General features: G+C 64.8%; 35 protein-coding genes (1 of these 35 running past the window's edge). 14 read left to right on the plus strand and 21 right to left on the minus strand.

What is annotated here, in order from left to right:
• Positions 1-815, minus strand: partial view of a PhzF family phenazine biosynthesis protein gene (locus ACSQ3P_RS22720; RefSeq protein WP_436167752.1) — the 5' portion only. The gene continues 61 nt to the left of window position 1, outside the view; only the first 815 of its 876 coding nucleotides appear in the window; it begins with the start codon at positions 813-815; its stop codon lies off the left edge, out of view.
• A 121-nt stretch (positions 816-936) separates the two neighbouring features.
• Here ACSQ3P_RS22720 and ACSQ3P_RS22725 point away from each other — a divergent pair, with 121 nt between their 5' ends.
• Entirely contained in the window at positions 937-1,836 is a 900-nt protein-coding gene (locus tag ACSQ3P_RS22725) for a LysR substrate-binding domain-containing protein (protein WP_436167753.1), read from the plus strand.
• A gap of 562 nt (positions 1,837-2,398) precedes the next feature.
• On the opposite strand, the gene ACSQ3P_RS22730 is transcribed toward ACSQ3P_RS22725, so the two are convergent.
• The 6 genes from ACSQ3P_RS22730 to ACSQ3P_RS22755 form a co-directional block, all read right to left on the minus strand.
• On the minus strand, positions 2,399-4,207 hold the full coding sequence (locus ACSQ3P_RS22730; protein ID WP_436167754.1) for an ABC transporter ATP-binding protein: 1,809 nt from the start codon (positions 4,205-4,207) through the stop codon (positions 2,399-2,401).
• A gap of 3 nt (positions 4,208-4,210) precedes the next feature.
• Positions 4,211-5,146: an ABC transporter permease gene (locus ACSQ3P_RS22735; RefSeq protein WP_436167755.1), complete on the minus strand. Its 936-nt coding sequence runs from the start codon at positions 5,144-5,146 to the stop codon at positions 4,211-4,213.
• Complete coding sequence (locus ACSQ3P_RS22740) at positions 5,143-6,120, minus strand: ABC transporter permease (protein WP_436167756.1); 978 nt, start codon at positions 6,118-6,120, stop codon at positions 5,143-5,145. Before ACSQ3P_RS22740 ends, ACSQ3P_RS22735 begins: the two co-directional genes overlap by 4 nt.
• A gap of 1 nt (position 6,121) precedes the next feature.
• Positions 6,122-7,090, minus strand: coding sequence for a nucleoside hydrolase (locus ACSQ3P_RS22745; protein WP_436167757.1), 969 nt, complete (start codon positions 7,088-7,090; stop codon positions 6,122-6,124).
• Positions 7,087-8,046, minus strand: a complete 960-nt coding sequence (locus ACSQ3P_RS22750; protein ID WP_436167758.1) for a nucleoside hydrolase — start codon at positions 8,044-8,046, stop codon at positions 7,087-7,089. The genes ACSQ3P_RS22745 and ACSQ3P_RS22750 overlap by 4 nt, the downstream gene beginning before the upstream one ends.
• A 90-nt stretch (positions 8,047-8,136) precedes the next feature.
• On the minus strand, positions 8,137-9,687 hold the full coding sequence (locus ACSQ3P_RS22755; RefSeq protein ID WP_436167759.1) for an ABC transporter substrate-binding protein: 1,551 nt from the start codon (positions 9,685-9,687) through the stop codon (positions 8,137-8,139).
• Positions 9,688-9,856: 169 nt separating this feature from the next.
• On the opposite strand from ACSQ3P_RS22755, the gene ACSQ3P_RS22760 reads away from it, so the two are divergent.
• The gene (locus ACSQ3P_RS22760; RefSeq protein ID WP_436167760.1) at positions 9,857-10,771 is read left to right on the plus strand and encodes a LysR substrate-binding domain-containing protein; all 915 of its coding nucleotides are present in this window, start codon (positions 9,857-9,859) and stop codon (positions 10,769-10,771) included.
• Positions 10,772-11,140: 369 nt separating this feature from the next.
• On the opposite strand, the gene ACSQ3P_RS22765 is transcribed toward ACSQ3P_RS22760, so the two are convergent.
• On the minus strand, positions 11,141-11,650 hold the full coding sequence (locus tag ACSQ3P_RS22765) for a DUF4399 domain-containing protein (RefSeq protein WP_436167761.1): 510 nt from the start codon (positions 11,648-11,650) through the stop codon (positions 11,141-11,143).
• Positions 11,651-11,662: 12 nt separating this feature from the next.
• A complete protein-coding gene (locus ACSQ3P_RS22770) occupies positions 11,663-13,258 on the minus strand; it encodes an SUMF1/EgtB/PvdO family nonheme iron enzyme (RefSeq protein ID WP_436167762.1) in 1,596 nt (531 codons plus the stop codon).
• Positions 13,259-13,803: 545 nt separating this feature from the next.
• Between ACSQ3P_RS22770 and ACSQ3P_RS22775 the strand changes: the two genes are divergently transcribed.
• Together ACSQ3P_RS22775 and ACSQ3P_RS22780 are read left to right on the plus strand one after the other, a co-directional pair.
• Positions 13,804-16,797 carry a cyclic nucleotide-binding domain-containing protein gene (locus tag ACSQ3P_RS22775; RefSeq protein WP_436167763.1) on the plus strand — a complete coding sequence of 998 codons (2,994 nt, stop codon included), beginning with the start codon at positions 13,804-13,806 and terminating at the stop codon, positions 16,795-16,797.
• 325 nt (positions 16,798-17,122) lie between these two features.
• Complete coding sequence (locus ACSQ3P_RS22780) at positions 17,123-17,998, plus strand: Crp/Fnr family transcriptional regulator (RefSeq protein ID WP_436167764.1); 876 nt, start codon at positions 17,123-17,125, stop codon at positions 17,996-17,998.
• Positions 17,999-18,090: 92 nt separating this feature from the next.
• Here ACSQ3P_RS22780 and ACSQ3P_RS22785 read toward each other — a convergent pair whose 3' ends face one another.
• A complete protein-coding gene (locus ACSQ3P_RS22785; RefSeq protein WP_436167792.1) occupies positions 18,091-19,827 on the minus strand; it encodes a cache domain-containing protein in 1,737 nt (578 codons plus the stop codon).
• A 33-nt stretch (positions 19,828-19,860) separates the two neighbouring features.
• Positions 19,861-20,841 carry an ABC transporter substrate-binding protein gene (locus ACSQ3P_RS22790; RefSeq protein WP_436167793.1) on the minus strand — a complete coding sequence of 327 codons (981 nt, stop codon included), beginning with the start codon at positions 20,839-20,841 and terminating at the stop codon, positions 19,861-19,863.
• Between the two features lie 270 nt (positions 20,842-21,111).
• Between ACSQ3P_RS22790 and ACSQ3P_RS22795 the strand changes: the two genes are divergently transcribed.
• Entirely contained in the window at positions 21,112-21,318 is a 207-nt protein-coding gene (locus ACSQ3P_RS22795; protein WP_436167765.1) for a hypothetical protein, read from the plus strand.
• A 228-nt stretch (positions 21,319-21,546) separates the two neighbouring features.
• On the plus strand, positions 21,547-21,921 hold the full coding sequence (locus ACSQ3P_RS22800; RefSeq protein WP_436167766.1) for a VOC family protein: 375 nt from the start codon (positions 21,547-21,549) through the stop codon (positions 21,919-21,921).
• Between the two features lie 29 nt (positions 21,922-21,950).
• On the opposite strand, the gene ACSQ3P_RS22805 is transcribed toward ACSQ3P_RS22800, so the two are convergent.
• A complete protein-coding gene (locus tag ACSQ3P_RS22805; RefSeq protein WP_436167767.1) occupies positions 21,951-23,384 on the minus strand; it encodes a S8 family serine peptidase in 1,434 nt (477 codons plus the stop codon).
• Positions 23,385-23,541: 157 nt separating this feature from the next.
• Between ACSQ3P_RS22805 and ACSQ3P_RS22810 the strand changes: the two genes are divergently transcribed.
• The 4 genes from ACSQ3P_RS22810 to ACSQ3P_RS22825 all read left to right on the plus strand — a co-directional run bounded on the left by ACSQ3P_RS22810 (position 23,542) and on the right by ACSQ3P_RS22825 (position 27,734).
• The gene (locus tag ACSQ3P_RS22810) at positions 23,542-25,341 is read left to right on the plus strand and encodes an adenylate/guanylate cyclase domain-containing protein (protein ID WP_436167768.1); all 1,800 of its coding nucleotides are present in this window, start codon (positions 23,542-23,544) and stop codon (positions 25,339-25,341) included.
• A 44-nt stretch (positions 25,342-25,385) separates the two neighbouring features.
• On the plus strand, positions 25,386-26,489 hold the full coding sequence (locus ACSQ3P_RS22815; RefSeq protein ID WP_436167769.1) for a hypothetical protein: 1,104 nt from the start codon (positions 25,386-25,388) through the stop codon (positions 26,487-26,489).
• A 218-nt stretch (positions 26,490-26,707) separates the two neighbouring features.
• Entirely contained in the window at positions 26,708-27,211 is a 504-nt protein-coding gene (locus ACSQ3P_RS22820) for a hypothetical protein (RefSeq protein ID WP_436167794.1), read from the plus strand.
• 277 nt (positions 27,212-27,488) lie between these two features.
• Positions 27,489-27,734, plus strand: a complete 246-nt coding sequence (locus ACSQ3P_RS22825) for a hypothetical protein (protein WP_436167770.1) — start codon at positions 27,489-27,491, stop codon at positions 27,732-27,734.
• A gap of 146 nt (positions 27,735-27,880) precedes the next feature.
• Here the strand turns inward: ACSQ3P_RS22825 and ACSQ3P_RS22830 are convergent, their stop codons facing one another.
• Together ACSQ3P_RS22830 and ACSQ3P_RS22835 are read right to left on the minus strand one after the other, a co-directional pair.
• Complete coding sequence (locus ACSQ3P_RS22830; protein WP_436167771.1) at positions 27,881-28,930, minus strand: Bug family tripartite tricarboxylate transporter substrate binding protein; 1,050 nt, start codon at positions 28,928-28,930, stop codon at positions 27,881-27,883.
• A gap of 58 nt (positions 28,931-28,988) precedes the next feature.
• A complete protein-coding gene (locus tag ACSQ3P_RS22835; protein WP_436167772.1) occupies positions 28,989-30,269 on the minus strand; it encodes an FAD-dependent oxidoreductase in 1,281 nt (426 codons plus the stop codon).
• A gap of 254 nt (positions 30,270-30,523) precedes the next feature.
• Here ACSQ3P_RS22835 and ACSQ3P_RS22840 point away from each other — a divergent pair, with 254 nt between their 5' ends.
• Positions 30,524-31,411 carry a LysR family transcriptional regulator gene (locus tag ACSQ3P_RS22840; protein ID WP_436167773.1) on the plus strand — a complete coding sequence of 296 codons (888 nt, stop codon included), beginning with the start codon at positions 30,524-30,526 and terminating at the stop codon, positions 31,409-31,411.
• Positions 31,412-31,527: 116 nt separating this feature from the next.
• On the opposite strand, the gene dgoD is transcribed toward ACSQ3P_RS22840, so the two are convergent.
• The 5 genes from dgoD to ACSQ3P_RS22865 form a co-directional block, all read right to left on the minus strand.
• Positions 31,528-32,700, minus strand: a complete 1,173-nt coding sequence (dgoD, locus tag ACSQ3P_RS22845; protein ID WP_436167774.1) for a galactonate dehydratase — start codon at positions 32,698-32,700, stop codon at positions 31,528-31,530.
• A 153-nt stretch (positions 32,701-32,853) separates the two neighbouring features.
• The gene (locus tag ACSQ3P_RS22850; RefSeq protein ID WP_436167775.1) at positions 32,854-33,870 is read right to left on the minus strand and encodes a TRAP transporter substrate-binding protein; all 1,017 of its coding nucleotides are present in this window, start codon (positions 33,868-33,870) and stop codon (positions 32,854-32,856) included.
• A 39-nt stretch (positions 33,871-33,909) separates the two neighbouring features.
• Positions 33,910-35,193, minus strand: a complete 1,284-nt coding sequence (locus tag ACSQ3P_RS22855) for a TRAP transporter large permease (RefSeq protein WP_436167776.1) — start codon at positions 35,191-35,193, stop codon at positions 33,910-33,912.
• Positions 35,190-35,735 (minus strand): TRAP transporter small permease, encoded by a 546-nt coding sequence (locus ACSQ3P_RS22860; RefSeq protein WP_436167777.1) that lies wholly within the window; start codon positions 35,733-35,735, stop codon positions 35,190-35,192. Before ACSQ3P_RS22860 ends, ACSQ3P_RS22855 begins: the two co-directional genes overlap by 4 nt.
• Positions 35,695-36,474 (minus strand): FadR/GntR family transcriptional regulator, encoded by a 780-nt coding sequence (locus tag ACSQ3P_RS22865; protein WP_436167778.1) that lies wholly within the window; start codon positions 36,472-36,474, stop codon positions 35,695-35,697. Before ACSQ3P_RS22865 ends, ACSQ3P_RS22860 begins: the two co-directional genes overlap by 41 nt.
• A 422-nt stretch (positions 36,475-36,896) precedes the next feature.
• Between ACSQ3P_RS22865 and ACSQ3P_RS22870 the strand changes: the two genes are divergently transcribed.
• Together ACSQ3P_RS22870 and ACSQ3P_RS22875 are read left to right on the plus strand one after the other, a co-directional pair.
• Entirely contained in the window at positions 36,897-37,142 is a 246-nt protein-coding gene (locus ACSQ3P_RS22870; RefSeq protein ID WP_436167779.1) for a hypothetical protein, read from the plus strand.
• Positions 37,143-37,226: 84 nt separating this feature from the next.
• Complete coding sequence (locus tag ACSQ3P_RS22875; protein WP_436167780.1) at positions 37,227-37,364, plus strand: hypothetical protein; 138 nt, start codon at positions 37,227-37,229, stop codon at positions 37,362-37,364.
• A 55-nt stretch (positions 37,365-37,419) separates the two neighbouring features.
• Here the strand turns inward: ACSQ3P_RS22875 and ACSQ3P_RS22880 are convergent, their stop codons facing one another.
• Positions 37,420-38,067 carry an alpha/beta hydrolase family protein gene (locus ACSQ3P_RS22880; protein WP_436167781.1) on the minus strand — a complete coding sequence of 216 codons (648 nt, stop codon included), beginning with the start codon at positions 38,065-38,067 and terminating at the stop codon, positions 37,420-37,422.
• Positions 38,068-38,362: 295 nt separating this feature from the next.
• On the minus strand, positions 38,363-39,025 hold the full coding sequence (locus ACSQ3P_RS22885; RefSeq protein WP_436167782.1) for a GNAT family N-acetyltransferase: 663 nt from the start codon (positions 39,023-39,025) through the stop codon (positions 38,363-38,365).
• 131 nt (positions 39,026-39,156) lie between these two features.
• On the opposite strand from ACSQ3P_RS22885, the gene ACSQ3P_RS22890 reads away from it, so the two are divergent.
• On the plus strand, positions 39,157-40,581 hold the full coding sequence (locus ACSQ3P_RS22890; protein ID WP_436167783.1) for a PLP-dependent aminotransferase family protein: 1,425 nt from the start codon (positions 39,157-39,159) through the stop codon (positions 40,579-40,581).
• Positions 40,582-40,942 lie beyond the last annotated feature (361 nt).

Here is a 40,942-nt window from a genome sequence, read left to right on the forward strand (position 1 = left end):
TCTGCGTCCACGGACACGAAAATCTTGCCGTCACGCCCGACGCAACGACCCTGTGCGGCCTCGTAGCGCGCGCCAGCGGCGGGCAGCAGGCCGCGATCCCGGCGGAACACCGCGATGCTGCCATTGCCGCTGCCGCACACCGGGTCCTCGTAGACGCCGCAGGAGGGGGCGAATGTCCGCACTTCGATCTCCGGCCCGTCCCCGTCGCGTTGCGCGAAAAGGGTGATGCCGGTGATGCCGATGCGGCGCTCGAAAGCCGCTGATCGCGCGAAATCAGGCTTCAGCGCCAACAAGGCATCGACACTCGAAAGCTCCGCGATAGCCCAGAGGGGGCCGACATTGACGATCGCCGGAGGCGCCTCGCGCTTGACAGCCGCGCCGATGATCGCCTCGATTTCGTCGACATCCTCGCGCGAGAGGGGCGTAACGGTCGCGGGTGGAAGCGACAGCGTCAGAACCTGGTCGACGCCTTGACCGACGACGGCAATCTCCACCAGGCCGACGCCGCACTCCTGCACGAGCTTGCCGTTTCTGGGGCTGGCCATTCCAGCCTCGATAACCGCATGCGCGCTACCCAGCGTCGGATGCCCGGCAAAGGGCAGCTCGCTTCCCGGCGTGAAGATGCGCAGCCGATAATCCGCATCAGGCGTCGTCGGCGGCAGCACGAAGGTCGTCTCGGACAGATTGGTCCAACAGGCTATGGCCTGCATCGCTGCTGCGTCCAATCCGTCGCTGTCGAGAACGACGGCGACGGGATTGCCCAGCAAGGGCTGCGTGGTGAAAGCGTCGACGACCTTGTAGCTGCGCATTGGCATGTTCCCGCTCGACAGGCTGATCGATCAGCCGACTGCATTGTCGCTGGCACGGTAGCCAGCCTGCCGCGCTGAGCCCAACGACAAGATTTGACCGCGGTTGTGATCAAAATTAACAACCATCATGGTCCAGCTTCCCTCGATCCAGTCGTTGCGCGCTTTTGAGGCCGCGTTCCGCTGGCAAAGCTATTCGCGCGCCGGCGACGAGCTCGGCCTGACGCATGGAGCCATCAGCCACCGCATCCGGGACCTCGAAGCCCGCACCGGACATGTGCTGTTCCAGCGCGTGGGCAACGAGATGCTGCCGACCGATGAGGCTCGCCGCCTCGTGCTGCGCGTGCGGGAGGCGCTCGCGATCTTGAACGAGACCTTCGCCTTGCCCGTCCGCGACCACACTCGCCGGACCATCAAGCTGAGCGTGCTGCCTTCCTTTGCATCGCGCTGGCTCGTGCCTCGCCTCAACCTGTTTCGCGATGCGCATCCCGAGATCGCCATCGAACTCGATTCCCGGCTCGAGCATGCGGAGCTCGGCCCGGCGGGGGTCGATGCGGCGATCCGCTACGGACCCGGGGGCTGGCCGGGGCTGCGCGCCGAGCCGTTGGCGCGCGAGACGCTGCTGGCCGTGTGCGCGCCGCGTTACCGGGACCGCCTGCAACTCGTGGGCGCGCCGGACATCGTCCGCTGCGTGCTGTTGCGCCACAGCTGGCAACCATGGGCGCCGTGGCTGCGCGCCGCCGGGCTGTCGCTGAAAGAGCGCGACGATGGACCGGGCTATGCCGATGCCGGCTTGCTGATCGACGCGGCAATCGCAGGCGAAGGCGTGGCCCTGGCGCGAGGGATTCTGGTTAAGTCGGATATCGCGGCCGGCAGGCTCGTCGCATTGGGGGACGTCAGGATCCGTGACGATTATGCCTATCATCTGGTTCGTCCGCTCGGAGCGAGCAGGCTCGACCCTGCCATCGATGCCTTCCGCGATTGGATGGCACCGCTTCTGCGGGCCGATGCCCTATCGGTCGAGCGCTGACGCTGATCGCAGCCTCGCTTGCTGCTTAGGGGGCGAGCGAAGTGGATACCGGTTCGCGTGAAGACAACGCGTCAGCACCAAGCGCCGGAGCTTGCTGTCTTGGCGGGGAAACACTTGGCAGGGAAACACGCCGTCATCCCGGGCGTAGCGAAGCGCAGACCCGGGATCCATGCCGGAACCTCTACAGGTAGCGCTCGGGGAACCCCTCTCCTGCATCGAAGTCGGGTACACCCGACTTCGACACTCTGAGTGCTGAACCCGGGTATACCCGGGTTCAGTGAGAGGGGCAGGGGTGAGGTGTCGGCCCCTCGACCAGTTGCGTGATGTCCTTGCCGTCATTGCGAGCGCGGCGAAGCAATCCAGGAGGGCTCGCTCTACGTCCCCTGGATTGCTTCGCCGCGCTCGCAATGACGATGGGCAGCGGTGAGGTTACAGTCAAAGCGTCAAACGGCCGACACCTCACCCTGCCCTCTCCTTACAGGAGAGGGTTCCCCGCGCTTGTCTCGGCCCAGGCGGGATGACACGCGCTGTGTTTCCATCTGATTGCAGCCGGCTCCCGCCCTCACTGCGGCAGCTGGTAGAAATGCCCGGGCGCGACCTCGCGATAGCTGCGCTGGGGCGGCACATAGTCGGCCGGACGGACCGGGCTCCTGATCTCGTCGTTGGAGATGCGGCGCAGCTGTCGCCGGGTCGGGTCGGCTATCGGGACCGCGGCGATCAGCCGCTTGGTATAGGCGTGCTGCGGGTTCTCGAAGACGCAGGCGCGCGGGCCGATCTCGACGATCTCGCCGAGATACATCACCGCGACGCGATGGCTGACGCGCTCGACCACCGCCATGTCGTGCGAGATGAAGAGATAGGCCAGCCCATAGCGCTCCTGCAGATCCAGCATCAGGTTGATCACCTGCGCCTTGACGGAGACGTCGAGCGCCGACACGGCTTCATCGGCGACGATCAGCTTCGGCTCGAGCGCGAGCGCGCGGGCAATGCAGACGCGCTGGCGCTGGCCGCCGGAGAATTCATGCGGGAAGCGATCGGCCATCCCGGCCGAGAGCCCGACGCGCTCGAGCAGGTCGGCGACGCGGGCGTCCACGTCGCGGGCGGTGCCGAGCCCATGCGCGATGATCGGCTCGGCGATGGCGGCGCCGATGCGGATGCGCGGATTGAGGCTCTCGAACGGATCCTGGAAGATCATCTGCGCATGGCGGCGGATCCCAGCGAGCTCCGTTCTGCCGGCGCCGCGCACGTCGCGACCATCGATCCGGATCGCGCCGCCGCTTGCCTGCGCCAGCCTGATGATCGAGCGCCCCGTCGTCGACTTGCCGCAGCCGGATTCACCGACCAGCGACAAAGTCTCGCCCTGGCGCAGATCGAAGGAGACGTTCTCCACCGCGTGCACCCGTCCGCTGACGCGCCCGAAGAAGCCTGCCTTGAGATCAAAGCGCGTGACGAGGTTGCCGACCTCGAGGACGGGCTGAGCTTCAGATTTCACCGTATCCACCGTTGCCGGGACGGGGGCGATCTCGCCCGTCTGCAGGTCGACCACGGGAAAGCGCAGCGGCCGCGGCAGGCCGGTCATCGAGCCGAGCTGCGGCACCGCCGAGAGCAGGGCGCGCGTATAGGGGTGGTCGGCGTCCGCGAAGATGGCTTGCGTCGTGCCGGTCTCGACCGCCTCGCCGCGATACATCACCACCGTCCGGTCGGAGATTTCGGCGACCACGCCCATGTCATGGGTGATGAAGAGGACCGACATGCCCTCTTCCTCCTGCAGCGCCTTGATCAGCTCCAGGATCTGCGCCTGGATCGTCACGTCGAGCGCCGTCGTCGGCTCGTCGGCGATCAGCAGCTTCGGCTCGCAGGCGAGCGCGATGGCGATGACGACGCGCTGGCGCATGCCGCCGGAGAAGCTCAGCGGATATTCCGACAAGCGCGCCTTCGCCGAGGGGATCCGCACCTTGTCGAGCAGGCGCACGGCCTCGGCTTCGGCTGCGCCATGAGACAGGCCGCGATGCTGCCTCAGAACCTCGGTGATCTGGCGGCCGATCCTGAGCACCGGGTTGAGCGAGGTCATCGGCTCCTGGAAGATCATGCCGATGCGGTTGCCGCGCAGCGCCTGCATCGCCTTGGGCGGCAGCTCGAGCAGGTTTTGGCCCTCGAACAGGATCTTGCCGGAGGTGCGGGAATTGGCCGGCGAGAGCAGGCGCATGATCGAGAGCGCCGTCACGCTCTTGCCGGAACCGGATTCGCCGACGACGGCGACGGTTTCGCGCGGAGCGATGTCGAAGCTGACATCGTTGACGACATTCAGCCAGTCCTGGCCGACGCGGAAGGCGGTGGTGAGATTGTCGACGCGAAGCACGGGATCCGTCATGCCTCAGCCCTCTCGGCGCGGATTGAGGATGTCGCGCAAGCCGTCGCCGATCAGATTGACGCCGACGATGAGCAGCAGCAGGGCAAGCCCGGGGAAGACGCTGATCCAGTAGTCGCCGGAGAGGAGATATTCAAAGCCATTGGCGATCAGCAGGCCAAGCGAGGGCTCCGTCACGGGCAGGCCGATGCCGAGGAAGGAGAGCGTCGCCTCCAGCATGATCGCATAGGCGATGCGCATGGTCGCGACGACGATGAGCGGTGGCAGGCAGTTGGGCAGGATATGGCGGAACAGGATGCTGCGGTCCGGCAGCGCCATGGCGCGCGCGGCATCGACATAGGCGCGGCGGCGCTCGACCAGGGCCGAGCCGCGCACGGTGCGCGCATAATAGGCCCATTGCGTCACGACCAGAGCGAGGATGATCTTGTCGATGCCCTGGCCGAGGATGGCGAGGAAGATCAGGGCGATCAGGATCGCGGGGAAGCTCAACTGGATGTCGACGATGCGCATCAGCACGGCGTCGGTCCGGCCGCCGAGATAGGCGCTGACCAGGCCGATCGCGGCGCCGATGACGAGCGCGATCGCAGCGCTCGACAAGCCGACCAGGATGCTGGTGCGCAGGCCGAAGAGGATGGCGCTGAACAGGTCGCGGCCCTGATCATCCGTGCCGATGAGGTAGAGCATGCCGCTCATGCTGCGCGAGCCCGGCCGCAGGCGGTTGTCCATGATGTCGAGCTGGGACAGGTCATAGGGGTTCTGCGGCGCGATCAAGGGCGCCAGGATCGCGGCGAGCACCAGGAGCGCCACGATGACGACGCCGGTGAGCGCCAGCCTGTCGCGCAGCAGGGCAGCGAGCATCTCGCGCAGCGGCGAGCGACCGGCATGCATGCCGCCCGCAGCCGGCGCGTGGACCGAGGTCCGGGCCTGGGGATCGAGGCTCATTGCGAGTTTCCCCCGAGGCGGACGCGCGGATCGACGATGGAATAGAGGATATCGACCAGGAGATTGATCAGGCTGAACATCACGACGGTGATCATCAGATAGGCCAGGATCACCGGGCGATCGAGCACGCCGATGGCGTCGATGATCAGCTTGCCCATGCCGGGCCAGGCGAAGATCGTCTCGGTGACGACGGCAAAGGCGATCAGCGAGCCGAGTTCGAGGCCGATGACGGTGATCAGCGGGATCAGCGTGTTCTTCAGCACATGGCCGAAGACGATGCGCGATTCCGTTAGCCCCTTGGCGCGGGCGAAGCGGACGAAATCGAGCTGCATGCATTCCATCACGCCGGCGCGGGTCAGGCGGATGACCAGCGAGATCTTGAACAGCGCCAGGTTGAAGGCCGGCAGCAGGAGATGCGACAGCCCGTCCCAATTGAGGAAGCTGACCGGCATGCCGAGCAGCGAGGTGGTCTCGCCGCGCCCGGACGCGGGAAGCCAGCCGAGCTTGACGCTGAACAGCAGGATCATGACCAGGCCGATCCAGAAGGTCGGCAGGCTGAAGCCGAGGATCGAGAAGGTCATCACCGATTTCGCGATCAGCCCCTTCGGCTTGAGGCCGGCATAGATCCCGAGCGGAAGCCCGATCACGAGCGCCATGACGAGCGCGACGAAGGCGAGTTCCAGCGTCGCCGGCATGCGCTTCAGGATCAGCGTCAGCGCCGGCTGGTTGAAGACGAAGGAGTTGCCGAGGTCGCCCGACAGAGCCCGCAGCAGGAACAGCCCATATTGCTCCCAGACCGGCCGGTCCAAGCCGAAGGCGCGGATGACCTCGAGCCGCTCGGCCGGCGTTGCGGTGGCGCTGAGCAGCACGTCGACGGGATTGCCGACCATGTAGAGGCCGACGAAGACCAGGATCGACATCACGAACAGCGTCAGCACGGTCTGGAGCGACCGGCTCATCAGATATGCCGCCATCTCAGCCCCCTGCCTCAACAGCGGCTTCGCCGGCCTGCCCGTAGCGGCTCAGGCGCTGCGACAGCAGCGCGATGAAGCCGGCCTCATCGACGCTGTCGATGATCGTCGCTCGCGCGGCGCGCTCGGTCTTGCCGTGATAATCGGCATAGCTGTAGCCGGCAGTCTGGCCTGTGACCTGGACGCCGATGGCAGCCGGGCGGCCCTTGAACAGCTCCGGCTGCAGCAGCCAGGCGATGGTCATGGCGTCATGGATCGGGCCGCCGGGGCGGCCGAAGCGCGCGATGTCGCTGCGGTCATAGGTGGTGAGCAGATCACCCAGCGCGCGCCCCACCGCGCCGCCGGTGTTGCGGAAGCCCGCGATGTGCTCGGCCGTGAACAGCGCCTGGAACGTCACGTCGAGCGGCATCGCCACGACCTCGATACCGGCGCCATGGACGATCTCGGCCGCATGCGGATCGGCATAGACGTTGAACTCCGCCCAGGGCGTGCGATGGCCGAGCGCGGTGAAGGCGCCGCCCATGGCGACGATCCGCGCGATGCCCTTCGCGACATCGGGGTGCTGCACCAGAGCGAGCGCGATATTGGTCAGGGGGCCGATCGCGCAGATGGTGATCGGCTCGGCGATCGCGGCGCGCGCGCTGCGGATGATGAAATCGACCGCATGCTCATGGGCCGGGCGCAGATCGGTCGAGGGCAGGAGCGCGTCGCTGAAGGCGCCGATCGCGGCATATTTGCCGTAGACCTGTTGGCGCACCAGCGGCCCCGGCGCGCCCGCAAAAACCGGCACATCTGGGCGCCCCGCCAGGGCCAGGATCTTGCAGGCATTGGCGAGCGTCGCCTGCAGCGGCACGTTGCCGCCCACCACCGAGATGCCGAGCACCTCAAGCTCGGGCGAGGCCAGCGCCATCAGGATCGCGGCCGCGTCGTCGACGCCGGGATCGGTGTCGATGATGATGCGCTGGCGATTCACGCCGTGGCCTTCGCATCGTAGCGCGACAGCCGTTCCAGGAAGAGCGCGATGACGGCCGGCGCATCGACCTTCACGACGATCTCGGCATTCGGCGCGAGGCCGGATTTGCCGTGCCAGTCGGCGATGGTCTGGCCCATGCAGAGCTCGCTCTCATGCTCGACGAAGATTCGCGCCGGCTGCGTCTGGAAGAGCCCGGGCGCCAAGAGATAGGCGATCACCAGCGGGTCGTGCAGCGGGCCGCCGCGCGAGCCGTAGCGCCTGACGTCGTTGCGGTCCCAGAACGCCATCAATTGCGACAGCGGCTCGGCGATCCGGCCGCTGACGGCGGCGAACTGGCTGACATGGTCAGGCGTCAGGATGACCTGGTGCGTGGCGTCGAGCGCCAAAGCGACGATCGGAATGCCGCTGGAAAACACGATATGGGCGGCATGCGGATCGGCCAGCACGTTGAATTCGGAGGTCATGCTGCGGTTGCCGGCTTCGCGATAGGCGCCGCCCATCATCACCAGCGTCTCGATGCCTGCTGTGATGGCAGGCTTCATCCGCAGCGCGACCGCGAGATTGGTCAGGGGCCCCAGGCTGCAGATGGTGATCTTGCGGCCGCTCGCAGCCGCCGCCTCGCAGCTTGCGATGATGAACTCGACCGCCGACGTTTCCTCCGCCGTCTTCACCGGATTGGGCAGGACGGTGTTGCCGAGGCCGGTCTTGCCATGGAACTGGCCATGGATCGGCTCGCGCAGCAGCGGCCGGAAGCAGCCGGCATGAACCGGCACATCGCTGCGGCCACCGAGCTCGCAGATCTGCAGCGCATTGCGCAGCGTGCTCGTCAGCGGCTGGTTTCCGCAAACCGGCGTGATCCCGAGGATTTCGAGCTCGGGCGAAACGAAGGCGGTCAGGAGGGCGATGCTGTCGTCGATCCCGGGATCGGTATCGATGATGATCGGAAGCGTCGTCATGAGGTCCATCAGGGCTGGCCGCGCCCGCTCGCAGTCTCGCGAGCGGGCAGGGGACGGATGAAAGCGGGGCAGGGGGCGGGCCCGGGGCGGCTATTTCGGCTTCACATCCGAGGCGAGGGTGTAGCCGTCCGAGCGGCCCTCATAGCTGAGGGATTTTTTCAGCGCCCAGGTGTTGGCGAGGAAGAACACCGGGATGACGCCGAGATCCGTCATCGCGGTCTCAGTCGCCTTGCGCAGGAGCTGTTCGCGCCTGGCGTCATCGAGCGTCGCGCGGGCCTCGATCAGCGCCTTGTCGAATTGCGGGTTGGAGTAGCGGCCGCGATTTCCCTGGCCCGCCTTCTCGCCATAGCTCTCCAGGATCGGCCCAAGCACGCCCGAGGCCTCGCCGGTTTCGACCGCCGCGCCGCCCATGATGAAGCTGAATTCGAGGGCCGAGGCGCGCGTGAAATAGACGCTGCCCGGCATGGTCGTGACCTCGGTCTTGATGCCGATGCGGCTGAACATTTGGCCGATCGCCTGCGCGATCTTGGAATCGTTGGGATAGCGATCATTCGAGGCGTGGAAGGTCAGCGCAAAGCCGCCGGGATAGCCGGCCTTAGTGAGAAGCTCCTTGGCTTTGGCCGGGTCATAGGCATCGAGCTTGATCGCCGGATCATAGCCGAAATAGCCGTCCGGCACGAGCTGGCCGGCGGGCGCGCCCTGGCCGTCCATGATGCGCTCGACCAGCGCCTGGCGGTTGATCGACAGCGACAGGGCGCGGCGCACATCCGGATTCTTCAACGGGTTCTTGCCGTCGGGCCCCTTGGCGAAGGGCGTTACATCGCGCGCCTGGTCCATGTGGAGATACATGATGCGATTGCCGGCGATGTTGACGACATCAAGCGCATTCGCCTTCTCGATATTGCGCATATCGGCGGTCGGAATGCTCTCGATCATGTCGACATCGCCCGAGAGGATGGCGGCGACGCGGGCTGAGCTGTTCTTGAAGACGCGGAAGGTGACCTTGTCCCAGGCCGGTTTCTCGCCCCAATAGCCGTCCCAGCGCTCCAGCACGACCCTGTCATCGGGCGTCCAGGAGGCGAATTTGAACGGGCCTGTGCCGATGACGCCTTTGCCGGTGTTGAGCTCCTGCGTCGGAACCTTTTCGATCGCGGCCGGCAGGATTGCGATGCGGCTGAGATTGTTGAGCAGAAGCGGCGTCGGCCCCCTGGTCTTGATGCGGACCGTCAGCGGGTCGACCGCCGTGACCTCGGCGATGTCGCGGACATAAGCGGCAAAGGAGCTCGGGCTGTTCTGCGAGGCGAGCGGCACGCGGTTGATGCTGGCGACGACATCGGCGGCGCTGAAGGCGCTGCCATCGTGGAATCTGACGTTTGCGCGTAAGCGGAACTCCCAGGTCGTGTCGTCCACGACTTTCCAGGACTCCGCCAGCGCCGGCTGGATCCGCTGCTTGCGATCCTGGTTGACGAGCCCGTCGAAGATGTTGCGCGCCATCGCGCTGTTGGGACCGACGACGTAGAATTGCGGGTCCATCGATGTCGTCGAGGCGGCCAGCCCAATCGTCAGGCTTTCGCTCCACGCCGTGGCGGGAGCGCCAAGGGCAGACGCTGCCACAACGGCAGCGAGCAGGGTCATCCTCATGGCGAGCGCGTCCTTGTCGTTTTCCCACGGATTCGAGGCAGTCGTTCGTCTGCTGCCTCGTTGTCCCTGCTCCCTACAGGATCGCGCTCTTGCTTGAAAATCGCATTACGGCCTATCTGCATAAGCTAATGTTATATGGATCGACGCGTGGCATGGACCGAGGCTCGCTATGAATCGACAGTTGCGCCTCCATCCCCGCCAGGTCGAAGCCTTTCGCGGCATCATGCTGACCGGCAGAATCACGCTGGCGGCGCAGATGATGAATGTGACCCAGCCGGCGGTCAGCCGATTGATCCGGGATTTCGAAATCGCCGTCGATCTCAGGCTGTTCGACCGGGATGGCCGCAGGCTCGTCGCACGCGCCGAAGCCATCCGCCTCTATCGCGAGGTCGAGCGCTTCTATCTTGGCCTGGATCATATCGGCGCCATCGCCGACGACATCCGCGGCTCCCGGGGAATGCGCCTGCGGATCGCCGCGATGCCGGCGCTGGCCGCCTCCTGCCTGCCGGAGATCCTGTCGCGGCTGATGGGCGCGCAGCCGGACGTCTCGGTGGTCTTCGACGTGGAGAGCACCGACCATATCTGCGACATGATCACCAACCACCATTATGATCTCGGCTTCGTCTTCGGCTCCCCGCGCCATGCCGGCCTGCCGGCGCAGCCGCTCGCCACCACCCATGCCGTCGTCGCGATGCGCCCTGATCACCCGCTGGCCGCGCTGTCCGGCATCACGCCACGCGACCTCGTCGCCTATCGCCTGCTGTTGCCGGGCCGCAAGACACCGGTGCGCCAGAGCTTCGACCTGATCCTGGCCCAGGCAGGCCTGTCTCCCGCCACCCTGATGGAGACCTCGATGGCCAATTGCTGCAGTTTTGCCGCGCGCGGCGACGGCGTCGCGATCTCCGATCCGGTGACCGTCGCGGAGCGGGGCGAGCTGGTGAGCCGCCCCCTCACGCCGGACATCGCGATTTCCTACGTCGCCATCCGCCCGCCGCAGGCGCCGCGCCTGCAACTGGCCGACGAGATCATCGACAAGGCGAAAGCCTGGCTTGGGGTGAGGTTGGTGGGGGAGTCGGCGGGTTGAGGCATGGCGGGAGCGAGGGCCCTTGCGACAAGGCTCAAACCCCGGGCGGCGCGGGAGCGCAGCGCCAGGGGCCGATGCGGGCAGGTGCTGCGCCGGCATGGCCGGTGGGTCTAGAAGGACGACGCAAGCGCCATCATCGCCGGCCCCTTTTTAGGTCTCATTGGCGCAGAGTGTGGTAACGGCCCGGGGCAGGTCGGCTCATGGCCTTTTTTGCTGAGCTTCGGGGGGCTGCTTTAGGGCGTGGGCCCAAGCCATGCCGGTGCGCGCGGTTCTTATCGTCTCCATGCTCCCAGCTGGGCAGGCAGTCTCCCCTTTAGAAAGAGGCGCGGCTCGCCGAGGTCCGTCCGCCTGGGGCGGGTTTCCTTTGCCCTAGGCACCCTTCCCACTGACTTTCTTCGACGTCTTCGCGGGTGCTGCCGGCAACACGGTTATGGTCACCTTCTTCGAGATGAGCATCGGTTTGAACGGCCTGTGTTCCGAGTCGCCGAGCACCAATTGGAGGGTATGTTGTCCAGGCGGCAGCTCAAGCCTCGCCTCCGTCTGGCCCGCACCGAAGTGAAGATGCTTGTTGTCCGTCGGAAGCGGCTCCTCCGGATCGATCACATCGGTGACATCGACCAGGAGGTGGTGATGTCCGGCATTCGGAGCGGAGCTGCCGGCCTGCGTCACGCCCATATTCCGCAGGCCGAACCGCACCCAGAATTCGCCACGGATCTGCGCTCCGTCCCAAGGGTAGATGATGTACAGGCGCGCATCCGGAGAAGGCGCTCGTTGCGCTGCGGAGGGGTTTGGGGTCGGCGCCGTCTGCGCCAGGGCACCTGGAGGGAAAAGGCTCACTGCAGCAAAGGCAAGCACGATGCCGCTGGCTGATCGGCTCATGGAATCCTCCTGTCAGAGCAAACGAGCTATCCTGAAACCGTGCGCGGGGTAGCGCACTCCCGTATCGTAGTGAGTCCGGCTCGCTGGCCTCACGGAGGCAATGTTGCTGCGCCAGGAGCCGCCTCTCAGGACGTTCTCGCGGCAATTCTCAGCCATCCGAGGGGAACCATCCGACGGCGCATCCCGGTAGTTGGGCAGCCAGCAATCGGCCACCCACTGCGCGACCCCGCCTCCGAAATCGGCGCCACCGAAAGCATTGCGTGCGAAACTGCTGACCGGCATCGGAGCCTTCGGATCTTGGGGGCCGCCGCAATCCTTGCAATTGGCCTTGCCAGGTTCGAGATCTCGACCCCACCAGAAGCGGGTCGAGCTACCCGCCCTGGCGGCGTATTCCCACTCCGCTTCGCTCGGCAAGCGGTAAGGTTTGCCGGTCGATTGCGCGAGCCAATCGACATATTGCTTGGCATCGAGCCAACTCAGATTGCGCGCTGGCGCTGCGTCGCTTCCGTCGAGCGAGATGTTGCAGCCCTTTGCCGCCGCGCATCGGTTCCACTCGGCGACGGAGATGGGAGACCGACCGATTGCGAAGGGCGCGATGGCCACGGTCCGGATCGGCTGCTCCGAGGGGTCTTCGTCGCTGCCCATCCGGAAAGATCCGCCGGGTATGCGGATCATCTCGGGGCAGGCTTCGCAGTCGCGGAAGCCCGAAGCGGTTTGGATCGTCCGTGCGGCAGGAAGGCTCGGAGTCAAAATCGCGACCTGCGGATCCGGAGCTGGGGCGGCAGGCACGGGATCGGCTGCTGGCGCCAAAGGTTTGGCCGCATCCGCATTCCTGCTGGCTGGCGGCTCAACCCGCCGGGTCGGTGCAGGCCGGTTGGTCACCGAGGTCAAAGGGACGGGCACCCATTGGGGGACCTGTCCGACAGACACCAGGCTTGGCTGGCCGCCGACCGGCCAGTAGCCGGCGGCGTAGAGGCCTGCGGCAACCAGCGCAAAGGCCGCCACGATCCCCGCCGGGACCGCGAAAAGCCGTCTATTTTTCGTCGCGCTAGCGAACGAAGCCGGGTCGGGAAGCACACGATAGATGCGAACGGGATCGGTGATGTTCTTCAGCTTCTCGTCGCCAAGCGACTGATATCCGCAGACCAGCTTATTCTTGATCTGTTCGTAGACGCCGCCGGAGATATAGACGCCGCCGGGCATCGCCAGAGCCTCCAGGCGGGCGGCGATGTTGACGCCATCGCCAAAGATATCGTCCGGCTCGACGATAACGTCGCCCAGATTCACCCCTATCCGGTATTGTAGCCAGTAATCGCGCGGTAGATCGGTGTTCCGTGCCGCCACGGATTGCTGAATGACGATTGCGCATCTCACGGCTTCGAGCGGGCTGTCGAACATGGCGAGAAAGCCATCGCCGGTGTTCTTGATGAGCCGCCCGTAGTGCTCTTGCAGTGTCGGATCGACGATCTCGCGGCGAACCTGCTTCAGCCGACGAACCGTTCCCTCCTCGTCGTGGCCCATCATCCGGCTATAGCCGGCGATGTCCGCCGCGAGGATCGCCGCGAGCCTGCGATGAGCGTGCGGATGAGTTGAAAACTCTTCGCGCATCCCGACCACCACCAGATGGACCAGACAGCCCCCAATCCAGTCATATCAGGTAGCGCATCCAGCGTCGCGAATTTTACGCTGACCTACGAGCGCGGGGCGCCGGCTGTCCACGCCGGAGGCGTCAGCTTTTGGGTGACGCAGCCCAGGTTCCGATAATGGTACATTCGAGCTGGCGCGCGAAAGGCGTTTCCGGCCCTTTCCGGAATCCAGAGACGTCTGCCTTCAGGCATGCTTGTTTGCAAGGCAGCCAATGGGCAAAGTGGCGCATCTGCTGCGTTAAGGGCCGCCAGTTCGCGTCGCAGCACCGCCGGGCCGCCTAGGCATATCGAGGTCCTTGTCGTCGGGTTCTAAATGCCGGCGGTTGCTGTTCACTGGAATTGGCCCTTCATCAGGGCTGCCGCGACTAATGACGTCTATCGATGCTTTACCGAGTGTCGTGAGTGGAGTTTTTCGAGCAGTAAAGAAATACGGCAATGATAAGCATTTTTGGCTATATCTGGCGAAATAGTCGACGTGAGCAGATAAAAATACTCTGCATCGTAGTCGTGTCCTTGCCGTTCTATTATCTCTCTCTTGATCTGCCGAAATACATCATCTCCGATGCCTTGCAGGGCCGTGCGTTCGCAGGCGGACAGGAGACCGCGCGCCTCTTTCACATCGTGCTGAATCTGCCGAGCGCATTTGGTGGATCGTTCGCGCTGTTCGATGGGGTCCGGCTCGATCGGCTATCCTATCTGTTTGCGCTCTCGGGCCTGTTTCTCCTGCTTGTCCTGATCAATGGCGGGTTCAAATACCGTGTGAACATGCGCAAGGGAGCGTTGGGCGAACGGCTGCTGCAGCGCCTGCGCTTCGATCTGTTCTCGGCCCTGCTGAGTTTCAAGCCGGAGGCATTGCAGCGCATCAGGCCGTCCGAGGCGGCGACGATCATCAAGGACGAGGTCGAGCCGATCGGCGGGTTCGTGGGCGATGCCTTCGTGCAACCGGTCTTTCTCGGCGGCCAGGTGCTGACCGCGCTGACTTTCATTCTGGTGCAGAACCTTGCGCTCGGCGCGATCGCGGCGAGCATGGTCCTGATCCAGGGCGCGGTCATTCCCGCCTTGCGGCGCGAGCAGATCCGCCTCGGCAAAGAGCGGCAGATCGCGTCGCGGGCCCTGGCCGGCAAGATCGGCGAAGTGGTCGAGACCATCGGCGAAGTCCTCAACCACGGCACATCCGCCGTCGAGAAAAGCCAGGTCGCGCAGCGACTGGAGCAGCTCTTCGGTATCCGCTACCGGCTTTTTGAGCGCAAGTTCGCAGTCAAGATGCTGAACAGCCTGCTGGCGCAGCTCACGCCCTTTCTATTTTACGCTGTCGGAGGTTATTTCGCGCTGACCGGGCGCCTCGATCTCGGCCAGCTCGTCGCGGTCATCGCGGCGTATCGCGACCTGCCGCCTCCGGTCAAAGATCTGATCGACTGGGACCAGCAGCGGCTGGACGTCGAGGCGAAGTTCCAGCAGGTCGCCCAGCATTTCGCGCTGACGGGCGATATGCCTGCCGAAACTGACGCTGGTGTCGCCGGCGAGGCGGCGAGCCTGCCCACCGCCGGGCTGATCGCGCTGCAGGGCGTTACCGTTGTGAATGCGGCGGGCGATCAGGTGCTGGACCGGCTATCGCTGTCGCTGCCGCTACAACGGCACATCGGCCTGTCCGGCGGGGCGAGCGAGGCTGCCGGGATCCTGGCGCAACTGCTGGGCGGCGGTATCAGCGCCAGCGACGGCTCGCTGACGATTGCCGGCGTTCCGCTGACGGCACTCTCGCCGGAGGCGCGCGGCGGGGCGATCGCCTATGTCGGCCCCGAACCGGTTATTCTCGACGGGAGCCTGCGCGACAACATCCTCTACGGCCTGCGCCGCGTGAACGACGCCGCGACCAAGCTGGCGGGCTGGTCGATCGATCATCGCCAGGCGCATGCCGCGGATCATGGCGAGCTGGCCTCGCGGCTGGTCGAGATCCTGCGCATCGTCGGGTTTGCCGATCCGGTGTTCAGGTTCGGGCTGGCCCGCAAGCTCGATCCCGCCACTCCGACCGATGTGGTACTCCGGATTTCGGACATCCGCGCCCGCATCCAGGCCGGTCTCGCCGCGCGCGGCGCCGAGGCCGCGATCGAACCCTACGACCCGGAGCGCTATACCCGCAACGCGACGATCGGCGAGAACATCCTCTTCGGCATGCCGGTCGACCCCGCCCTGGTCGGCGCGCGGCTGGCCAGCCACGAACCGACGCGGCAGCTGCTCGCCGGGTTGGACCTGACCGAAACGCTGGTCGGGATCGGGCGGCGCATCGCCGCCACGATGCTGGAAATCTTCCGCGATCTTGCGCCGGGTCATGTGCTCTTCGAGCAGTTCTCCTTCATCGCCGCGGAGGATTTCCAGGACTATCGCGAGCTGCTCGGCCGCCTGGAGGCCGGCGCGGGCAGCGAGGCCGACCGCACGCGGTTGATCGGGTTGGCTTTTCTCTATGCCGAACCGCGCCACCGCCTCGGCCTCCTGGACGCAGCGATCGAGACCCGCATCCTGGCGGCACGGTCGAGGTTTCGTGAGTGGGCCTCGGCGGATCCGGCCCAGTCGATCGCGTTCTACGACCCGCAGCGCTACTGCCCAACGGCGCCGCTGCGCGACAATCTGCTGTTCGGGGCGGTGACGCATGATGCCGCCGACGAAGTCGTCCGCGAAACGCTCGCGGAGCTCGGCCTCGACGCCGAGGTCTACAGATGGGGCCTCGATCAGCCGGCCGGCTATGCGGGCCGGTTGCTCTTCCCGGTCATGAAAGCCCAGATCGCGCTTGCGCGCTGCCTCATCAAGCGGCCGCAACTGCTCATTCTCAACAATGCCTTTGGAGCCTTCGGCCAGAACGAAGCGGGCCTGATCCTGGATCGCATACGGGCGGAGATGGCTGGACGGACATTGATCGTCGCGGGGCGCGATGTCGGACCTGGCCAGGGCTACGATGTGCACATCGCATTCGACGGCGCGAGACCGGCCGTCCCACAGGACAGGTCGACCCCGGGCGATTCCGGGCCGGATCGGGCGGTCCTGCTCGACAGCGCGGAAATCCGGGTTCTGCGGTCAGTGCCCATCTTCGGCAATCTCGACACGGCTCGACTGAAACTTCTCGCCTTCACCAGCGAGCGCATCGCCTTTGCCCAAGGCGACGTGCTGTTTCGGCGGGGCGATGAATCGGATGCGGCCTATGTGCTGCTGTCAGGCGCGGTCGATGTCATGAGCGAGACCGACAAAAGCGAACCCGTCCGGATGTCGAGCCTCGCCCGCAATGCGATCCTCGGCGAGATGGGCCTCGTCACTGGCGATCCTCGCTCTGCGACGATCGTCGCAACGTCGTCCGGCGAGGCGTTGAAGCTGCGCAAGGAGGTCTTCCTGGCGCTGCTCGCCGAGTTCCCGCAGATGGCGCTCTCGGTCATGCGACTGATGGTCAAGCGCCTCCAGGCCAATGTGGCCGCTTCCGGCCAGCCTCGGCAGGACGATGGCGAGCCCGATCGCTGAGCGCCCGCATCGATCCGTCGAGGCCAGGACGAAAGCCCGTTCAAAGATCGGACCGCAGATTCCTGAGCAGGCCGAGGCGGCCCTTTCACGAGGATTTCGGGCCGGTGTACAGAATATCGGTACGCGTCAGACCAATGTCGTCGAGCGTGCGATCGTCGACGGAGCCGGCATAGAAGCGGGGCCGCCGGTTGTCGCGAAGCCCCGCCAGCCAAGGTCGCAGGCTCCCGATCGCACGCGTCGCACCTGCCAGGAGCGGGCACTCCCCCGTCTGAATGGGCTGCGCGGTCTCGCGAAGCGGTTCCGGAGCCACTAATTTCAAGGGCGCGTGACGAAGATCCAGAGTATTGTGCACGGTGAGACCTCCTCCTCGGGTCAGTCGCGCCATGACTGTGGGAAACGGTCGCGGCGGCTGGTCCGGGCGGGTTTCTGGACCGTTCCCGTCCGGCCTTCTGTGCGCTACGTCACACAAGCTCCGACCCGCGCCGGAAAGACACGAACCGGAGGCCGACGCATGAACGATGCGGCTCCTCGTATCGTGAGCCTCCTGTCTGCGAATCCGTTCTTCGCAGGCCTTGCTGAGGACACCCTTGCCAAGATCGCGGGCATCTGCCGGCATAGGCGTCTTAAGGCGCGAGAGGTCCTGTTCCTGAAAGGAGACGCGAGCGACGGGCTTTATGCGATCCGGCGCGGCCTGATCCGCATCGGAACCACGGACGACCTCGGCCAGCAGATGACGATGAATCTTGTCGGAGGTGGCGACGTCGTCGGTGAAATCGCGTTGCTCGACGGTCGTTCGCGAACGGCCGATGCCGTCGCGATGGAGGACACCGACATGTTCTTCCTGCCACGTCGCGATTTCCTGATCCTGCTCGATTGCGAGCCCTCGATCGCGCAGCAGTTGATCGGCCTCCTCTGTGCCCGGCTGCGCGACGTCATCGAGCGCATGGAGGAGACGGCGTTCCTGCCAGCCGCGGCGCGTCTGGCACGGCGTATCCTCATGCTCGCGGCCGATTACGGGTCGGAGATCCACGTCTCTCAGGAGGAACTGGCATCGCTCGCCGGCGTCACGCGTGAAACGGTGAACCGCCAGCTTCAGGGCTGGAAGCGCGCCGGGGTTCTCGCCCTGGGGCGTGGGCGCCTGACGATCCATGATATCGACCAGTTCCGCGCACTGGCGAAGATCGGGACGGTCCGCAGCTAGACGCGGTATCGCTTCGGGGGCCGACCTTCGCGCGCTTGGGGCACAGCGAGGCGAGGCGCGGAACTCTGGTCGGCGATCGCTGCCGTGAGCGCTTAGCCGGTGCTGCTGATGGCGGCTGCGAAGACCGGCACAGGCCGGTCAAAACCCTTCAAGGCCCGCACGTCCAGTTCGACGAGAGGTACGCTCGATCCGACCGCGAGCGCTGCGACGTGGTCGACGAGGATCTCGGTATCGTTGGCGCTCGAACACAGGCGCGATGCGAGGTTCACGACGTTGCCGATCGCGGTGTAATCGAGGCGGCCTTCGGAGCCGATCCGCCCGACCGTGGCGGGTCCCATCGCCAGCCCGACGCCGAAGCCAAGCCGATGGTCAAGGGCGTGCCAGCCGAGCAGGAGCTTCTGCACGGTCCTTTGCATGTCGCTCGCCATCCTGATGGCGCGCAGGGCCGGATCCGGGCAAGATACCGGAGCGTTGACCAGCACCATCATTCCGTCGCCGGAGAAGCTCGTCATAGTCGCGGCATGTGTGCTGATCACCCGTTCGAGAGCGTCGTAGTATTCGCTCAAGACGGCCATGACGGTTTCGGGCTCCGCCCGAGCAGAGAAGGCAGTGAAACCCCGCAGGTCGCAGAAGACCACAACCACTTCGACACGCCGGCCGTCGAGCACATGGTCGTCGGCCGTGCTGTCGACCAGTTCGGCGACTTGCGGCGCGAGAAAGCGCTTGAGCCGGCCGATGCGCTCCGAACGCTCCTGTGAGACCGCCAACTCGACGGCCATCTCATTGAATCGCGTCGCCACACGCTCGAATTCGTCGCCTGTGGCGAGCTCGATCCGATGCTCGAATTGTCCGGCCCCGATCCGCGCGACGCCGTCCTCCAGAAGGCGGATCGGTCCGATCATGCGCTGGGTCAGCCAGTAGGCGAGCATCGCCGCGAGGGCCGCGCCTGCGATAAGCAACGCGGCGGTGCGCCAAAGACCGGCGTAGATGGGTGCGAAGGCCTCGGCCAGGGGCTGCTTGACGATGACGCTCCAGCCGGAACCGGGTATCCCCGCCATCGCCGCCAGCACCGTTTGTCCCGCCATGTCCCGGCCGGCGATCGCGCGGCCGGACTTCGCGAGAATGGCCGCTCGCAGGGCCTGGAGCGGTCGCGTCGCCGTCTCGTCGGCGCGCAACACGAGGCTGATGTCGGGGTGGGCGATGAGGCGGCCGGGCTGGTCGAGTACGAACGCCTCGCCGGTTCGCCCCACCCGTATCGCCGAGATGACATCCCAGATGAACTTGAGGTTGACCTCTGCGACGGCCACGCCGACCGCCGATCGGTTGCCTGCGACGGCGACGGTCACGAAGGGTTCCGAGCCGCCATAAAACGTCACCGGGCCGAGCCAGGCCCGATCCGCGCGCGCACCCCTGACGGCCGGATTGCCCGAATGGTCGGTACCGTCCTCGATCTTGTTCAGACCGATGCGCGAGACGAACAGCCGTTCTTTGCCGGCCCCGTCGACGAGGGTCAGGCTCACGACGGCCGGAACCTGGCGTAGCAGGCGCAGGGCATCGAGCCGGCGCCTGTCATCGACAGTCTCCGACCAGGGCAGCTGAACGGTCCACTGAAGCTGATCGCGGATTCCATCCATGAAATCCTGGATCTTGGCCGCCGCCGATCGGGCCTCCACATCCAGAAGCTCATTCAGCCTGTCCCGTCGGTCATTGAAGCCGAACCACGCTTCGCTCCCACCCGCCATGAGAAGAGGCACGACGACCGCCGCAAACAGGGCGAGAAAGGACTTCGCGAACAGTGATGATCGGGGGGCGAGAGGTAAATCGGACACCGTGTTGGCCCATGCGCCGGCTCGCCGGCTCAATCATTCGATCACAACGTCGGCGCTGCTCAGCAGCGGGACCGGGAGAGGTATTCCCAGGGCAGTGGCGGCCTTCAGATTGATGACAAGCTCGACTTTGGTGACCCGCTGGACCGGCAGATGGGAAGGTTTCTCGCCCTTGAGGATACGGCCGGCGTAGATCCCGGTGTGACGGTGCGACTGTCGGAAATCGCCGCCATAGCTCATCAGGCCGCCGGCCATCGGGAAGTCGCGAGCCTGGGTGATCGCCGGCACCCCATGGCGGCTCGCAAGTTCGGCGAGCCGCTGGCTGCGATAGGCGAAATAGGGATCCGAGGTGAAGACGAGGCCTTTTGCACCCATCTGAGGCACGGCCGCGAACACCGCGTCGAACTCCTGTTCGGTGCTGGCATTCAAAATGCGAAGCTGCAATCCCAGGCTGCTTGCCGCCGCCTGCAGCTTCCTCATCTGCGAGCCCGAGGTCGGACTGGTCGGATTGACGGCCACCGCGAATATCTCGGCGGCGGGAAACAGCTCGGTCATGAACTCCAGGCGCTTGCTCGAGACCTCGACGCTCAGGCTCGACACCCCCGTGAGATTGCCTCCTGGCCGAGACAGGCTGCCGACCACGCCGAGTGCAATGGGGTCGCCCCCCATCTCGAAGACGATTGGGATCGTTGCCGTTGCCGATTTTGCCGCAAGCGCGACCTCCGCCCCTCCGGGCGCCACGATCACGGTCACCTGACGGTCGACGAGATCCATCGCGAGCGCGGGCAGGCGACGATATTGGCCCTCTGCCCATCGAAATACGATGTTTACATTGCGACCCTCAACGTAACCGGATTCCGCCAAGCCCTCGCGGAAGGCATCGAGGCGGCTGGCATAGGGTTCGGGGGCCTCGGAGCCGAGATAGCCGATCACCGGCATGGCTGGCCGCTGGGCGCGGGCCGGGCTCATCCACGCCGCCGCCCCGCCGGCGAGCGCGATAAAATCGCGCCGCCTCATTCGACCCGCAGCTCGGGCGGGAGCGGAGGGCAAGAAACGCAAAGTCATCCCCCTTCGAACCAGAAGCCGCTGTTGTCCTGCAGCGCGCAATCTGCCCCCGGTGACCGAACGGCAGTATAGCCGCACGGCCTGCCCTCCGAAAGCCAATAACCAGTTCCCACACCTCAGGATGAGGCCCGCAGCACGACGTTCCTTATGTGATCCACCTCACATTCCCTGGATGCCGGAGTGCGTATCCGTTGGGGTTCTGGAAGCCTTGGAGCGCGTGAAATGACCGCCATTCCTGAGGATAGGCTCGAACAATTCCATCGGCGGGCAGTAGAGCGGACGCGGCGCGTGGGGCTTTCGGCTTATATCCTGAAGGAGGATGGCAGCGTCGTCCGAATTACCCCTGACGGGAAAACGGACCTGATCGTCGTCCGGCTCGGCCTTCGGAACGCCCAGTCTGGCGAGTGCGAGGCGCTGCGCACGCAATGAAGAGCCGAAATCAGCGCCCCCCTTATCATGGAGACGCGTCATGCCTGAATTCGTCATCGAAAGAGACATGCTAGGCGTCGGCGCTCCGGCCCGCTGAATTGAAGGTTGCGTACTGATCATGCCTCAAAGGCCGCACAGGGCGGCTGACGATCATCGGTCTTTATTCGCGGTCAGCCACTCGTCTCCGCGCTCGATTATCTCGCCCAGGCCCTCTTTGGAGATAAGCTTATGTTCACTCACGTCATGATCGGCAGCAACGACCTGGAGCGGGCCAGAGATTTCTACGACGCCACATTCGCTGCGTTGGGAGGCGAGCCTGGCGAGATAGATGCCAGAGGCAGGCTGATCTATGCCCACAAGGGCGGTCGGCTGATGATCACGAAGCCGATCGACGGCCATCCAGCGACCGCGGCCAACGGTGGGACTATCGGTATCGCCGCTGCGAGCCGTGACCATGTGCTCGCGTGGCATAAGGCCGGCACCACGCATGGTGGCACGGCGATCGAGAGCCCACCCAGCGAGCGCCCGAACGGAGCCTTCGTAGGCTACCTTCGCGATCCGGACGGAAACAAGCTCACCGCGCGCTCTCAGCCGACGAAGTAACACGACCGGCAACAGCCGCCCGCGAACAGCTAATGCGCTCCTGACCGTCGAACGGCGCTTCGTCGCGCCGCGGGTGGAAATCGCTGATTCAGGTCTGCTGCGGTCGCCGCGAGGTCGAGAATGCCATGCCCAGTTCGGTCCTGCCAGTCCGCAGGACCATAGGGCTGATCCGCGTTGCGCCGGATGGCATCCGCGAGCGTGTCTGGCATCAGCCTGCCGGACGGCCATTTCGTGCGCAGGAGCGCGACAGCGCCCGCCGCAAGGCCACATGCCGCGGAGGTGCCGGTATTGCTGCCTGGGTAGTCGTCACTCGCAAACTGGCTGGGCGCACATATGTCCGGTTTGTTGTTGGCCATGCCGGCGATACCCGGGCCCTGGCCCGAATAGCCGAGCCAAACCCGATCGTTGCGCACGGCGCCCACCGTCAGCACCTCCCGCAACGCGTTGGCCCCGTTGATGCCGCGGGAGGGACCGGTGAAATCCGATGAGCAGCGTGGGTTTGGGCAGAATTGGCCACAATTGCCGGCGGCAAAGACCAGATCGGCTCCAGTATCGTTCAACAGCCGCAATGCGATCGCAATCGGGTGGTCGGGATTATTGGCGTAGCTAGCCTGGCCGGGCTTCACGGTCGGATCGAAGACCGCCCAGGCGTTGCAGATCACCCAACCCTCTGCCTTCCGCGCCCCGGTGGCTATGGTGCTGAATATGGAAAACAGCGCGGCTGCGACGGAACTAAGAAAGACCGGGAACCGCGTGATGCCGTCCGGAATTGCCGGGCAATCCAGCAGCTTTAGCTTGGCGGGAGGCGCCGCCGCCAGCGCAACGGCCCGTGCGTTTCGCGCCACCATTTCGCCGTGAGAGGTCAGCGGGTTGCCCGGCAGCCGCACTGCGCCGGAATGCGCGGAATCCTCCAGGACGGGCCAACCTTTGAAACTTCCCGCAGGAAGAAGACGCAACGGCAAGCCGGTGTCCACGAAGACGATGTTGACTTGCTCGGGCCCGGGCAGTCCAGCCGCCGTCAGCAATGACGGGTTCGCCCGGATCGTCCTGAGCGCTGCGGCGCGATCTCCCATCAAGCCATCGCCGGCTTCGTTCGGGCACCAATGAGTTGAGAATGGATCGTGCGCTGGATTCACCACGAGATCGGCCCCGACAGCAGCGTCAGGTCCAAAATTCTCGCGCGTCACACTGTTGGCAAAGACTTCCGCAGCCTCCTGCCCACCATGAATGACGATCCCGAAAACCAGAAACTCGAGAAGCTCATCCCTAGAGATGTCGACGCCAGCAGGGGGCGGAATGTTCGACGGGTAGGCAACCACGCTGAACAAGTCATCGCGCCCCAGGCGCATTCTGGCGTTGAGTTGCCTATGGACTTCTTCGGAGTCCCAACGCTTGTAAGCTTGGCGCAGTTCATTCCAGGCGCGAACGGACAATACCAGGCGGACTTCGTTCGGGTCCGACATCCTGAGCCCCCCGATCCTGCCGCGGGCAGGCTCCCGCAGGCCACCATTCTCAAAAGACTAGCGCTCGGGCGCTTCGAGCGCCATGATAATCGTTATACCACGGGGGCCGGCGCACGGCGCCCCGACCGATCGGATCCAGCCGCAGGTGGATGTGCCGATGGTGTTCGCTTCCGACGTCGACGGAAATGTACCCGCGCCAGCCCACGGCGAGCGCCACATGGTCGCCATCGCCTTCGCCGACGTTGTCGGCTACTCGACGCTCATGGCCGCGGATGAGGCCGGTACCTATGGGCGATGGATGGCCCTACTGCGCGGCTTGATCGAGCCCGAGACGGAACGGTGCAGAGGCCGAATCGTGGACGTGTTGGGCGACGGCGTCCTGGCCGGGTTTCAGAACGCAGGCGATGCCGTCGCATGGGCTCGCGCCATCCAGCACGGCATCAAGGCCGATCTCGAGGCCGCAGGCTCGGTCGACCCCGTGCCTGTCGTCCTCCGCATCGGAATCCATGTCGGCGACGTGATCGAGAGTAACTCGCAGATTTTCGGAGATGCGGTGAATTTCGCGGCGCGGCTGCAGTCACACGCAGCGCCCGGCGGAATCGTGATCTCCGAACGCGTACGGGACGCGTTGGACGCCTCGGCTCAGGTTGATCTGCGGGACCTAGGATATGCCGATCTGAAGGGCTTCCACAAGCGCGCGCGCCTGTTCGCGATCGAGACCGAGCTGGTACGGGTCACTGTTCCGATTCAGACAGGAGCGGGGCTGCCCTCCCTCGCCGTGCTGCCACTCCTCGATCAGGATGGGGATACGGAAGATGCTCATTTCGGAGACGGATTCGCAGAGGACGTGGGCATGTCGCTCGCTGGCCTGCACGAGCTGTTCGTCGTTTCCCCGGCCTCGAGTGCCATCTTCCGCGGCCGCCAGCCGGACCCCCGAGAGGTAGGCCGTGCACTGGGCGTACGCTACGCGCTTCTCGGGAGAATGCGCCGCGTAAACGAAGGATACGGCATCTCGGTGCAGCTTTGCGACACGCAATCGGGTGAAACGCTCTGGGGCGAGCGCGCCCGTATCGGCATGGGCGAGATTTTCGATCTGCAGGACGAGGTGGCCCGCAAGATCGCGATGGGGCTCGCGCCACAGGTGCGCTCCGCCGAACTCCAGCGCGCGATGCGCAAGGCGCCGGAGAGTCTGACGGCCTATGATCGGATGCTGCGCGCCCTCTACACGATAGCGAGTGCGGATTACGCCACGTTCGAGCGAGCGCGCAGCTACCTAGGCGAGGCCATGGTTGAGGAGCCCGACTTCGCCCTGCCGGTCGCTTGGGCCGCACGCTGGCACAGCGTGCGGATCGGGCGCGGATGGTCGCAGCATCCCGACGACGACGCTTTGCAGGCGCTTGAGCTTGCAACGCGTGCCACAAACATCGACAGGGCGAACGCATTGGCTCTTGCCACTCTGGGCCATATGAACACGATGCTGCGGCGTGACAGCGACGCTGCGCTGCAATGTTTTAGCCAGGCTCTCGCGGCCTGCCCGAACCACCCACTCGTTTGGACGCTGTCGAGCGCGACGCTCGCCTATCTTGGTAAAGGCGAGGAGGCGGTGCGCCGCGCCGAACAAGGACTTCGGCTCTCGCCGCATGATCCGATGCGCTATTCACAGCTCATGTTTCTGGGCATCGCGCACTATGCCAACGGCAGCTTCGACGAGGCTGTGCGCTGGCAACGCCGCTCGTTGGCTGAAAACCCGCTGCATGGGGCGACGCTCCTGCTGCTCGCGGCGGCTTTGGCCGCGGCAGGCTCGCGAGACGATGCCCGGCAGGTGGCTGCCCGGTTCATGGCCGTGCGCCCCGGCTTCTCGCTGGAAACGTATTCACGTACACGCCTGCCGTTTTTCGAACCTGGCCTGCGCGAGGCCTTCGCCGCGCATTTGCAGCAGGCAGGCCTGCCGAACTGATAGCGAGGACCTAATAGCATTAATTTCCTAACGTGGAGGGGGAAATGGCGCGCAATGGTGCATTCGGTCCCGCCGACGGGGCTGACGGGGCCGATGGAGCGGAAGGCTTCGAGAACTTCGACGCGCTGGGCGGCGGCCGCGGTTCTGTTATCCGCCCAATCGGCGTCGCGCCGGAAAGGGATATCCGGAAAAGCAACGGCGAAACGGATTATCGCGGCCATCGCTGGCCGCCGCGCCTGGGCCATGCCTGGCCGCCTACTTCGCCGACCGATTGCTGGCCTATCGCCCCCGAGGCGATCGAGCCGCGTCTGACTGACTTCACACCTGACAACGCCTCTTTGCTCGTTCTTGCAGAATTTATGAAGTTGAAGAATTCATCAGGTCAATTGGCCTGGACAAAGCTCATGAATCTCAGCGACATGAAGGCCGACATCGATTTAATTAGCGATATCGATGATGATAACTGTTCGGCAGTTCAAAGGGAATTAAAACACCTGCGACGCCTTGCTCAATTCCGGCCCGGAGCGATGGCCGAATCGCTGGCTCAACGCAACGGCATCATCGGATATTTCCGCGCTTTGCTGCAATTCAACCTTCAGACGCATCCGTATACATATTACTTCGCAGCTACGGCGCTGCGCCTTGGGCAATTCCTTTGCATGTACTATAAGGACATATTCAATCGCCCGCGGCCCGTCCGCCTCGATCCGAGCCTGCTCGCGCCAATCGATCCACCAGGGCATCCAGCCTATCCGAGCGGGCATGCAACCCAGTCCTTCCTCATTGCGAAATGCCTGGAGCAAGTGGTTCCGGTTGCGCTCGGTTCACGCCCCCCGGACGCCAACAACCCCGAGGGCCAGCCGGGTCCGTTCTGGCTGCTGGCCGAGCGTATCGCGAAGCTCCGCGAGGTCCTCGGAGTGCATTATCCGAGCGACACCAGAGGCGGTCTTCGCCTGGCCGAAGGCGCGTTCCCGCTGATGCTCAAATGCCCACGGATCGCCGGCCGCGGTGTCGACAATGATGGCGACGGCGCTCCTGATAACCAACTCAAGGACGATTCCGGTGGGCCGTTGTCGATCGCCGGACAGCCCATCTACGATAATGGCTGGCTTGCCCTTGCGCGCCAGGAGTGGGAGCCGCGCAAGTAATGCCGGAGGTCCCGCTCGCGACGCAGGCGAGAGCCCTGCCTTACACCGTTCCGCCGCGACCACGGGCAGCCGCGGTCGACCTCCTTGATCGTCTTTCCGTGGACCCAGTACTCACGGGGGACCGGTGCAATCGTATTCACGCGTTCATCGTCCGCACCGTCCGAAACCTTGGCTAGCAGCCTCACCGAGACCGGTTCAAGGGCAATCTTTCTTGGATGATGGCGATCGGCGGTATTGGCGCCCTTCGCCATCGCGATCGGCAGCAAGCCACGACCTCTCCGACCAACGGCACCAATACGCTGGTCGGGGTTCAGGAGATGAACGCGCTGGTCTTTGTCCGGCGCAGAGAGTTGATCGCGGATACAGCCGGTGCCGGGCGTTTCCGCAGCGGCATGGTGATATGTACTATGCGTGATCTCGCGGCCGAGCTACGCGATGTGAAGCACGGCTTCGTTTCGGCCGAGACCGCATCGAGCATCTATAGGGTGGCGATTGGCGTTTGCTGCTGGAGCTGTTGGCATCGATATCGAGAAGACCAATGCGATGCGCTTGCACCACGATCGGCTGGCCATCCCCCAATAAACTCAGAACTTGGTCAGAAGGGTGCCGCGTCGCGCTCGCAGGTCGTTCGCGCGACACATCGAACCATGACAGCGAGAACGACCTTCGCGCCGTCATCGTACACTGGCGAGTTCAATCCAACGTCCGCTTCCAGACGGTAGTCGAATGTCAGGAACTGGCGCTTCACCGGCATCGGGCAAATCGGCTTTCAGGCAAATCTTGGCGCGAGCTGCAAATCATCACGCGTGCTCGCCGATGTGCGGGTAGGGCGCGGGGCGCACCGTCATTGCGGCTCTGCGCCACAAGGTCGGCGACGACATCTCGGCGAGGCAAGGGAGAGGGGCCGGCTACCGAGCCGTCTTGTATAAGCGACTCTTATTCCAGCGGCTGGGTCACTAGCTTTGCAGATGTGAGGTTGCGTAGCGATGAGGTGGTGTCATGCCGAACGCCGACGCCGTGATGATCTCGTCTTATGAACAGCGGAAGGCTGCTGTGCTGCGAGCTGCACAGCTCATCTCATCATCGAGGGATTCTGATGGTGAGCGGGAATTCGAGATGCTGACCGAGGCTATCGCGGACTTCGATATCCGTCAGGAAGCGCTCGGCTTCATTGAGCTCCCGCCGGCTTTCATGCAGTTCCTGTCCAGTGGGCATCAGGCTCGGGTTTCAAGCAGCCGTCGCTGAGACGAAAAGGGCGGTTCGGCAGGCAGCGCGCTTGGACAGTGGTTCCGCGCGTTTTACCTGCCTCCGCTTTCCGGGTGCTTTCGAATGTCAGCTCCTGGCGCAATTCACCTTGGCGCGCGCGGTTTGAGCGCGCCGGCTCACCGTCGTCACTGGCCGAGCTTGATGTTGTTGGCTCTGATGACAGGACCCCAGCGCTCCAGTTCGGTGTCGAGGAGCGCGCGGAAGTCCTGGGACGCGTTGCCAACCGGCTCCATGTACTGGACCTTCAACTTCTCGCGGATCGCAGGTTCAGCCAGGACCTGGCGGGCTTCTCGTTCCAGCTTCGCCAGGATCGCCGGGCTCGTCCTGGCCGGTGCGACCAGCCCGATCCAGCTGTCGACCTCCACCCCGGCGATTCCGGCCTCGGCTAGCGTCGGCAAGTCCGGCAGGAGAGCGGAGCGTCGTGCGGCTGTGACGGCCAGAAGCACGATTTGCCCGGTTTCGGCCTGCGGCACGACAGAGGACGCCGGCAGCACCGCCATCTGCACATCGCCACGGATCAAGGCGGTCACCGCCGCAGGCGAGCCGTTATAGGGGACATGGACCGGCCTGGCATTGCTCTTAAGGGCGATCGCCTCCACCGCCAGATGAGACAGCGAGCCGTTTCCGATCGAGCCGAAATTCAGCTTGCTCGCATCCCGCTTGAGGCGTGCGATCAGCTCCTGCGTGCTTTTGACGCCGAGATCCTTGCTGACGACCAGCACGCTGGGCTGTGACGCCAAGACCGTCACCGGCGCGAGTTCGGTCTTGGGGTCGTAGGTCATCTTGGCAAACAGCAGCGGGTTGAGGGCAAGCGGCCCGACGATGCTGACGCCGATCGTATGCCCGTCCGGCTCGGCGCGCGCGACGCTTGCGGTTCCGAGATTGCCGCTCGCCCCCGGCTTGTTCTCGATCACGAAGGGCTGCCCGAGCTTGGCCTGCAGGCGCTCGGCGACCATGCGTGCGGCAATATCGGGGGTGGAGCCCGGCGCGAAGGGGACGATGACCGTCACCTGCCGGCTCGGCCAATCCTGTGATGTCGCGGGGGACGCATACAGCATGGCTGCGGCGGCGAAGGCCCGGAGCGTGTGCACGAGCAGCCGCGCTGGCGCGGCCGTGATGCAGGAAGAGGCGTTGTCTCGCCCGAGGCGCTCCTGACTGATGGTTTTCGGCAGCATGGCATCCTCCCTGTTTTGTCTTGTTTGTCTTGTTGCGCGCGGGTCAGACCCTTTGCGGTCAGGCGGTCGCGACCGGCGGCGGCATGTCTGCCGGGTCGAGCAGCGCGTCCTGGCCGGAGAGGATACGGCGCACCTCGGCGGGCTCGGCGCGTCCGTCCCGAGCAAAGCACGCCGCCGCCACGCCCGCCGCCTGGCCGGTGGCGAAGGCCGTGCCCATCACGCGCAGGGAGGCGCCGGCCTCGCGATCCGCGTCCGCGGTGCGCCCGGCGGCGAACAGGTTCGGCGTGTCGGCGCTCATCAGGCAGCCGAGCGGGATATCGTAAGTGCCGCGGTCCGGCGGATAGATGAAGCTGCTCTCGAGCGTCTCGCGATCGTGCCACTCGACGCCCCAGGAGCCGAGCGCGATGCAATCGGCAACGCGTCGCCCTTCGGTGACGTGCTGCCAGCTGAGCTGCTGGGCGCTGTTGATGTGCCGGCTCTCGCGCGTGCCGAAGTCAGGTCCTGTCGAGGAGAGGTAGGCGCGCTCCCAGCCCGGCAGCGTGCGCAGGACTTCCAGATAGGTCCAGGCCTGGGTACGCCCGCCCATCTCGGCACGCGTCATGCTGCGCGCATCCCGGGCATCATAGTCCTCGCTGGCGAGGTAGGCGACGACGTCGCCCGACAGCGGCAGCCGGGCGATCACGCTCTTGCTCTTGGTCAGCCCGACAACGCCGCGGTCCCGGGCCGCCGCGATGACGGCGGTGACGCTCGCGGCTGACACGTCCGCATCGGGCGAAACGCCACCGAAGCGGGTGCCGAGCGTGCCCAGGTTGACCGCGCCGTTGTTGCCGTAGCGGGTCGATGCGCCGGCGAAGAAGGCCAGGTCGCAATCGCCGCTCGCATCGACGAAGGCGCGGGCCTCCGCCGCGTGCACGCCTGAATGGTCGGCGTAGTGGACCCGCGTCACCGTGTTGCCTTCGCGGTCCGCCCCCGAGACGAAGGCGTGGAGCAGCACATCCACCCCGGCCTCCCGACAGACCTCGTCGAGCGCCCGCTTGGCAGCCTCGGGATCGAAGATGACGAATACGCCGCGATGTCGCTTCGGAGGCGTCACCGCGCCCCAGCGGCGCAGCTTGGCCATGACCTCCTCGGCGACCCCGGCGACGGATTGCCGGGGCGGCTCGGCCAGTGTGTAGAGCCCGCAATAGGTCAGCACGTTGCGCATCGTGGCGGCCCCGCCCAGGCAGCCGGCGGCTTCGATCAACCCGACGCGGGCGCCCGCTTTCGCGGCGCCGACGGCCGCGCCGACCCCCCCGGAGCCGCCGCCCACGACGATTACGTCATACCGTTCTGGCTTCATCTTCGTTCCTTTCCTTGTCTGGTGCCCAGCGGCTTGCACCGGCAGCCAGTTGCGGTTCGAGATACGAAACTCATCGCCAACGAGCGGGCATGACCCGGTGCGATGCCGCCGGGATTTCCCGAAGGGCCGCAGATGAATTGCTCAATCGGCAAGAATTCGGCGTCTCACCTTCCTCCGGTGACGCTACCTGCCCCGATGAGGTTCAAAAAGCGCCTTGTGAACGATCCAGAATTCGTGAATCGTGAATAATGAGTATGATCGAGAATATGCGGGCGCTGATCATGATCGCTCGCAGGGGCAGCTTCGTCGCCGCGGCCGAAGCGCTCGATCTCTCGCCCTCGGTTTTGACGAAGCGGGTCATGCAGCTTGAAGCCGCCGTCAATGTGCGGCTGCTTGACCGCACCACGCGCAGCGTCGGCCTCACCGCCGATGGCGAGTACCACCTCAAACGCATGACGGATGCCGTCAACCTGCATGACGAGGCGGTCGCCGCCATGCGCAAGGGAGCGGCTCAGCTGGAAGGTACCATCCGCATCAAGCTGCCGACGACCCAGGGCTTCCTGCACCTCAGCGGTCTGGTTCAGCGGTTTGTCCAGGCGCATCCCTCGCTGAACGTCGAGGTTCTCCTCATGGACGGTCCGTTCAACCCCGCGACCGAGGGGTTCGACATCGCCATCAGCGCCTTTCCCCTTAGCTTCGACGGCGTCATCGACACGTTTCTTTGGCCGGTGAGGAGGAGCCTCATCGCAAGCCCCGACTACGTCGGGTCGCGCGGCTGCCCGGAGAATCCGCGCCAGCTGCAAAGCCATGATTGTCTTGTCTATCAGCCGACGGGAGCCAATTGGCCGTTCATAGGTCCCGAGGGCAGGATCAGCGTCGCTGTCAGGGCGCGCATCTCCAGCAACGACATGCTTCTGCTCCTGAACGGAGCGAAAGCCGGCCTCGGCATCGGAATGATCAGCAGATATGTGTCGTCCGCAGCGATCGCCGCCGGCGAAGTGGTCGAAATCCTCGAGGGCTATGCCGTTCCCGATCTCTGGATAAAAGCAATGGTGCCGTCCGATCGGGCCATGGTGCCGCGCGTGCAGCACTTGCTCGCGTTCTTTCGCGAAAGGGCGCCGTTGTTTGGTCAGGGTCGTTGAGCCAATCTGCCGGCGCTCCGCCGCAGTACCCCGAGATCGACTCTACTTAGCGCGGAACCGATGTTCTGACGCGCCGGATAGGGCCCTCCGCAGGCGAGTGCCGGAGCTCGGGGGCGTTACCAGTCGACGACCGTTCCATCGGCGGCCACGGCGTGCTGCGTGTGGAGAATTTCCTGCTTGAACGGGTGCAAAGCGGCGATCTTCTCATTGACCTCGATGCCAAGCCCCGGCGCCTCCGAAAGCTGCCAGGCACTCTTCACCCGGCGCATCGGGAGTGAGACCACCTCATCGTACCAAGCCACGGCGCCGACCATTTCCTCCTGGATGATGATGTTGGGCGTGGCGAAGCCGAAATGCAGCGCCACCGCACCGGCGATCGGGCCGAGCGGGTTATGGGGCGCAAGGCCGATGCCTGCGGCCTCCGCCATCGCGGCAATCTTGCGGCCTTGCGAGAGGCCGCCGACATGGCAGAGGTCGGGTTGGGCGATGTGCGTGGCGCGATTTGAGAAGAGGTTCTCGAAATCGTCCAGGTGAACCAGCCGCTCCCCCGTGGCGATCGTGCAGGGCGAATTCTCGGTAATGGTCTTCAGCGTGGCGATCTCGCCCGGCGGGATCGGCTCCTCGACAAAGAGCGGCCGGTAGGGAGCCAGCACCTCGATATAGCGCATGGCCGCCGCGGCCGAGGCGCAGCGGCCATGGAAATCCACCATGAGTTCGACGTCGTCGCCGACGGCCTCGCGCAGCGACCGCATGAGACTATCGACATGGCGAAGCCCCTTCGTGGTGGCGGTGTAGTGCGTATAGGGAATGAACACGACCTTGAGCGCGTTGTATCCCTGCTCGACCAGGGCAAGCGCGCTTTCGGCCAGCGCCGTCGGATCGAAGGTCTCGTACACCGCGCGCATGTCGCCAAGGCCAAGGTGGGTGTAGACCGGGAGCTCGTCGCGGACCTTGCCCCCCAGCAGTCGCCAGACGGGCTCGCCGAGCGCCTTGCCGCAGATGTCCCACAGCGCCTGTTCGATGCCGCTGATTGCCGACATGCCGATGACGCCGAGGCGCCAGAAGCTCTGCTTCTGGAGAATCCGGACGATCTGCTCGATGTCGCGCGGGTCCCGCCCGATGATCAACGGCTTCAGATCCTCGATCGTCCCGACGACGCCGCGGGTCTTCCATTCCAGCGTCGCCTCGCCCCAGCCATGGAGCCCGGCTTGGTCGGTGACGACCTTGACGAAGATCCAGTTCCGCATCTCGGCGTTGACGACGAGAGTGGTGATGTCGGTGATTTTCATGAAGTTCTCGAATGGCATTGGTTCGCGGCGGGGCCGGTCGGAGGGTGGACGCCGCCCGCTCGATGATGGGGTGATGGATCCCCGGCGCTCCCGGCTTGCATGTTCGCCAGCCGGGAGCGCCGAGCTCACATCGTCGTGCTCACATCGTCGTGCTCACTTGCCGCGGATCTTGGCGAGATCGGCCTGGATGCGGTCGATCGTAGCCTTGCCGATTGTGGCCTCATGGCGCTGATACACGGCGGCGGTCGCCTCCCGCATTTTCGTCAGTTCCTCGGGCGACACCTCGGAGACCAGCATCCCCTTGGACTTGAGATTGGCCAGCGACTTGTCGTTGAGGTCACGCGCGACACGGCGCTCCTCGTCGCGGCCGACGATCGAGCATTCGGTCAGGATGGCCTGTTCCTCGGGCGAAAGCTGGTCCCAGAGCTTCTTCGAGTAGAGCGTGAGCATGGGCGTATAAGCATGACGCGTCATGGTCAGGTATTTCTGCACCTCATAGAGCTTCGAGGTGTCGATCGTGACCAGCGGGTTTTCCTGCCCGTCGATCGCGTGGGTTTCGAGCGCCGCGAAGACCTCGCCGAAGGCCATCGGCGTCGCGTTCGCCCCCATGCTCTTGAAGCTGTCGAGGAAGATGTTGTTCTGCATGACGCGGACCTTGAGCCCGGTCAGTTCCTCTGCCTTCGCGACGGCGCGCTTCGAGTTCGTCAGGTTGCGGAAGCCGTTCTCCCAGTAGGACAGGTTGACGACGCCGAAGCCCGGCAGCTTGTCGGCGATATACTTGCCGAAGGGGCCGTCGAGGATCGCGTCGGCCTCCTTCTCGTTGGTGAGCAGGAAGGGCAGATCGAAGACGCCGAGTTCGGGCATGATCCCGACCAGCGGCGAGGACGACGTGATCACCATCTCCTGCGTCCCGGCGCGCAGGGCCTGCGTCGCCTGCAGGTCGCCGCCGAGCGAGCCGCCCCAGAAGCCCTGCAGCTTGAGCTTGCCGCCGGATTTCTCGGCCATGCAGGCCCGCATCTTGGCGACGCCGTTGCCGATCGGGTGATCTTCGTTGATGCCGTTGGAGATGCGGATATTGCGCTCTTTGATCTGGGCCTGGGCAGCGGAACCGGCGAGCGCCGCGAGAGCGATGCCGGTGATGAGCGAAGCGATACGGGCCGTCTTGGTCATGGTTTTCTCCCTGTTTTCGTTGAGACTTCTTGTTGAAAGTCAGCGTCCGCTCAGCCAGGCGAGCGGCACCATCACGAGCTGCGGAAACAGCACGAGCAGGAACATTGCGAGCGTCTGCGCGATGAAGAACGGCCAGACGCCTTTCATCACGGCGCTCATCGGCACGCGCGCGACGCCGCAGACGACGTTGAGCACGATGCCGACGGGCGGCGTGATCAGGCCGATGGCGTTGTTGATGATGAAGAGCACGCCGAAATAGATCGGGTCGATCCCGGCCTGCTTGACGATCGGCATCAGGACGGGCGTCAGGATCAGAACCGTCGGCGTGAAATCGAGCGCGGTACCAACCACCATGACGAGCAGCATGATGATGATCATCAGGATCGTCTTGTTGCCCATGAAAGGCTCGAGCATCACCGAGAGCTCGGCAGGGATGTTCGCCTGCGTGATCAGCCAGGCCGAGACGACGGCGGCGGCGACCAGCAACATCACGGCACTCGTCGTCTTGGCTGCGAGCAACGTGACCTTGTAGAGATCCCGCACCTTGAGTTCGCGATAGACGAACATGCCGACGATCAGCGCATAGACCGTCGCGACGACGGCAGCCTCCGTCGGCGTGACGATGCCGAAACGAATGCCGCCAAGGATCGCGACCGGCATCAGCAAGGCGAGAGAGCCGTCCCAGGTCGCCTTGAGCCGCTCGGCACCGGTCTTGCGCGGCAGCACCGTGACTTTGTCCTTGCGGCAGACGATCCACCAGGCAATCACGAGCGACAGCCCGATCAGCAGGCCCGGGAAAACGCCCGCGAGAAACAGCCGCGTGATCGAGAGATTGGCGGCGACACCGAAGACGATGAAGCCGATCGAGGGCGGGATGATCGGCGCGATGATGCCCCCCGATGCGATCAAACCGGCGGAGCGCCCAACGTCGTAGCCGGCGCTGCGCATCATCGGCAGCAGGATCGAGGCGAGCGCCGCGGTATCAGCGGCTGCCGACCCCGACAGCGAAGCCATGATGATCGCGGCGAAGATCGCGACATAGCCTAGGCCACCATGGAGGTGGCCGACGAGCGACAGCGCGAAATTGACGATCCGCTTCGACAGGCCGCCGGCATTCATCAGTTCGCCGGCGAGCAGGAAGAACGGAATCGCCAGAAGCTGGAAGGAGTCCGCTCCAATGATCATGTTCTGCGCGATGATCTGGGTGTCGTAGACGCCGAGCCACAGCATCAGGCAGACCGCGCAGACGATCAGCGCAAAGGCGATCGGCATGCCGAGCGCCATCGCTCCGCAGAGCGAGACGAGGAAAATCGTGACGGTCATTCCAAGTGCCCCTTGAGATCGTGCGAGGGGCGCGCGCTGTAATCGCCGACGAATTCGGCAAGTTCGTAAGGGTCGAGCCTGCCAGTCAGTGCGCGGAACAGTCGTGCCAGGGTAATCAGGCCGATACCGACTCCGGCGAAGTAAAGTACGTTGTAGACATAGGACATGCTGATGCCGGTCACGGGCGCGACGACGCTGGCGTTGATCTCCTGCTGTTTCCAGGTGCCCTCGAGCAGCATCAGGCAGCAGACCAGTACGATCAGGTCGCTCAGGATCATGCAGATGCGCCGGCCGCGGATGCTGAGCGCGCCGACGAAGGTGTCGACGCCGAGATGCCCATTCTCGCGCATGACGACGACCGCGCCGATATAGGTCAACCAGACGAAGAAATAGCGCGATAGCTCTTCCGACACGTTGATGCCGGAATTGAAGGCGTAACGCAGCACGACATTGCCGAAGACCATCACCACCATGCCTGCGAGGAGGGCGACGAGAACGGCTTCAAGCGCGCGTAAAATCCACCTTTCGGCGATGGCTACCATGCTGCGTTTCCTCAGCGTTTCTTGTTGTGGAGAGATCATCACGACGCCGGCCGGCGCCATGTTCGATATCCGCGCGGGCCATCGCCAGCAGCTCGGCCATTGTCCTGCGGGCGTCTTCGGGCGCGCGGGCCACGATGGCATCAGCTACGCGTTTGTGGGTCGCGACCGAGGCGCGCCCCCGAGCGTGATCGTGCATCGACAGGCGGAACGACGCCTTCAGGACTGCATGCAGGATCGGCTTAAGCTGAACCAGCAGCAGGTTGCCCGACGCCTCGAGGATTGCCTCGTGGAAGCGAAGGTCAGCGGCCTCGTGACTGAGCTTGTCCGGTGAGTTCGTCATCGCCACCAGCGCGGCCGCAATCGCGGCGATCTGGGAGTCCGAACCGCGCTCTGCGGCGAAGGCGGCGGCGGCAGGCTCCACCATGCTGCGGATTTCCAGAAGGTGGCGCTCGAAGCCGTTCGCCATGTCGGCGTCGGTTATCCAGTCCATGACCTGCGGATCCAGCAGCCGCCAACTGGCGATTGGCTGGATGCGCGATCCGACCCGCGGCCCCGTTGTCACCAACCCGAGCGCCCGCAGCGTCTTGGTGACCTCCCGGATCACGGTCCGGCTGACGGAGAAGGTCTCCGCTAGCTCATCCTCCCGAGGCAGAGAACCCGCACTTCCGAATGCGCCGCCAACGACCATGCGGCCAATGCGGTCGACGAGGACATCGTGGAGGCTGGACGGTCGGCTCATCCAAACATCGTATTATCATATGATTGAAGCCGTCAATTGCCGGCCTTTGCGAATCTTTGCTGTGGCGTGGCGCAATCGGGCTAGGCCGCTCCGATCAGTTCGGGCGCAGGATCGCATCGAAATGCCGTCTATCGGAGACAGTGGCCTCGCGGGCAGCCAACTGATGTCGGCTTTTGGCGCTTCGCCGGCATCGGGCAAGCCGGCTTTCAGGCAAATCGTGGCGCGAGCTGCAAATCATCAAGCTTGCTCGCCGATGTACGGGTAGGGCGCAGGGCGCACGGTCATTGCGGCGCTGCGGCACGCTCTCGGCGACACCAGGGGGAGGGGCCGGCTACCGAGCCATCTCGTAGAAGCGACTCGTATTCCAGCGCTTGGAGCGCTAGCTTAGCGGGTGTGAGGTTGCGTAGCGATGAGGTGGTGTCATGCCCAACGCCGACGCGGTGATGATCTCGTCTTATGAACAGCGGAAGGCTGCTGTGCTGCGAGCTGCACAGCTCATCTCATCATCGAGGGATTCCGACGGTGAGCGGGAATTCGAGATGCTGACCGAGGCTATCGCGGATTTCGATATCCGTCAGGAAGCGCTCGACTTCATTGAGCTCCCGCCGGCTTTCATGCAGTTCCTGTCCGGTGGGCATCAGGCTCGGGTTTCGAGCAGCCGTCGCTGAGACGAAAAGGGCTGTTCGGTCGGCAGCGCGCCTGGACAGTGGTTCCGCGCGTCTCACGCGCGTCCGCTTTCGGGGGGCTTTCGCATGGCAGCTCTTGGCGCTCTGCTGCCGCTGCTCGCGAGCAAGCTCGCGCTCCCTCGCCAGCTGCCAGCGCCGACCGAGGGTCTGGCGCATCGCGATGACACGCATTCCAGCGGGCTGCCTTCGACCTTCGGTGTGTGAAGCTTGGCGATGACGGTGCCGGTCCGCGCGTCATCTTTGCGCGGCTTGCGACCGGCTACCGGGTCGCTGGGTGACGAGTTGGGCGTTCGGCCCAGGCGATAGCTGCCTCGGCCATGGTCCTGAGATGGTCAGCGGTCGAAAAGCCGGAAATCCGCTTGCGCGGCTTCAGATCGTGATCGCCATCCTCCAGCCATAGGACGTCGATGAGCGGCGAAAGCCTATAGGTCGATACGTCCTCCCGGGAGCCGAACTCATCGCGCGTTCCCTGCACGATGAGAGTCGGCGTCTTCAGATCGGCCAGGTGCCCGGTTCGCGACTGCTCCGGCTTGCCAGGCGGATGGAAGGGATAGCCGAGGCAAAGAAGGCCGCGGATCCGGCCTTTCTGGAACAGCGCATCAGCCACCATGCTCGCAACGCGGCCCCCCATCGACTTGCCACCGATGACGAGCGCCCCCTTGGCGCCGAGCGCGTCGACAGCGGCGATATACTGCGGATTCAGCTTTTCAGCTCGTGGGGGTGGCATGCGACCATCTCCGGCCCGCCGTGCCGCCATATAATCGAACTCGAAGCGGGCAACTCGAAAGCCCGCTCCGGCCAGCGCCTTTGCGGTCGCCGTCATTGATGGCGAGTCCATCGGAGCTCCGGCCCCATGCGCCAGGAGGATAGTCACAGCGGCCTGGTCGGGACCGTCGAAAAGAAACATCGCGCTGTCCTGCCTCGACGAGCTAGGCGGCCCAGTTCCGGGCGCCGTCAGAGCGCCAGCCTAGCGCAGCAGGCCTTTCGCGTCGAAGGCTGCCCAACCGACCAATGGCCGCCGCCGCCCGCCGGCGACTTTGGTCAGCCGCTAGAGCAGGATGCGAAAAAGTGGGAACCGGTTTTTCGCATTGATCCTGCTCTAACTCATTGATGAGAGACGGATTCAGATTTCAGACGGGATCACGAAGTGACCCCGTCTGAAATCATCCGGCTCTAGCCCAGGCAGTCTTGCTGCCCTGCTCTCAATCGAGACTGAGCCTGGTGCGCTGCTGGCCATTCTCATCGAAATTCTCGGGCGCCAACCACGCTTCGTAGCCGGCCTTGAGACGTGGCCAGTCGATGTCGATCATCGCGAACCACGCGCTGTCACGGTTCTTGCCCTTCTGCACCATATGCTGCCGGAAGACACCCTCGGAGGTGAAGCCGAAGCGCTGGGCCGCGCGCTTCGAAGGCTCGTTGTGATTGTTGCACTTCCATTCGAACCGCCGATATCCCAGCGTCTCAAAGGCATAGCGCGCGAAAAGATGGAGCGCCTCCGTCGCGACGCGGCTGCGGGCGATCGCCGGCCCCCACAGGATATTGCCGATCTCGATGACGCCGTGCACGGCATCGATCCGCATCAACGCCTGCCGCCCCTCTGCCCGTCCCGTCCTTTTGTCGATGACCGCAAAGAACAGCGGATCGGTTGAGGTCGAGGCCTTTTCGAGCCAGGCGCCGAAGGAGGCCATGTCCGCGGGCGTCTCCTCGAATAGGTAGCGGAAACGGTCGCCGGCACCCGGCTCGCAGGCGGAGGCGAGCAGGTCGTCGCCATGTGTGGCGGGATTGAGCGGTTCGAGCCGCGCATAGCGCCCTTCCAGCACAATCCGCTCGGGGCGGGGAACGCCCTTCCAATCCGACAGATCCATGGTGACGTCCTGATTTCGCGAGTGGGTTTGCAAATGCGGCGAAAGCGCATCGAGCTACCATTGGCCGGTGGTATGGTATGGCGTAAACTGCCACTTCTCTCATTCTTGTCAGACCATTTTGGGATTGAACGGTGTCGGCAAACGCCCTGGCCTGGCAGGCTCTGGACAAAGCGGCGGGCGACCTCGAAGGGCAGCTCTATCGCGGGATCCGGGAACGCATCCTCGACAGCACCATACGGGCGGGGCAAGGCTTGCCGTCCTCGCGCACTCTGGCCCGCACGCTTGGCGTCGCCCGCTCGACCGTGGTTCAAGCCTATGAGCGCCTGAAGGCGGACGGCTATCTCGTGGCGCAGACGGGCTCGGCAACGCGTGTCGCCGAGGTCGGGACGGCACCACTCCCGCTCGCGCTACAGCCGGCGCCGAGCCTGTCCGAGTCAGCCAACGAGCCTGCGCTTTCCAGGCTTTTCGAGCCAGGCGTTCCCGACCTAGCCGATTTCCCGCATGCGAGCTGGGCGCGCTATCTCGGGGCACGCGCGCGCTCGCTGAGAATTCACGACCTCGGATATGGCGATGCGAACGGCGTCCGGGAACTGCAGAGGGCTATCCTCGAGCACGTCGCCCACACGCGGGGCGTCGTTGCGCGGCCTGAGCAGGTCATGATCGTGCCCTCGACCCGCGCCGCCATTGACCTGCTGGCCTGCATTCTGCTGCGGCCCGGAGAGGCGAATGGCAGCGTGGCCTGGATGGAGGAGCCGGGTTATCCCACGGCACAGGCGCTGCTGCGCAGTGCCGGGGCAGAGATGGTGCCGGTCCCTTGCGACAATGCCGGGATCGACGTCGCCAGGGCGCTCGGGCCGCCGCCACGGCTGATCTATGTGACGCCTTCGCATCAATATCCGACGGGCGTGACGATGAGCCTGCAGAGACGTCTCGCCCTGCTGGAGGTCGCGCAAGCAAGCAGCGCTATCGTGATCGAGGACGATTACGATAGCGAGTTCCAGTATGGCTCGCGACCGATCGCAGCGCTGCAGGGTATCGATCGCAACGGCATCGTGGTCTATCTAGGCACCTTCTCGAAGATTTTGGCTCCTGGAGTGCGGGTTGCCTATGCGATCATCCCGCCGCGGTTGCTGCGGGAGGCTTCAGCCGCCTTGCAGCTTCGAGGCGCCGTCGTGCCGATCCATGTCCAGGCGGCGCTGGCGGACTTCATTCGCGACGGCCGCCTGCGTAGCTATATTCGCAAGATGAAAGCCCTTTACGCCGTTCGCATGGCAGCGAGCGTCGCGGCCCTTCAGCACCATTGCGGTGATGCTTTGCATATCAGCGACGGATCCGGCGGGCTCCAGTTGGCGGCGTGGTTCCGCGACCCGGATGTCGACGATCAGGCTATTGCACAGATTTTGAAGGCAAATGGGTTCGCGATGCAGCCGATGTCGCGTTTCCATCTGGGGCCGGCGCGGCCGGGGCTGGTTTTCGGCATATCGCGCGTCGCGCCGGCAACCGTGCAGGCCGATGTAGCTCGACTGGCTGAGATCATGAAATCTAGCTGCGCGTAAAGTACAGCGCTGTCGTGGCGGCGAGGAGCAATCGCTCTCGTAAACGGCAGCTGCGTGCAGGATGCACATGTCCGGTTACGGGCCGTGCCCCAATGTCAGCAACTGGCGCAATTCACCCGGACGTCCGACTGGCGTTTATGGGCGCATTCATCCGCAACGATGGGCGGTTGGCCTTGATGTCCGAGCACGGATGGCGCGCGACGGCTCCAAGACTTCGCGCTCCAAGACTTCGCGGCTCTAGCGGAGCGATTGACCGAAGCGCTCGAGGCTTGCCGCCAGCGGTGTCGTCCCTGCGCCGGGATGCTGGGGCAGGGCGTAGACGCCGCCTTCGACGCGGATCGGTTCCTCGAAATGACCCTTT

Source organism: Allobosea sp. LjRoot9, from assembly GCF_964252745.1.
In the GTDB taxonomy this organism is placed as follows: domain Bacteria; phylum Pseudomonadota; class Alphaproteobacteria; order Rhizobiales; family Beijerinckiaceae; genus Allobosea.

What these genes read in the sequence shown, in the direction of transcription:
- ACSQ3P_RS22830 (WP_436167771.1), bottom strand. Translation starts at nt 28,930, where the DNA reads ATGCTGCCGAAAACCATCAGTCAGGAGCGCCTCGGGCGAGACAACGCC.
- dgoD (WP_436167774.1), bottom strand. Translation starts at nt 32,700, where the DNA reads ATGAAAATCACCGACATCACCACTCTCGTCGTCAACGCCGAGATGCGG.
- ACSQ3P_RS22840 (WP_436167773.1), top strand. Translation starts at nt 30,524, where the DNA reads ATGATCGAGAATATGCGGGCGCTGATCATGATCGCTCGCAGGGGCAGC.
- ACSQ3P_RS22805 (WP_436167767.1), bottom strand. Translation starts at nt 23,384, where the DNA reads ATGTCGGACCCGAACGAAGTCCGCCTGGTATTGTCCGTTCGCGCCTGG.
- ACSQ3P_RS22875 (WP_436167780.1), top strand. Translation starts at nt 37,227, where the DNA reads ATGGCAGCTCTTGGCGCTCTGCTGCCGCTGCTCGCGAGCAAGCTCGCG.
- ACSQ3P_RS22765 (WP_436167761.1), bottom strand. Translation starts at nt 11,650, where the DNA reads ATGAGCCGATCAGCCAGCGGCATCGTGCTTGCCTTTGCTGCAGTGAGC.
- ACSQ3P_RS22835 (WP_436167772.1), bottom strand. Translation starts at nt 30,269, where the DNA reads ATGAAGCCAGAACGGTATGACGTAATCGTCGTGGGCGGCGGCTCCGGG.
- ACSQ3P_RS22795 (WP_436167765.1), top strand. Translation starts at nt 21,112, where the DNA reads ATGACCGCCATTCCTGAGGATAGGCTCGAACAATTCCATCGGCGGGCA.
- ACSQ3P_RS22880 (WP_436167781.1), bottom strand. Translation starts at nt 38,067, where the DNA reads ATGTTTCTTTTCGACGGTCCCGACCAGGCCGCTGTGACTATCCTCCTG.
- ACSQ3P_RS22740 (WP_436167756.1), bottom strand. Translation starts at nt 6,120, where the DNA reads ATGGCGGCATATCTGATGAGCCGGTCGCTCCAGACCGTGCTGACGCTG.
- ACSQ3P_RS22870 (WP_436167779.1), top strand. Translation starts at nt 36,897, where the DNA reads ATGCCCAACGCCGACGCGGTGATGATCTCGTCTTATGAACAGCGGAAG.
- ACSQ3P_RS22725 (WP_436167753.1), top strand. Translation starts at nt 937, where the DNA reads ATGGTCCAGCTTCCCTCGATCCAGTCGTTGCGCGCTTTTGAGGCCGCG.
- ACSQ3P_RS22815 (WP_436167769.1), top strand. Translation starts at nt 25,386, where the DNA reads ATGGCGCGCAATGGTGCATTCGGTCCCGCCGACGGGGCTGACGGGGCC.
- ACSQ3P_RS22735 (WP_436167755.1), bottom strand. Translation starts at nt 5,146, where the DNA reads ATGAGCCTCGATCCCCAGGCCCGGACCTCGGTCCACGCGCCGGCTGCG.
- ACSQ3P_RS22825 (WP_436167770.1), top strand. Translation starts at nt 27,489, where the DNA reads ATGCCGAACGCCGACGCCGTGATGATCTCGTCTTATGAACAGCGGAAG.
- ACSQ3P_RS22750 (WP_436167758.1), bottom strand. Translation starts at nt 8,046, where the DNA reads ATGACGACGCTTCCGATCATCATCGATACCGATCCCGGGATCGACGAC.
- ACSQ3P_RS22800 (WP_436167766.1), top strand. Translation starts at nt 21,547, where the DNA reads ATGTTCACTCACGTCATGATCGGCAGCAACGACCTGGAGCGGGCCAGA.
- ACSQ3P_RS22730 (WP_436167754.1), bottom strand. Translation starts at nt 4,207, where the DNA reads ATGACGGATCCCGTGCTTCGCGTCGACAATCTCACCACCGCCTTCCGC.
- ACSQ3P_RS22755 (WP_436167759.1), bottom strand. Translation starts at nt 9,687, where the DNA reads ATGAGGATGACCCTGCTCGCTGCCGTTGTGGCAGCGTCTGCCCTTGGC.
- ACSQ3P_RS22810 (WP_436167768.1), top strand. Translation starts at nt 23,542, where the DNA reads ATGGTGTTCGCTTCCGACGTCGACGGAAATGTACCCGCGCCAGCCCAC.
- ACSQ3P_RS22865 (WP_436167778.1), bottom strand. Translation starts at nt 36,474, where the DNA reads ATGAGCCGACCGTCCAGCCTCCACGATGTCCTCGTCGACCGCATTGGC.
- ACSQ3P_RS22760 (WP_436167760.1), top strand. Translation starts at nt 9,857, where the DNA reads ATGAATCGACAGTTGCGCCTCCATCCCCGCCAGGTCGAAGCCTTTCGC.
- ACSQ3P_RS22770 (WP_436167762.1), bottom strand. Translation starts at nt 13,258, where the DNA reads ATGCGCGAAGAGTTTTCAACTCATCCGCACGCTCATCGCAGGCTCGCG.
- ACSQ3P_RS22790 (WP_436167793.1), bottom strand. Translation starts at nt 20,841, where the DNA reads ATGAGGCGGCGCGATTTTATCGCGCTCGCCGGCGGGGCGGCGGCGTGG.
- ACSQ3P_RS22855 (WP_436167776.1), bottom strand. Translation starts at nt 35,193, where the DNA reads ATGACCGTCACGATTTTCCTCGTCTCGCTCTGCGGAGCGATGGCGCTC.
- ACSQ3P_RS22850 (WP_436167775.1), bottom strand. Translation starts at nt 33,870, where the DNA reads ATGACCAAGACGGCCCGTATCGCTTCGCTCATCACCGGCATCGCTCTC.
- ACSQ3P_RS22820 (WP_436167794.1), top strand. Translation starts at nt 26,708, where the DNA reads ATGGCGATCGGCGGTATTGGCGCCCTTCGCCATCGCGATCGGCAGCAA.
- ACSQ3P_RS22860 (WP_436167777.1), bottom strand. Translation starts at nt 35,735, where the DNA reads ATGGTAGCCATCGCCGAAAGGTGGATTTTACGCGCGCTTGAAGCCGTT.
- ACSQ3P_RS22885 (WP_436167782.1), bottom strand. Translation starts at nt 39,025, where the DNA reads ATGGATCTGTCGGATTGGAAGGGCGTTCCCCGCCCCGAGCGGATTGTG.